The sequence below is a fragment of the Streptococcus sp. AS20 genome (genome assembly GCF_000524255.1).
Lineage (GTDB): Bacteria > Bacillota > Bacilli > Lactobacillales > Streptococcaceae > Streptococcus > Streptococcus constellatus.
In genome coordinates this window covers 1-47,629 of record NZ_JANS01000008.1, presented here as the reverse complement: position 1 = coordinate 47,629, position 47,629 = coordinate 1, and the positions used below count along the sequence as shown (strand labels likewise).

At 37.5% G+C, this 47,629-nt stretch carries 46 protein-coding genes; 40 read left to right on the top strand and 6 right to left on the bottom strand.

The genetic code is table 11. The features are described from left to right. Positions 1-86 precede the first annotated feature (86 nt). The 5 genes from HMPREF1514_RS04505 (at position 87) to HMPREF1514_RS04485 (ending at position 5,227) form a co-directional block, all read left to right on the top strand. Positions 87-2,075, top strand: coding sequence for an ABC transporter permease (locus HMPREF1514_RS04505; RefSeq protein ID WP_037597570.1), 1,989 nt, complete (start codon positions 87-89; stop codon positions 2,073-2,075). 171 nt (positions 2,076-2,246) lie between these two features. Further along, entirely contained in the window at positions 2,247-3,635 is a 1,389-nt protein-coding gene (locus HMPREF1514_RS04500) for an APC family permease (protein WP_037597567.1), read from the top strand. Positions 3,636-3,689: 54 nt separating this feature from the next. Further along, positions 3,690-4,118 carry a GNAT family N-acetyltransferase gene (locus HMPREF1514_RS04495; RefSeq protein ID WP_037597565.1) on the top strand — a complete coding sequence of 143 codons (429 nt, stop codon included), beginning with the start codon at positions 3,690-3,692 and terminating at the stop codon, positions 4,116-4,118. A gap of 12 nt (positions 4,119-4,130) precedes the next feature. Then, a complete protein-coding gene (locus HMPREF1514_RS04490; protein WP_037597563.1) occupies positions 4,131-4,592 on the top strand; it encodes a GNAT family N-acetyltransferase in 462 nt (153 codons plus the stop codon). Continuing rightward, positions 4,589-5,227, top strand: coding sequence for an RpiB/LacA/LacB family sugar-phosphate isomerase (locus HMPREF1514_RS04485; RefSeq protein WP_037597561.1), 639 nt, complete (start codon positions 4,589-4,591; stop codon positions 5,225-5,227). The genes HMPREF1514_RS04490 and HMPREF1514_RS04485 overlap by 4 nt, the downstream gene beginning before the upstream one ends. Positions 5,228-5,371: 144 nt before the next feature. Here the strand turns inward: HMPREF1514_RS04485 and HMPREF1514_RS04480 are convergent, their stop codons facing one another. Continuing rightward, positions 5,372-5,575, bottom strand: coding sequence for a cold-shock protein (locus HMPREF1514_RS04480; protein WP_037597559.1), 204 nt, complete (start codon positions 5,573-5,575; stop codon positions 5,372-5,374). A 194-nt stretch (positions 5,576-5,769) separates the two neighbouring features. On the opposite strand from HMPREF1514_RS04480, the gene HMPREF1514_RS04475 reads away from it, so the two are divergent. The 10 genes from HMPREF1514_RS04475 to HMPREF1514_RS04430 all read left to right on the top strand — a co-directional run bounded on the left by HMPREF1514_RS04475 (position 5,770) and on the right by HMPREF1514_RS04430 (position 12,938). Beyond that, positions 5,770-6,006 carry a DUF2829 domain-containing protein gene (locus tag HMPREF1514_RS04475; protein WP_003028259.1) on the top strand — a complete coding sequence of 79 codons (237 nt, stop codon included), beginning with the start codon at positions 5,770-5,772 and terminating at the stop codon, positions 6,004-6,006. After that, positions 5,999-6,697: a 3-oxoacyl-ACP reductase gene (locus HMPREF1514_RS04470; protein ID WP_037597557.1), complete on the top strand. Its 699-nt coding sequence runs from the start codon at positions 5,999-6,001 to the stop codon at positions 6,695-6,697. Before HMPREF1514_RS04475 ends, HMPREF1514_RS04470 begins: the two co-directional genes overlap by 8 nt. Positions 6,698-6,703: 6 nt before the next feature. Then, the gene (locus HMPREF1514_RS04465) at positions 6,704-7,408 is read left to right on the top strand and encodes a DUF6994 family protein (protein ID WP_037597555.1); all 705 of its coding nucleotides are present in this window, start codon (positions 6,704-6,706) and stop codon (positions 7,406-7,408) included. Between the two features lie 12 nt (positions 7,409-7,420). Beyond that, on the top strand, positions 7,421-7,861 hold the full coding sequence (locus tag HMPREF1514_RS04460) for an ASCH domain-containing protein (protein WP_037597552.1): 441 nt from the start codon (positions 7,421-7,423) through the stop codon (positions 7,859-7,861). Positions 7,862-7,954: 93 nt separating this feature from the next. After that, positions 7,955-9,334: a bifunctional UDP-N-acetylglucosamine diphosphorylase/glucosamine-1-phosphate N-acetyltransferase GlmU gene (glmU, locus tag HMPREF1514_RS04455; protein WP_037597550.1), complete on the top strand. Its 1,380-nt coding sequence runs from the start codon at positions 7,955-7,957 to the stop codon at positions 9,332-9,334. A gap of 8 nt (positions 9,335-9,342) precedes the next feature. Beyond that, positions 9,343-9,894 carry an NUDIX hydrolase gene (locus tag HMPREF1514_RS04450; RefSeq protein WP_003069956.1) on the top strand — a complete coding sequence of 184 codons (552 nt, stop codon included), beginning with the start codon at positions 9,343-9,345 and terminating at the stop codon, positions 9,892-9,894. A 10-nt stretch (positions 9,895-9,904) separates the two neighbouring features. Beyond that, a complete protein-coding gene (gene macP / locus HMPREF1514_RS04445; protein WP_003034247.1) occupies positions 9,905-10,213 on the top strand; it encodes a cell wall synthase accessory phosphoprotein MacP in 309 nt (102 codons plus the stop codon). 53 nt (positions 10,214-10,266) lie between these two features. Then, on the top strand, positions 10,267-10,959 hold the full coding sequence (locus tag HMPREF1514_RS04440; protein WP_037597548.1) for a 5'-methylthioadenosine/adenosylhomocysteine nucleosidase: 693 nt from the start codon (positions 10,267-10,269) through the stop codon (positions 10,957-10,959). Between the two features lie 17 nt (positions 10,960-10,976). Then, entirely contained in the window at positions 10,977-11,285 is a 309-nt protein-coding gene (locus HMPREF1514_RS04435; RefSeq protein WP_037597546.1) for a DUF898 family protein, read from the top strand. 111 nt (positions 11,286-11,396) lie between these two features. Next, the gene (locus HMPREF1514_RS04430) at positions 11,397-12,938 is read left to right on the top strand and encodes an ABC-F family ATP-binding cassette domain-containing protein (protein WP_037597544.1); all 1,542 of its coding nucleotides are present in this window, start codon (positions 11,397-11,399) and stop codon (positions 12,936-12,938) included. A gap of 186 nt (positions 12,939-13,124) precedes the next feature. On the opposite strand, the gene HMPREF1514_RS04425 is transcribed toward HMPREF1514_RS04430, so the two are convergent. Further along, positions 13,125-13,925 (bottom strand): peptidylprolyl isomerase, encoded by an 801-nt coding sequence (locus HMPREF1514_RS04425; protein WP_006270123.1) that lies wholly within the window; start codon positions 13,923-13,925, stop codon positions 13,125-13,127. 706 nt (positions 13,926-14,631) lie between these two features. On the opposite strand from HMPREF1514_RS04425, the gene HMPREF1514_RS04420 reads away from it, so the two are divergent. The 4 genes from HMPREF1514_RS04420 (at position 14,632) to HMPREF1514_RS04405 (ending at position 21,480) form a co-directional block, all read left to right on the top strand. Beyond that, positions 14,632-14,841, top strand: a complete 210-nt coding sequence (locus HMPREF1514_RS04420; RefSeq protein WP_003032121.1) for a PspC domain-containing protein — start codon at positions 14,632-14,634, stop codon at positions 14,839-14,841. A gap of 86 nt (positions 14,842-14,927) precedes the next feature. Beyond that, entirely contained in the window at positions 14,928-17,225 is a 2,298-nt protein-coding gene (locus HMPREF1514_RS04415; protein WP_006270158.1) for a DNA translocase FtsK, read from the top strand. A 243-nt stretch (positions 17,226-17,468) separates the two neighbouring features. Further along, positions 17,469-18,671, top strand: a complete 1,203-nt coding sequence (locus HMPREF1514_RS04410) for an IS110 family transposase (RefSeq protein ID WP_037597541.1) — start codon at positions 17,469-17,471, stop codon at positions 18,669-18,671. 430 nt (positions 18,672-19,101) lie between these two features. Next, entirely contained in the window at positions 19,102-21,480 is a 2,379-nt protein-coding gene (locus HMPREF1514_RS04405) for a cation-translocating P-type ATPase (RefSeq protein WP_037597538.1), read from the top strand. Positions 21,481-21,496: 16 nt separating this feature from the next. Here the strand turns inward: HMPREF1514_RS04405 and HMPREF1514_RS04400 are convergent, their stop codons facing one another. Next, on the bottom strand, positions 21,497-21,850 hold the full coding sequence (locus HMPREF1514_RS04400) for a DUF3397 domain-containing protein (RefSeq protein ID WP_003069942.1): 354 nt from the start codon (positions 21,848-21,850) through the stop codon (positions 21,497-21,499). A 161-nt stretch (positions 21,851-22,011) separates the two neighbouring features. Between HMPREF1514_RS04400 and rplK the strand changes: the two genes are divergently transcribed. From rplK to HMPREF1514_RS04365, 7 genes are all read left to right on the top strand, one after another. Then, positions 22,012-22,437, top strand: a complete 426-nt coding sequence (rplK, locus tag HMPREF1514_RS04395; protein WP_003025466.1) for a 50S ribosomal protein L11 — start codon at positions 22,012-22,014, stop codon at positions 22,435-22,437. A gap of 89 nt (positions 22,438-22,526) precedes the next feature. Beyond that, on the top strand, positions 22,527-23,216 hold the full coding sequence (gene rplA / locus HMPREF1514_RS04390; RefSeq protein WP_003073378.1) for a 50S ribosomal protein L1: 690 nt from the start codon (positions 22,527-22,529) through the stop codon (positions 23,214-23,216). Positions 23,217-23,500: 284 nt separating this feature from the next. Further along, a complete protein-coding gene (gene pyrH / locus HMPREF1514_RS04385; protein WP_003069937.1) occupies positions 23,501-24,241 on the top strand; it encodes a UMP kinase in 741 nt (246 codons plus the stop codon). A gap of 3 nt (positions 24,242-24,244) precedes the next feature. Beyond that, positions 24,245-24,802, top strand: a complete 558-nt coding sequence (gene frr, locus HMPREF1514_RS04380; RefSeq protein ID WP_037597535.1) for a ribosome recycling factor — start codon at positions 24,245-24,247, stop codon at positions 24,800-24,802. 112 nt (positions 24,803-24,914) lie between these two features. Beyond that, entirely contained in the window at positions 24,915-25,769 is an 855-nt protein-coding gene (gene cvfB, locus HMPREF1514_RS04375) for an RNA-binding virulence regulatory protein CvfB (protein ID WP_037597533.1), read from the top strand. An 80-nt stretch (positions 25,770-25,849) separates the two neighbouring features. Further along, positions 25,850-26,887: a DNA polymerase III subunit delta gene (gene holA, locus HMPREF1514_RS04370; RefSeq protein ID WP_037597531.1), complete on the top strand. Its 1,038-nt coding sequence runs from the start codon at positions 25,850-25,852 to the stop codon at positions 26,885-26,887. A 69-nt stretch (positions 26,888-26,956) separates the two neighbouring features. Continuing rightward, positions 26,957-27,562 carry a superoxide dismutase gene (locus HMPREF1514_RS04365; protein WP_037597530.1) on the top strand — a complete coding sequence of 202 codons (606 nt, stop codon included), beginning with the start codon at positions 26,957-26,959 and terminating at the stop codon, positions 27,560-27,562. 72 nt (positions 27,563-27,634) lie between these two features. On the opposite strand, the gene HMPREF1514_RS04360 is transcribed toward HMPREF1514_RS04365, so the two are convergent. After that, complete coding sequence (locus HMPREF1514_RS04360; protein WP_003069929.1) at positions 27,635-28,009, bottom strand: hypothetical protein; 375 nt, start codon at positions 28,007-28,009, stop codon at positions 27,635-27,637. Between the two features lie 483 nt (positions 28,010-28,492). On the opposite strand from HMPREF1514_RS04360, the gene HMPREF1514_RS04355 reads away from it, so the two are divergent. The 3 genes from HMPREF1514_RS04355 (at position 28,493) to HMPREF1514_RS04345 (ending at position 32,258) form a co-directional block, all read left to right on the top strand. After that, a complete protein-coding gene (locus tag HMPREF1514_RS04355) occupies positions 28,493-30,643 on the top strand; it encodes a peptide cleavage/export ABC transporter (RefSeq protein ID WP_037597527.1) in 2,151 nt (716 codons plus the stop codon). A 10-nt stretch (positions 30,644-30,653) separates the two neighbouring features. Continuing rightward, on the top strand, positions 30,654-32,015 hold the full coding sequence (locus HMPREF1514_RS04350) for a bacteriocin secretion accessory protein (protein WP_037597525.1): 1,362 nt from the start codon (positions 30,654-30,656) through the stop codon (positions 32,013-32,015). A gap of 93 nt (positions 32,016-32,108) precedes the next feature. Continuing rightward, entirely contained in the window at positions 32,109-32,258 is a 150-nt protein-coding gene (locus tag HMPREF1514_RS04345; RefSeq protein ID WP_003025431.1) for a ComC/BlpC family leader-containing pheromone/bacteriocin, read from the top strand. A gap of 44 nt (positions 32,259-32,302) precedes the next feature. Here HMPREF1514_RS04345 and HMPREF1514_RS04340 read toward each other — a convergent pair whose 3' ends face one another. Next, entirely contained in the window at positions 32,303-33,232 is a 930-nt protein-coding gene (locus HMPREF1514_RS04340; protein ID WP_232216478.1) for a GHKL domain-containing protein, read from the bottom strand. Between the two features lie 228 nt (positions 33,233-33,460). Between HMPREF1514_RS04340 and HMPREF1514_RS04335 the strand changes: the two genes are divergently transcribed. The 10 genes from HMPREF1514_RS04335 (at position 33,461) to HMPREF1514_RS04290 (ending at position 44,186) form a co-directional block, all read left to right on the top strand. Beyond that, positions 33,461-33,688 (top strand): bacteriocin, encoded by a 228-nt coding sequence (locus HMPREF1514_RS04335; protein ID WP_037597522.1) that lies wholly within the window; start codon positions 33,461-33,463, stop codon positions 33,686-33,688. A 35-nt stretch (positions 33,689-33,723) separates the two neighbouring features. Then, on the top strand, positions 33,724-34,044 hold the full coding sequence (locus tag HMPREF1514_RS04330; protein ID WP_037597519.1) for a hypothetical protein: 321 nt from the start codon (positions 33,724-33,726) through the stop codon (positions 34,042-34,044). A 200-nt stretch (positions 34,045-34,244) separates the two neighbouring features. After that, positions 34,245-35,294, top strand: coding sequence for a thioredoxin family protein (locus HMPREF1514_RS04325; RefSeq protein ID WP_037597513.1), 1,050 nt, complete (start codon positions 34,245-34,247; stop codon positions 35,292-35,294). 104 nt (positions 35,295-35,398) lie between these two features. After that, positions 35,399-36,454 (top strand): serine hydrolase, encoded by a 1,056-nt coding sequence (locus HMPREF1514_RS04320; RefSeq protein WP_156921870.1) that lies wholly within the window; start codon positions 35,399-35,401, stop codon positions 36,452-36,454. A gap of 133 nt (positions 36,455-36,587) precedes the next feature. Further along, positions 36,588-37,274 (top strand): Crp/Fnr family transcriptional regulator, encoded by a 687-nt coding sequence (locus tag HMPREF1514_RS04315; protein ID WP_037597512.1) that lies wholly within the window; start codon positions 36,588-36,590, stop codon positions 37,272-37,274. 317 nt (positions 37,275-37,591) lie between these two features. Then, positions 37,592-38,821 (top strand): arginine deiminase, encoded by a 1,230-nt coding sequence (gene arcA, locus HMPREF1514_RS04310; RefSeq protein ID WP_003069908.1) that lies wholly within the window; start codon positions 37,592-37,594, stop codon positions 38,819-38,821. Between the two features lie 23 nt (positions 38,822-38,844). Beyond that, positions 38,845-39,861, top strand: coding sequence for an ornithine carbamoyltransferase (gene argF / locus HMPREF1514_RS04305; RefSeq protein ID WP_003028184.1), 1,017 nt, complete (start codon positions 38,845-38,847; stop codon positions 39,859-39,861). A gap of 272 nt (positions 39,862-40,133) precedes the next feature. Beyond that, on the top strand, positions 40,134-41,081 hold the full coding sequence (gene arcC / locus HMPREF1514_RS04300; RefSeq protein ID WP_003028182.1) for a carbamate kinase: 948 nt from the start codon (positions 40,134-40,136) through the stop codon (positions 41,079-41,081). Positions 41,082-41,318: 237 nt separating this feature from the next. After that, the gene (locus tag HMPREF1514_RS04295) at positions 41,319-42,821 is read left to right on the top strand and encodes a YfcC family protein (protein WP_037597511.1); all 1,503 of its coding nucleotides are present in this window, start codon (positions 41,319-41,321) and stop codon (positions 42,819-42,821) included. Between the two features lie 24 nt (positions 42,822-42,845). Next, on the top strand, positions 42,846-44,186 hold the full coding sequence (locus tag HMPREF1514_RS04290) for a dipeptidase (protein WP_037597510.1): 1,341 nt from the start codon (positions 42,846-42,848) through the stop codon (positions 44,184-44,186). A gap of 444 nt (positions 44,187-44,630) precedes the next feature. Here HMPREF1514_RS04290 and HMPREF1514_RS04285 read toward each other — a convergent pair whose 3' ends face one another. Continuing rightward, positions 44,631-45,158, bottom strand: a complete 528-nt coding sequence (locus HMPREF1514_RS04285) for a TetR/AcrR family transcriptional regulator (RefSeq protein ID WP_037597508.1) — start codon at positions 45,156-45,158, stop codon at positions 44,631-44,633. 198 nt (positions 45,159-45,356) lie between these two features. Between HMPREF1514_RS04285 and HMPREF1514_RS09190 the strand changes: the two genes are divergently transcribed. Further along, positions 45,357-47,629 (top strand): Rib/alpha-like domain-containing protein (locus tag HMPREF1514_RS09190; RefSeq protein ID WP_232216477.1); only part of this gene is annotated, 2,273 nt, incomplete at its 3' end.

The following is a 47,629-nucleotide window of genomic DNA, read 5'->3' as shown; positions in this document are numbered from 1 at the left end:
GATTTTCCGAGGCGACAAGACGGAGCGGCAGATGTTCCAAGAGATTTCTGATACCTTAACGGTCATGGCAAGTGAGGTGGGGTAAGGTGTTTAGATTAACCGGAAAATTAGCGATTTCTAATCTGATAAAAAATCGCAAACTTTATTATCCATTCGCTTTAGCCACTTGCTTAGCGGTAGCGATTTCCTATATTTTTAGTTCTTTAGCCTTTAATCCTCATTTGCAACAATTGCAAGGAGCAGACTCCATTGTGTTTGTCTTAGCTCTTGGTGTGATTATTGTGACAATTGCTGCGGCAATTATCGTTTTTTATGCTAATAGCTTTGTCATGAAAAATCGCTCCAAAGAGTTAGGACTTTACGGGATGCTGGGTCTAAACAAACGCCATCTCTTTATCATGACGTTTATTGAGTTATTCATTTTAGGGATAACAACTGTTACTATTGGAATTAGTCTTGGTGTTGTTTTTGATAATTTAATTTACGCTTTCCTCCTGAAATTGATGGGGTTAAAAGTTGTCTTGGTTTCCACTTTCCAATTGCCTGTTCTAATTTTTGTTGTAGCAACCTATGCCTGTATCTTTGCGGGCTTAGTGGTTATCAACGGCCTTCGTATTATGCGTTTCAATGCCTTGCAGTTGGCGAAGGAAAAGAGTAGCGGTGAGAAAAAAGGCCGATTTTTATGGTTGCAAACCATTGCTGGTCTTGCCTCTCTTGCGTTCGGATACTATTTGGCCTTAAATGTGAAAAATCCTTTGGCAGCTATCTTTATCTTTTTTGTAGCGGTTCTCTTTGTTATCTTAGCAACTTATCTGCTGTTTAATGCGGGTGTTACAGTGTTTTTACAGTTACTAAAAAAGAACAAAGGTTATTATTATCAACCTAATAACTTAATTTCTGTGTCCAATCTGATTTTTCGGATGAAGAAAAATGCGGTTGGACTGGCAACGATTTCGATTCTTTCAACGATGGTTTTGGTGACTTTGTCTGGAGGGATTAATGTCTATGCGGGCAGCCAATATTTACAAAAAGTCTTATTTCCGAATGATTTTTCCGTACGAGGAAAGGGTGCTCATGCTAAGCAACTAGAACAGGTCTTGACTGAATTTGCTCATGAAAATAAACTCTATGTTACTAAGCGGCAGGCTTACCAGTATTATTCCATGGGAATCAAGTCTCAGAAGGGAAAACAATTTGATATTTATGCTAAGGGTGAACAACAATTTTCACCACAGGCTTACATTCTGCTGTTTTCCGCTGATGATTATCAGAAAATGACTGGCAAAACATTGCATTTAAAAGATAATGAGACAGCAGTTTTTGCAAAGGGAATGAACATTTCACAAAGTCAGCCGCTCAAACTAGCTGGTCAGACGTTAACTGTTAAGAGCATCTTGAAGAATGATTTTGTCGTTGGTAATATTCAAGATCAGTATAATATCATTATCCCTCAGTCGCTTTTTATGGTTGTCAATCATCCTGAACGATTAGAGGCTATAGAAAAGGATAAATGGAATATTAATCCAGAGTTATATGGTGGCTTGAATATCAAAGCTTCTGATAAAACCAAAGCAAAGCTGGATAAAATTTATCAAAAGAAATTACGGAACTTTAATCAGACTTTGCCAGATCCAGCAGGTGTTTATGGAAATACAAAAGCAATTTCTAATCAAGAAATCATGAGTATGTTAGGTGGTATTTTCTTTATTGGTATTTTCCTTTCAATTGTCTTTATGTTGGGGACTGTTTTGATTATTTACTACAAACAAATTTCAGAAGGCTTTGAAGATCGTGAGCGTTTTGTCATTTTGCAAAAGGTTGGTCTGGACGAAAAACAAACTTATCAAACGATTCGCAAGCAAGTGCTGACTGTCTTCTTTTTGCCACTTGCCTTTGCTTTCGTGCATCTGGCTTTTGCTTATCACATGCTGAGCCTCATGCTGAAAGTGCTCGGCGTACTGAATGCCACTTTGATGCTCGAAGTAACGCTCGGTGTCTGTGTTGTCTTCTTCATTGTGTATATTTTAGTATTTCTCATCACATCGCGCAGTTACCGTAAGATTGTGTCAATGTAAGTTGGAGATTAGTGATAAGCATAATGAAAAATGTTATTGACATAGTAATTAAAACAAGAGTAAGTTAAATCTTACTCTTGTTTTAATTTCCTTCATAAAAAATAGTCTGTCGGATTCCTTTTTAGTTGCTTTTATGGTAGAATAATTCAATCTAGGAAATTGGAGTTTGGGATGGGTATATTTAGAAAAAAAGATGTTAGTCGAGATCGGACTGGCATGCGGCGTCATTTACGATTGTTGGATTTGATTTTGTTGGGAATTGGCGCTATGGTAGGAACGGGGATTTTTACGATTACCGGAACAGCGGCTGCCACGCTTGCTGGTCCTGCTTTAGTTGTTTCGATTATTATTTCTGCTCTTTGCGTGAGTATGTCTGCTTTCTTTTATGCAGAATTTGCGTCAAGAATTCCTGCAAATGGGGGTGCTTATAGTTATCTTTATGCTGTTCTTGGTGAGTTTCCAGCTTGGATAGTAGGCTGGCTGACCATTATGGAATTTATGACGGCTGTATCTAGTGTTGCCTCTGGTTGGGCATCCTATTTGAAAGGTTTGCTGAATGGTTTTGGTTTAAGTATGCCCAAGATGCTCAATGGAACCTTTAATCCGCAGGCGGGGACTTATATAGATTTACTGCCGATACTGGTTTTGGTATTTGTAACTGGCGTGGTGCTGTTAAATTCTAGAGCAGCTTTGCGGTTTAATTCTGCTTTGGTTGTCTTGAAGTTCTCCGCACTTGCTCTTTTTATTCTGGCAGGAATCTTCTTTATTAAGCCTGAAAATTGGTCTCATTTTGCTCCATTTGGATTTGGTAAACTGTATGGTGGTGAAGTTGGTATTATGGCTGGTGCTTCTCTGATGTTCTTTGCCTTTTTGGGTTTTGAGTCCATATCTATGGCGGTAGACGAGATAAAGGAGCCACAAAAAAATGTTCCACGAGGGATTGTGTTGTCTCTATCCATTGTAACAGTTCTTTATATATTAGTGACATTGGTTTTGACAGGGATTGTTCACTACAGCCAGTTAGATGTAGCCGATGCAGTCGCTTTCGCCCTTCGTAGTGTGGGGCTTAGCTGGGCGGCTAATTATGTGTCGGTAGTGGCTATTTTGACGTTGATTACTGTCTGTATTTCCATGACCTATGCTCTGTCGCGTATGATTTATAGTATTGCGCGTGATGGTTTGCTGCCAAAGTCCTTTAGAAAATTAACTGCTACTAGTCGAGTTCCGAAAAATGCTACGATTTTGGTGGGAATAGCTGCAGCAGTTTGTGCGGGGATGTTTCCTTTAGCAAGTATTGCCTCCTTTTTGAATATCTGTACATTGGCTTATTTGATGTTGTTAGCAGTTGCTATTTTGAAGCTTCGAAAGGACAAAGGGCTTCCTCAAGCAGGGGAATTTAAAACTCCTTTGGTACCTTTGACGCCTATCCTATCGATTATTATCTGCCTGTCTTTCATGAGCCAATATGGCTCTGACACTTGGATAGCATTTGGGCTTGCTTTACTAGTCGGAACGATAATCTATTTTATCTATGGCTACCACCATTCGGAAATCAATTGATGAGTTTTAATCCAGACAGCCAGCTAGGCTGTTTTTTGATATAGAGGTGTTTTGATGATTTGTCATGCAAAATTGTCAGATGCAGCAGCTATCCAAAAAATCAACTTGGAGATCTTGGGTTACAATTATGATATTGGAGCAACGAAAGCTCAATTAGCACGAGTTTTGCAGCAGCCAGGACAGATTATTTTAGTAGCCAAAAACCAAGCTGGACAAGTGATTGGCTATGCTCATGCAGCTAGCTATGATTGCCTCTATTTTCCGCCTTTACTCAACCTGTTGGCATTAGCAGTTGACAAAGATTTTCAAGGTCAGGGATATGGCAAAGCTTTGATGCAGGCTATTCGTGAAGAGGGCGTGGCAGCTGGTTATACAGGTATTCGAATAAACTCTGGTATTTCACGAATGAAGGCTCATGAGTTTTATCGAAAATTGGGTTGTGAGGAAAAAGCTGATCAGAAACGTTTTTATTGGGAATTTTGAGAAAGGACATCTATGAAGATTGAACCATTAAGGCAAAGTAATGCAGAAGAAATTGCTAATAATTGGCATTATGAAGGAATTTATAGCTTTTATGATATGCAAGCAGATCCTGAGGATTATGAAGAAATTTTATCTCCTGAAGCGCGCGGCAATCACTATTATCAAATTCTCAAAAATGATGAATTGTATGGTTTTTTCTGTCTTTTCCCAGTTGGCAAAGACAAGCAAGAACTAGGTTTAGGGATGAAGCCAGAGTATTGTGGTAAAGGTCAAGGGGAAGAGTTTTTACAAACCATTCTGCAGTTTATTGAAGAAAATATCTCAGTAAAAAGCTTAGCTCTCTCAGTTGCAGATTTTAATCAAAGAGCTCAAAAGCTCTATCTTCATTGTGGTTTCAACGTGATTGGGCGGCAGCCTCAGGAAAGCAATGGCGATAGTTACCTTTTTGTCAAAATGGAAAAGGAGTTGAAATGAGAGTTGCGGTTATCCAAGGAACCACTCGAAGAAATATGAATTCGCTGCTATTTGAATCTGTAAAAAAAGCAGTCCAATCGTCTGACGAAGTGCTGAATTTTGGTATTTTTGAGGAGGAGAACGAGCAGTATTCTTATGTTAACATAGCGATGATGATTAGTCTCTTAATAGAAAGTGGAGCAGTGGATTTTGTTGTAACAGGTTGCTCTTCAGGTCAAGGTATGATGCTTGCCTGTAATAGTTTACCAGGTCTTTTGTGTGGCTATATAGAGACCCCACAAGATGCTTTCCTCTTTGGACGAATCAATGGAGGAAATGTTGCTTCCCTGCCATTAGGGTTAAATTTTGGTTGGCAAGGAGAATTGAACCTGCAATATACATTGGATAAATTATTTGATGGTGAGTTTGGTATGGGTTATCCTGAAAATGAAGTAGAAAGAAAAAGGTTGGAAGCAAGTAGCTTAAAGGACCTGAATCAGTTGACGAAACGAAGTTGGGAAGAATTAGTAGAACAACTTCCAACTGATACTTTCACTAAATTGTTGCAAAGAAAGATAGTGATGAATGCTATTATAACGAATGGAACCAATGAAGAGTTCATCCGTTTGCTGAAAGAAAAAATAGGTAAAAAGTGAAATGAAAAAGCGGAGGCACTAAGTAGATGTCCCTACACATTTCATTATCTTTGCAAATTTGACTGTTTATGGTAAAAAGTGAACTTGACATTATAACGTCATTTTAAAACAAGACAAGACTGGAAATCCCAGTCTTGTCTTGTTTTATGCTAATGTTGTAATATTGACTGCTTGAAGACCGCGCTGACCTTCTTCAATGTTAAACATTACTTTGTCACCTTCATTCAGTGACTTGAATCCGTCAGATTGAATCGCTGAAAAGTGAGCGAAAACGTCTGATCCATTGTCCTGTGAAATAAAACCATAGCCTTTTTCAGCATTGAACCATTTTACTGTACCTTGTGTCATACATCTTACTTCCTTTCTCTAAAAGATTGTGTAAAAAATAGAAAAAGTAAAGATGAAAAACAAAAATACTTACTCAAAATTCATTTACTCTTGCTAGTCTAGCAAAAGTAGCAGCAAAAGGCAAGGAAAAAACAGCGTAGGACATCATATTTTGCTATACTAGTTATATGAAAAGAAGAAAGAGGTATAAGATAATGACATTTGAAGAAATTTTACCAGGTCTGAAAGCTAAGAAGAAATACGTTCGTACTGGTTGGGGTGGGGCAGAGAACTACATCCAGCTTTTTGACAGCATTGAACAAAATGGAGTGACACTTGATGTGACTCCGTACTTTCTTATCAACGTGTCAGGCGAAGGGGAAGGCTTTTCCATGTGGAGCCCAACTCCTTGTGATGTCTTAGCAGATGACTGGGTGGAAGTTCATGACTAAGACAGTATTGGTGACGGGAGTCAGTTCAGGGATTGGACGAGCACAGGCACAGCTCTTTTTGGAAAATGGCTGGCGCGTCTATGGTGTAGACCAGTCTAAAGAACCAAATCTAACAGGAGATTTTCATTTTCTTCAACAAGATTTAACGCTGGCGCTTCAGTCAGTTTTTAACTGGTGTCCGCAGGTAGATGTCCTCTGCAATACAGCTGGAGTACTAGATGATTATAAACCTTTACTGGAGCAGACTGCTCAAGAAATCCAAGAAATTTTCGAGATTAACTATGTGACACCGGTAGAATTAACTCGTTATTATCTGACACAGATGTTGAAGAAAAACTCAGGCATCATTATCAATATGTGCTCTATCGCATCGAGTTTAGCTGGTGGTGGCGGTCATGCTTATACCTCTTCTAAGCATGCTTTAGCAGGATTTACCAAGCAATTAGCACTTGATTATGCTGAAGCAAGAATTCAGATTTTTGGAATTGCACCAGGAGCAGTCAAAACCAAGATGACTGCGGCAGATTTTGAACCAGGTGGCTTAGCAGATTGGGTGGCAAATGAAACCCCTATTAAGCGTTGGATAGAACCAGAGGAAGTAGCTGAGTTGACTCTATTTCTCGCCTCAGGAAAAGCTCAGCCTATGCAGGGCGAAATTCTCAAAATCGATGGTGGCTGGAGTTTGAAGTGAGGGAGTATGGACGTTTATAAAGACAGTTTAAGGCGCTGTGATGCATTTTATAAGAGCGATTTTTACCAATTTTTGGAAAAAACAGATCCAAATTATATTTCTTGTATTTTTGAGAATTTGTGTGAGGATCCAGATTCTTGTGATTTTAGCTTATATCAGCAATTAGGTGATAAATTTAAATTACCTGCAAAAAAATATTACTTGCTGGAAGAAATTGAAGGAACAAAGGTCCGTTTATCAGCAGATGTGATTTGTGGTAGAAAGCAGATTATTGATTTTCATCATAAGAAATATGAATATTGGCGACAAGATTATGAGTGTGTGCGTTCAAACTTGAATCTTCATTTTTTATGGCCTAAGCATAAAGCACCAACGATTAACACGTATCGCCATACCAAATATTTAGATAGAATAGATTGCCTGCTGTTTGATTTAAAATGTTATTTTCAAGAACAAGAAACCCCAATGACACCCGCCTATCAACATAAAACAACACCGATTTGGCTAAATCAATTTCACAACGATTTTAAGTATTTTATTGATAAAATGCAGCTACATGCTTTTGTTAATGGTGATTATGATGTATTAGACATAAGCAAAAGACAAACAGAAGTCATTGAGAGAATATACTTCAGGCAAGAAATCTCAACATCTTTAGCGAATTATATGAGAAATATGTTGTACCTGAATCATCAAGGAAAGTTTAAATGAGAGGAGAGACTCATGACTCCAGAACAATTATGGAATGAATACAAAACTCTTAATCCTGCAATCGGTGATAAAATCGATGCTTGGGCCTTCGGAGTCTTTGCAGATCAACTGGCTGATTTGGTGCTGCGTGGAGAGAAGACTGCAACGGCTTCGGCTTATGAACTTTATAAGATTGAAAATGAACCCTTGCCGCAAGCAGGAACCTTTGATGTCATCTTAGACAGTCAGGGCAGGGCCGTCTGTATCATTAAAATTACTAAAGTCTCTGTAGTGCCTTTTTGTCAAGTCTCAGCAGACCATGCTTTCAAGGAAGGAGAGGGTGACAAATCATTGACTTATTGGCAGCAAGTCCATCAGGAACTTTTTACAGAGTGGTTGGCAGAAGTCGGTTTGGAATTTTCGCAAGAAAGCGGTGTTGTCTTAGAAGAATTTCACAAGGTTTATCCGCTATAAAAGATGCAGATTAAAGCATTACAGAGAGAATCTTAACAAATGATACAAAAAGTGATATAATAAAGTAAATTTACTTTGATAAAAGGAACTATTATGACAAATTATGCAATTATTTTGGCAGCTGGAAAAGGCACTCGTATGAAATCAGATCTACCAAAAGTGCTCCACAAAGTTGCTGGAATTTCCATGTTAGAACATGTGTTTAGAAGTGTTACTGCCATTGCACCAAGAAAGACTGTGACGGTGATTGGGCACAAAGCAGAAATGGTTGAGCAAGTATTGGCAGGTCAGACAGAATTTGTCCGTCAGACCGAGCAGTTGGGAACTGGTCATGCAGTTATGATGGCAGAGCCTGCACTGAAAGGACTGGCAGGACAAACATTGGTGATTGCAGGAGACACTCCTTTAATTACAGGAGAAAGCCTGAAAAATCTGATTGACTTTCATATCAATCACAAGAATGTTGCAACGATTTTGACAGCAGAAGCGGAAAATCCATTTGGTTATGGTCGAATTGTCCGTAATCAGCATGAAGAAGTACTCAAAATTGTGGAGCAAAAAGATGCTTCGGATTTTGAAAAACAAATCAAGGAAATCAATACGGGAACTTACGTTTTTGATAATGCTCGTCTCTTTGAGGCATTGAAAAATATCAACACCAATAATGCGCAAGGAGAATACTACATCACAGATGTAATCAGCATTTTCCGTGAAAATGGTGAAAAAGTCGGCGCTTATACTCTGAAAGATTTTGATGAAAGTCTGGGAGTTAATGACCGCGTAGCGTTGGCAACAGCAGAAGGCATTATGCATCGGCGCATCAATCAAGCTCACATGCTAAATGGTGTTAGTTTTGTTAATCCAGAAGGGACTTATATTGATGTAGATGTAGAAATTGAACCAGAAGTCCAAATTGAAGCCAATGTTACCTTGAAAGGAAAAACGAAAATTGGTGCAGGCAGCATTTTGACAAACGGTACGTATATCGTTGACTCTATTATCGGAGAACAAACTGTGATTACAAATTCGATGATTGAGGAGTCTACAGTTGCAGATGGTGTAACGGTAGGACCTTACGCTCATGTCCGTCCAAATTCACATCTTGCTAAAAATGTACATGTAGGAAATTTCGTTGAAGTGAAAGGCTCTTCTATCGGTGAAAATACCAAAGCTGGACACTTGACCTATATTGGAAATTCTGAAGTGGGAGCGAATGTTAATTTTGGTGCTGGAACGATTACAGTGAATTATGATGGACAGCATAAATTTAAGACAGTCATTGGAAATAATGTTTTTGTGGGTTCTAATTCGACCATTATTGCGCCAGTGGAGCTTGGAGACAATTCTCTTGTCGGTGCAGGCTCAACCATTACTAAGGATGTACCAGCAGACGCTATTGCCATCGGACGTGGACGTCAGATTAACAAAGATGAATACGCAAAACGCTTGCCACATCATCCAGATAATAAGTAGGAACGGCTATGGATTTTGAAGAAAAAACGCTAAAACGAACAGAAATTTATCAAGGTCCTATTTTTAACCTTGTCAAGGATAAAGTTCAGCTACCGGCTGGGAAAGGGACAGCTTACCGTGATTTGATTTTCCATAATGGTGCTGTAGCAGTTATTGCGTTAACCCCAGAAGACAAAATGATTTTGGTCAAGCAGTACCGCAAAGCTATTGAAGCAACCTCTTATGAAATTCCGGCAGGCAAGTTAGAAGTCGGTGAAAATGCGGATCCTAAAGCTGCTGCTTTGCGTGAATTGGAAGAAGAGACCGGCTATACAGGTGAATTGGAACTGCTCTATGATTTCTATTCGGCGATTGGCTTTTGCAATGAGCGAATCAGACTTTATAGCGCTAGCCATTTGACAAAAGTTGAAAATCCTCGTCCACAAGATGAGGACGAGACGTTAGAACTCTATGAAGTGACCTTGGAAGAAGCGAAAGCTCTCCTTGCTAGTGGTGGTATTTGTGATGCAAAAACTATTATTGCACTCCAATATTGGGAAATGAAAATGAATCGAAGATAGGGGAACGCTTATGGGAAGACCTTTATTAACAGATGAAATGATTGAAAGGGCAAATCGTGGTGAAGATATTTCAGGTCCACCTTTGCATGATGAGGAAGAAACCAAAATTTTAAAAACGACCAGAAGTCAATTTGGTTATTCCTCTCAAAATAGTGGCTTCAATCAAGATACGCTGCAAATTGATGTGGAACCAACGGTAACCAAAAGCCGACGCATTGAAAATGCAAAACGTGGAGTATTTCAAGCGAAATTAAACAAAATTCTATTTTGGATTGTCCTGCTTTTGATGGCTTTGATTGCTGCTATTATTTGGCTATAAAAAAGCGAGAAGCTTAGACTTTCGCTTTTTTTATGATAGAATGAGAGGAAATAATGAAAATCGGAATTATTGCAGCTATGCCTGAGGAATTAAAAATCTTAGTGGAAAACTTAGGAAATGCTGAAAAACACTTATGTTTGGGGCATGTTTACCATACAGGAAGTATCGGTCGACATGAAGTCGTGCTGGTAGAAAGCGGCATCGGCAAGGTCATGTCTGCTATGAGTGTAGCTGTTTTGGTCAATGACTTCAAGGTCACAGCCGTGATTAATACAGGATCAGCTGGAGCGGTAGCCGAAGGGTTGGAAATCGGCGATATTGTAGTTGCTGACCGTCTAGTATACCACGATGTAGATGTAACAGCTTTTGGTTATGAATACGGACAAATGGCGCGCCAGCCACTTTATTTTGAAGCTAGCCGTTATTTGGTTTCTGAAATGAAAAAGATTTTAGAAAAGACACATCAGACGAGTCGTGTTGGTTTAATTGCGACAGGTGACAGCTTTGTTGCCGGTCAAGATAAGATTAATCGTATCAAGCAGCATTTTCCAGATGTTTTAGCTGTCGAGATGGAAGGCGCTGCTATTGCCCAAGCTACTCACTCGATTGGCCTACCTTTTATGGTTCTCCGAGCTATGAGCGACACAGCTAGCCATGATGCTAATGTCACTTTTGATGAATTCATTCTTGAAGCCGGGAAACGCTCATCAGAAACACTGATTCAGTTTCTGAAAGAGTTGGTTTAAATAGGGGAGGAGATATTATGTACAAAGAGTCTTATTTCGATGGCGGTCTCTTTTCTTACATTGGTCATGCTATTTTAGCTATCTTGATTACAGTTTTGACGCTAGGTATCTGTGCACCTTGGGGCATGTGTATCTTATATAGTTGGAAGATAAAACATACGGTTATTGATGGGAACCGTCTTTACTTTGATGGTACTGCCATGCAGCTTTTTGGAAATTGGATCAAGTGGTGGCTCTTGACGCTTGTTACCTTTGGTATTTATGGTTTTTGGCTTAATATCAAACTGACCCAGTGGATTACTAAACATACTCATCATGCGAATTGAGAACAAGCAAGCGAGACTTAAGTTGCTCGCTTTTCCTTTTCTTCTGTCTTGCCAAAAAATCCCTTTTGATGGTATAATCAAGGAACTGTAATCAATGATAGAGGAGAAAAGATGAGTATTTTAGAAGTAAAAAATCTCAGCCACGGTTTTGGTGACCGGGCTATTTTTGAGGATGTATCCTTCCGTCTGCTCAAGGGTGAGCATATTGGCTTGGTTGGTGCTAATGGTGAAGGTAAGTCAACCTTTATGAGCATTGTGACAGGGAAAATGCTACCGGATGAAGGCAAGGTCGAGTGGTCCAAGTATGTGACGGTTGGCTATCTGGACCAGCATGCTGTGCTGGATCAAGGTCAGTCTGTCCGTGATGTCTTGCGTACGGCCTTTGACGAGCTTTTCAAGACAGAGGCCCGCATCAATGAAATCTATATGAGCATGGCTGAGGAAGGAGCCGATGTTGATGCTCTTATGGAGGAAGTGGGCGAGCTACAGGATCGCTTGGAGAGTCGAGATTTCTATACTCTAGATGCTAAGATTGACGAGGTCGCACGAGCTCTGGGTGTCATGGACTACGGTATGGAGCGTGATGTGACAGAGCTATCTGGTGGGCAGCGGACCAAGGTTCTCTTGGCTAAGCTGCTTCTGGAAAAACCGGATATCCTACTCTTGGATGAGCCAACCAACTATCTGGATGTTGAGCACATTGACTGGCTTAAACGCTACCTACAGAACTATGAAAATGCCTTTGTTCTGATCTCGCATGATATTCCTTTCTTGAATGATGTGATCAATATCGTCTACCATGTGGAAAATCAGCATCTGACTCGTTATTCTGGAGATTATTATCAGTTTCAGGAAGTCTATGAAATGAAAAAATCTCAACTGGAAGCAGCCTATGAACGGCAGCAGAAGGAAATTGCTGATTTAAAAGACTTCGTAGCGCGCAACAAAGCCCGTGTAGCTACTCGGAATATGGCAATGTCCCGTCAGAAAAAGCTGGATAAGATGGACATTATTGAGTTGCAAAGTGAGAAACCAAAACCATCCTTTGATTTCAAGTCTGCCCGCACACCTGGCCGTTTTATCTTTCAGGCTGAGAATTTGCAGATTGGGTATGACCGTCCGCTGACCCAGCCTCTTAATCTGACTTTTGAGCGCAATCAGAAGGTGGCTATCATAGGGGCGAACGGGATTGGGAAAACAACCTTGCTCAAGAGTTTGCTAGGTATCATTCCTCCAATAGCTGGTCAAGTAGAACGTGGAGACTATCTGGAATTGGGTTATTTCGAGCAGGAAGTCGAAGGTGGCAATCGTCAGACACCGCTCGAAGCAGTCTGGAACGCCTTTCCGGCCCTTAATCAGGCAGAAGTCCGAGCTGCTCTGGCTAGATGTGGTCTAACTTCTAAGCATATCGAAAGTCAGATTCAAGTCCTATCCGGAGGGGAGCAGGCCAAGGTCCGCCTTTGTCTCCTCATGAACCGAGAAAATAATTTTCTGGTGCTGGACGAGCCGACCAACCACCTGGATGTAGATGCCAAGGAAGAGCTGAAGCGAGCTCTGAAAGAATACAAGGGCAGCATTCTCATGGTCTGCCACGAGCCTGATTTCTATGAAGGCTGGATGGATCAGATTTGGGATTTTAATCAATTAACGTAAGAATAAAGAAAACGAGGAGTGGGACAAAAATCGGTATTTCGTAAGAAATCGATTTTACCATCTCACCTCTGCAAGGTCTAGTAGGTCTGTAAAAGCTGAAACATTAGCGCATTAGAGCCCACTCAACTACTGTGTATAGAAAGCAAACGAGTCTGGAACATTTTTGTTCCAGACTCTGTTTTGTCCCTATTTCTTAAATGTATAATCTTTGATGATTTCAATTTTCTCAATTTTAATCTCTTTTTTGGGTTTATCGTTTTCACCGGTTTCTGTTGTAGCAATTTTATCTACAACTTCCATACCAGAAGTAACTTGTCCAAAAACTGTATAATCGCCGTCTAAGCTAGGATTCCCCCCTTTTTTATAGGCTTCAATGATTTTTTCAGGATAAGCATCGCTTGATAGTCTGCTAGAATTATCTTTATTGTTTTGATTGATAAAGAATTGGCTACCGTTAGAATTTGGATCTGAAGAACGAGCCATTGATAACGCACCACGGATATTGTAGAGATAAGGAGAAATCTCTGTTTTAAATCCGCTTCCAGAATCAATCTTTTCATTCTTTCCTTTCCAAATTGATTCCCCGCCAGTACCATTTCCTAGGGGATCTCCTGTTTGAATCATAAAATCTTTGATGACACGATGGAAAATCAAGCCATTGTAATAACCTTCTTTAGCATGAGTCAAGAAATTTTCTACAGCCAGCGGAGCATATTTAGGAAAAAGTTTTAGAGTGATAGCACCTTCCGTCGTTGTTATTTTCACTTGTGCTTCATTATCTGCGACTTTATCAGACAATTGTGGGAAAGAGATATTCTTATCTGTCAATACTTTTTTTCGTTCTTCAGCTAATTTATCTGTGGTATCTGAGCTGGATGTTGTTGTACTTGATCCCGAAGTCTCATTTCCCCGAATAGCTTTTTTTATGCTGCCACAGCCTGTTAAAAATAAGACTCCAGCCAATGCTAAAATGAGTAATTTTTTCATACATGTCCTTTCTGAATTTAAAACTATTCACATTTTACTATAAACAAGCTAATTTTTCAAATCTTTTGAGGGTTATCTATGCTAACTAAAAGGCACTATCGGGCTCTTTTTTTGTACTAAAACAGCGTTTAGCAATAAAGAAATGGGGCATTTGCTGCCTGAGAATTTTAGGAAATCATTATTTTTTACAGTCCTCATGTGTAGCATGAGGGTTTTGGAAATGAGCATTTTGTAGTTGTCTGTTGTAGGGCATTTTTTGGGGATTCATTTAGCAATGGGATATGTGCCAGGATTGTTTATCGCTTTTTTCTTGGACCTACTTGTAGCAGAATCAGTTGTAAAAGAACTTGCTTTTAAATTTTTAACGGAATGCCATAAAACTTGGTAGAAAATTATTCTTGTTTCAGGTGGTATGGTTCTGATCATGGTTTCACCGATGCCTTTTTATGGTATATTTTTTAATAGCGTACCGCTTTCACTAGCCAATTATCTAGGAACTTGGCTAACCAATTTTATTGTAGCTTTTCTTTTGAATTTTCTGATTGTTGGACCAATTTCTCACTTTATTCTAGGTCGATTGCAAAAGTAATGTTTTTAATCCTGCTGACGATGAATTTTTGACAATTAGTATACGGAAATTCTTTATTAGATTAATTTAATGATAAACATTTTATGTTATAATAAATCTATAAAGGAGGGACAGAGAATGGCTAAAAGATTGACAAGAGACGTGCGAAATAAAAAAATTGCGGGTGTTTGTGCAGGTGTTGCAAATTATTTTGACATTGATCCTACCATTGTACGACTAATCTGGGGAGTAGCATTTTTTGTATATGGAATCGGTCTGATCCCTTACTTGATTTTGTGGTTTGTCTTGCCAGAAGATGATGGGAATGATGATGTGATTTGGAAGTAAGCAATGTTGTTTAAAAAGTGGAAACATGGAACTTCTGCTTTTTTCTTTCATTGGATTAGCAGCTAACTTATGATATAATAAAGGTTATGGCAAATAAGAAAAATAGTAGACAAGGCCGAACAACACGACGGCCGACAAAAGCAGAATTAGAGCGTCAAAAAGCTATTCGAAGGATGTTAGTAACTTTCGGAGTTGCTTTTTTGCTTCTTTTTGCAGCCTTAAAATGGGGTGCCGTTGGAATCACTCTTTACAACCTTATTCGATTATTAGTAGGAAGTTTGGCCTATATGGCTATTATAGGTAGTCTCATTTATCTTTTCTTTTTTAAGTGGGTCAATAAGCATGAAGGTTATAAATCAGGCTTTTTCAGTATTTTTATTGGCTTTCTACTCATATTTCAAGCTTATTTTGTAAATATTTTAAATTTAAAAGAGCAGGTTCTGAGTATAACCTTGTCACGGATTTTAACAGATTTAAGCTCATTTAAAGTCAGTGCTTTTGCTGGTGGCGGTTTATTAGGAGCTGCTCTTTATGCTCCTGTGGCCTTTTTATTTTCAAATATTGGTTCTTACTTTATTGGTGTTCTCTTGATATTGTTAGGTTTCCTTCTTATCAGTCCATATTCAATTTATGATATTTTTGAAAAATTAAGTGAAGTTTATCATACATGGAATGAAAAGCGGGAAGCGAAGCGCCAACAACGATTTGTGGAGAAAGAAGAAAAAGCTGCACAGGAAACAATGAATGCTATTCAGATGGAGCAAGATGAATCTCAAATTGATCCTGAAATGGGAGAAATTTTAAATGATGATGTTTTGGCGCATACTCCGATTCAATTTGAAGAGGGAGAACCGGAAATCTACGATTATGATGAGGATATAACTGAGAAATCACACGAAGAAGATCAGCAAGATGATATAGATGAAGATGTGGAAGTGAATTTCACTCCTAAAGAAAGTTTCGATTACAAACTGCCAACGATCAATTTGTTTGCGCCTGATAAGCCTAAAAATCAATCAAAAGAAAAGAAAATTGTCCGCGGAAATATCAAGATTTTAGAAGAAACCTTTGCTAGCTTTGGTATTCGTGCTACTGTTGAACGAGCTGAAATCGGACCATCTGTGACTAAGTATGAAGTTAAACCAGCTGTCGGCGTGCGGGTTAATCGTATTTCCAATCTTTCTGACGATTTAGCTTTGGCTTTGGCCGCTAAAGATGTGCGGATTGAGGCACCCATTCCAGGTAAATCTCTGGTCGGAATTGAAGTACCAAACTCAGAGATTGCGATGGTCACTTTCCGTGAACTCTGGGAACAGTCTAAGACAGATGATAAGAAATTACTCGAAATTCCTCTAGGAAAAGCCGTCAATGGATCTGTTCGGACGTTTGATTTGGCAAAAATGCCTCACTTGCTAGTAGCAGGATCGACTGGTTCAGGGAAATCTGTTGCAGTCAACGGCATTATTGCTAGTATTCTCATGAAAGCACGACCAGATGAAGTCAAGTTCATGATGGTCGATCCTAAAATGGTTGAATTGTCTGTTTATAATGATATTCCTCACTTGCTTATCCCTGTTGTGACCAACCCTCGCAAGGCGAGTCGAGCTTTGCAAAAAGTGGTAGATGAAATGGAAAATCGTTATGAGCTCTTTTCTAAGGTCGGTGCTCGCAATATTGCAGGATACAATGCTAAGGTAGCTGAATACAATGCAAGTCAACCGGAATATAAACAAATTCCTCTTCCTTTGATTGTGGTCATTGTGGACGAGTTGGCAGACCTCATGATGGTAGCTAGCAAAGAAGTGGAAGATGCCATTATTCGCTTAGGGCAAAAGGCACGAGCAGCTGGGATTCATATGATTTTAGCTACCCAACGTCCGTCAGTTGATGTTATTTCTGGACTCATCAAGGCAAATGTTCCGTCACGAATTGCTTTTGCTGTCTCTAGCGGAACCGATAGTCGAACGATTCTAGATGAAAATGGCGCTGAGAAACTCTTGGGACGTGGGGATATGCTCTTTAAGCCGATTGATGAAAATCATCCTGTTCGTCTGCAAGGATCGTTCATTTCTGATGAAGATGTAGAGCACATTGTAACCTTTGTCAAGAATCAGGCAGAAGCTGATTATGATGATAATTTTGACCCGGGAGAAGTATCTGAAAATGATATGGATTCAGGTAGCGAGAGTGAACAAGGAGATCCACTCTTTGAAGAAGCCAAGGCTTTAGTTATAGAAACTCAAAAGGCCAGTGCTTCAATGCTCCAACGTCGATTGTCTGTCGGATTTAATCGTGCAACTCGGCTTATGGAAGAGCTAGAAGCTGCTGGTGTTATCGGACCAGCAGAAGGAACCAAGCCAAGAAAAGTGTTATTGAACAACTAAAACATACTAAGATTAGTAGTGAGGAAATCTCCGACGGGAGAAAGTACTCACTACTTTTTCGTTATGTTAAAGTAGTGGTGTCTTGTTAAGTCGATAAGTCCTTTGGCGCTAGACGTCGTAACTAAAACTGACAAGACACCTGTTTTAGGAAGAATGTTATCAAAGTATGTGGGACGAAAAACGTCGAGTATTGAAAATGACATCACTAAAGTAAGGAATCATTCAAGACAAAGAGGTAATATCATGCGAGTAGTTTTTGGGATTGACGTGAGTAAAGCAAGTTCAGAAGTGGCCATCTTGGTCAATGGAGAAAAAGTACATGACTATACCATACCCAATGATGCCATCGGATTTAATCGACTACTTGGGGACTTGAAGACTGTTCACCAGCCAGAGATTGTCTTCGAGGCGACTGGTGTCTATTCTCGTCGTCTTCAGGCCTTCTTTGAGAATAATAGTTACGCTTATACACGGCTCAATCCCTTAGAATCCAAAAAACAACTGGATAGCTTACGAGTACGTAAAACCGATAAGATTGACGCTGAAAAACTAGCTGCGTCTCAGTTCATCCTCAATCGTAAACCAAGCTATGTCCAAGAAGCGCTTTATCAAGAATTACGCGATCTCAGCCGTTTCTATCAGAATCTTACTGAGGATATTGTCTGCGCTAAAAACCGTCTGCACAAGGTTTTACAGGTCACTTTTCCTGAATTGGAAAACATCTTGTCGGCACCAACTGGGGAACAATATTGGAACTTGGTCATGACTTTTCCATGTAATAGTTTTGTACTGGAGTCAGATGACGCCACATTAACAGCTATCATCCGTCAGTCTACGGTAAAACGCATCTCTGAAAAACGTGTGACTTACTTAGTAGATAAGCTTACAAAACTAGCTAATCAGTCTTATTGTGCGGTCAAGAAAACCTCTCCTGTGATAGAAGAGGTCAAATACTATGCAGGGGAGTTACTTAGGCTTTCTGAACACAGACAAGGTGTTTTAGAGGAGATGGTAACATTGGCTCAATCTTTGCCAGAATACGAGATTCTTCTCTCTATTCCTGGAATAGCCGAAACCACAGCGACAAGTATTATTGGCGAACTTGGTGACATTCGTCGATTTCACTCTGCCAATCAAATCAATGCTTTTATCGGTATTGACCTCAGACACTATGAATCTGGAAACTTTCTAGCCAAGGAACATATCACTAAACGTGGGAATCCCTATGCCAGAAAGATTCTCTTTAAGTGCATTCATAACATAGCTTCAGCTAGTCACACCAATCCTTGTCATATCGCAGATTTCTATGAGAAACGGAAAAGACAATCGCAAGTGACTTCAACCAAACCACACACGATTGCCTCTATACATCGTCTCATTAGAACAATGTATTACCTCATAACGCATAACAAACTTTATGATTATACTTCTACCCAAAATCGGTAAAATTGTTTATGCCATATTATTGTAACGCCTTATCAAAAAAATCACCAGATAAGGTGTTGGTTTAGTGTACACTTTTTACACGAAACTTTAGTTCAGAAAAATACAATTTCCTTAGTTTGACTATGGAAATCAAACTATTTTTCATCAAATACCTTGATATACTTGACAAATGGTAGAAAAATGGACTGTGCTATTGAAAAGTTTATACTCCTTGAGGTTGAGATAAGAAGATTTTCTAATTTGTTTGATTGAAACAAATGTTCTTATGAAAAAAGCCATTTTTGTTGTAGAATCGCTTCTTTTCATCAACTTTCAAAAGTTCTGTAGAAAAAGTATGGAAAATCTCATGTTTTTCAATTCTGTAACTTTTCTACGGTTTAAACTCGACTTTTTTGATAAAATTAGACCATGACTTGTAAATGGAGGCTATATGTCAAAAGAGATACTTACAGGGCTTAGTCAAAAAGAAGTTAAAGCACGCGTCCAAACAGGCTTGGTCAACGAAGTAACGGTTAGCACGGAAAAAACAACTTGGCAAATCATTCAGTCGAATGTGTTTACTTATTTTAATTTTATATTTTTTGTCCTTGCTGTGTTGCTAGTTATTGTACAATCATGGAATAATTTACTTTTTTTACCTATTGTTATTATTAATTCTTTGATTGGAATTGTTCAGGAATTAAGAGCTAGAAAAATATTGAGTAAAATGCAGTTGCTTCATCACAATACGGCAATTGCCATGCGAGACGGAAGAGAAGTTCAGCTAGACACGAAAGATCTAGTACAAGATGATCTCGTTCTTTTTTCCGCAGGCGATCAAATTTATGCAGACGCTTGCCTTGTATCAGGTGGTTTGAGGGTCAATGAAGCACAATTAACTGGTGAGGCTGACGAAATTGTAAAGAAAGAAAATGACACCATCATGTCAGGTAGTTTTGTCGTATCTGGCAAGGCTTATGCTCGTTTAGAAAAAGTAGGCGATGATTCTTACATCAATCAACTAACGTTGAAAGCCAAGGAAGTATCTGGAAAAGAAGAATCTGAAATGGTTCATTCTGTCAATAATCTGGTCAAGGCGATTGGATTTTTGATTATTCCTTTGGGACTCATCTTATTTTTCCAAAGCTATGTGACCAATCATGAAAGTTTCCAGGTTAGTATTGTCTCGACAGTAGGGGCGATTATTGGTATGATTCCAGAAGGTCTCTACCTGTTGATGACTTTAGCCTTAGCTTTAGGAGCGGTTAGTCTGGCGAGACAGAAAGTTTTGTTAAATAGCATGAAAGGGATAGAGTCTCTTTCTCGTGTGGATGTTTTATGTGTAGATAAGACTGGGACCATTACGGAAAATACGATGAAGGTCACACAAATTTTTTCTGTCCATCAAAACGAAAATATCTCACGTGAAGCTCTTAAACAATATCTCGCTGCAAGTCCAGATAAGAATGAAACGATTGAAGCGATTCGAAACTTTTTTGTGTCAGAAATAGCAAAAGAGTCTTGGGCTGTATTGTCAACCTTTCCGTTTAGCTCAAAAAACAAATTTGGTGCCATTTGCTTTAACGAGGGAACCTTTATTTTAGGAGCTCCAGAATTTGTATTAAAAGAAAAACTGGAAGAATATCGCAGCTATATCCAAAAGTATGCAGAAAGTGGAACGCGGGTTCTTGTTTTTGCTGAGTCAAAAGAGCAACCATTTACAGGTGAGTTAACTCAAACGATAGAACCACTATTATTTATCCTTTTGGAAAATCCAATTCGAGAAAATGCGGCTGAAACATTTTCATATTTTAATGTTCAAGGTGTGGAAGTTAAAGTTATCTCAGGAGATAATCCTGTCACAGTTGCGGCAGTTGCTGCCAAAGCAGAGATTCCTCATGCAGATAATTATATAGATGCACAAACGTTAGATACTGATGAAAAAATCACTCAAGCAGTTGAAAAATATACTATCTTTGGTCGAGTAACTCCTCAACAGAAACAAAAATTTGTTCAAGCGCTTCAAGCCAATCAGCACAAAGTCGCCATGACAGGGGATGGTGTAAATGATATCTTAGCGATGAAGACAGCAGATTGCAGTATTGCTATGGAATCTGGCAATAATGCTACTAAGCAAATTGCACAAGTTGTTCTGCTGGATTCTGATTTTTCACATATGCCCCACATTGTGACAGAGGGACGCAGAGTTGTCAATAACATTCAACGCTCTGCTAGCTTATTTCTTGTAAAAAATATTTTTTCCATTTCGCTAGCTATTTTATCTAGCTTGTTTGCTTTTACTTATCCATTACAAGCTTCCCAAATTTCTTTGATTAGTGCATTTACGATTGGGATTCCGGGATTTATGTTAGCTCTGGAACCGAATAAACAACGCATTCGAGGGCGTTTTATTAGAACAGTTTTGCAGAATGCTATACCGGCAGCGCTTGTTGATTTGCTAGCCGTTTTGATTGTCATGGTGTGCGGTCGAATTTTTCGATTATCTACGCAAGAAGTTGCAACTTCATCAGTTATCTTGTTAGCTGTAGTTGGTTTTATTATTATCATAAAACTAATCCAGCCACTCAATCGAATGAAAACGACGATAGTACTTTTTAATATTATTGGGTTAATAGTTTCAGGATTATTATTTCACTCTATCTTTTCTTTATCTAAAATCTCACCTATCACCATTATCCTCACAATCATTCTCTCTTTAATGTTAGAATCGCTAATGAGATTCTTTCAATATATTAGTAATCGATTATTTGCTACATGTGATCAATGGTTGAACAGATATCAAGCAGCAAAAAAAATATCGGAAATCTAAAACTTCCGATATTTTTTCATTTTGATAAAAACAAACCAATCACCATAGCGAGATATAGAAAGCAGGTCAAAATAAAACCAGCTCGCCAGAAGAATTTAAAAAATCTGGGATAGTAAAAACTGCGTTTAACTCTAAGAAAATAAACGGTAATAGCAATTGCTAAGGTAGAGAGCGCTAAAGTCAGCTCTGGCAATAAGCTGTGATAGAAAGCTTTATCTGAGATGACATAGAATTCTAGCACGAGAAGTGGAAAGGCTAAATCTGCAAAATTTAAGCCAAATTGTTTCAGACGAAATAATTTGGTGATAATAATAGTTAAAATAATAGTTAAAAAGATAAATAAAACAGAAGCTATTTTTAATAATGTCATAAGTTTATTTTACCATAAAAACTGGAGAAAGATAGAAAAATTTTTCGTGTTTTTTCTTGCAATTTAGCAGCTTTAGTGTATAATAGAAAAGTATGTATGAGCATACTTGTGGGAGGTAAAAAACTTTAATTGCCGCCAAAACCACAAAGGAGGATTTAAAAATGGCTAAAAAAGTCGAAAAACTTGTAAAATTGCAAATCCCTGCTGGTAAAGCTACTCCAGCTCCACCAGTTGGTCCTGCGCTTGGTCAAGCCGGTATCAATATCATGGGATTCACAAAAGAGTTCAACGCTCGCACAGCTGATCAAGCTGGCATGATTATTCCAGTTGTTATCTCTGTATACGAAGACAAATCATTTACTTTCGTTACAAAGACTCCACCAGCTGCTGTTCTTTTGAAAAAAGCTGCTGGTGTCGAAAAAGGATCAGGTACACCTAATAAAACGAAAGTTGCAACAGTTACTCGTGCACAAGTACAAGAAATTGCTGAAACGAAGATGCCAGATTTGAACGCTGCAAACCTTGAGTCTGCAATGCGTATGATCGAAGGTACTGCTCGTTCTATGGGATTCACTGTTGTTGACTAATCAATAACACCCAAACCCGCAAGACTTCATCAGACGAGAAGGACGTGGGAGATGAAAATCGATTGAACCACTTACAAGGAGAATAGAAAATGGCTAAAAAAAGCAAACAACTTCGTGCTGCTCTTGAAAAAATCGACAGCACAAAAGCATACAGTGTAGAAGAAGCTGTAGCACTTGCAAAAGAAACAAACTTTGCAAAATTTGACGCAACTGTAGAAGTTGCTTATAACTTGAACATTGATGTAAAAAAAGCGGATCAACAAATCCGTGGTGCAATGGTTCTTCCAAACGGAACTGGTAAAACTCAGCGTGTGCTTGTTTTCGCACGTGGTGCAAAAGCAGAAGAAGCAAAAGCTGCTGGTGCAGACTTCGTTGGTGAAGATGATCTTGTTGCAAAAATCAATGACGGCTGGTTGGACTTTGACGTAGTAATCGCTACACCTGACATGATGGCACTTGTAGGTCGCCTTGGACGTGTCCTTGGTCCTCGTAACCTGATGCCAAATCCTAAAACTGGTACTGTAACAATGGACGTTGCAAAAGCAGTTGAAGAGTCTAAGGGGGGTAAGATTACTTACCGCGCAGACCGTGCAGGTAACGTACAAGCTATTATTGGTAAAGTTTCATTTGAAGCTGACAAGTTGGTTGAAAACTTTAAAGCATTCCACGATGTGATTGCCAAAGCAAAACCAGCTACTGTAAAAGGAACATACATGACAAATCTTACTATCACTACTACTCAAGGTGTAGGTATTAAGGTTGATGTCAACTCGCTTTAATTTAAGAATAAAAACTCTATCGATGGATAGGGTTTTTTTATGAATAACTCATATTTAAATGGAGTTTATCAGACTGATAAAAACAGTAGATAAAAGCAACAACGTTTTTGGAATAAATCAATTAATCTATTAAAAGAAAAAAGGATATGCTACATACATTATTGAAGTAGGAGACAGTCAAAAAAACTAAATTTCTTTTGTTAATTTTGATATTTTAAAAAATAGGACTATATAAAAATTATAAATTATGGTAAAATAGTACAGATAAAATAAGGAGAGTAAAAATGGTAGTCCCGAAATATAAACGTATTTTAATCAAGTTATCAGGTGAAGCTCTTGCTGGTGAGAAAGGGATAGGAATTAATATTTCAACCGTTCAAAAAATGGCAGAGGAAATCAAGGAAGTGCATGATTTGGGTATTGAAATTGCCCTTGTTATCGGTGGTGGGAATCTCTGGCGTGGAGAGCCTGCGGCAGAAGCAGGAATGGATCGTGTGCAGGCTGACTATACTGGAATGCTTGGGACCGTTATGAATGCTTTGGTGATGGCTGATTCATTGCAACAAGTAGGTGTGGATACTCGTGTCCAAACTGCGATTGCAATGCAGCAAGTGGCAGAACCTTACATTCGTGGACGAGCACTTCGCCATCTGGAAAAAGGTCGTATCGTCATTTTTGGTGCCGGTGTTGGCTCACCTTATTTCTCAACGGATACAACAGCTGCCCTTCGTGCGGCCGAGATTGAAGCTGATGCGATTCTTATGGCGAAAAACGGTGTTGATGGGGTCTATAATGCAGATCCAAAGAAAGATAAGACAGCTGTGAAGTTTGATGAATTGACTCACCGTGATGTGATTAACAAAGGATTGCGGATTATGGATTCAACAGCTTCTACCCTTTCAATGGACAATGATATTGATCTTGTTGTGTTCAATATGAACGAATCTGGTAATATTAAACGGGTTGTTTTCGGAGAACAAATCGGAACAACTGTTTCAAATAATGTAGAAAAAGAAGAGGATTAAGTTATGGCAAATGCAATTGTAGAAAAAGCTAAAGAAAGAATGGCCCAATCACATCAAAGTTTAGCGCGTGAATTTGGTAGTATTCGTGCTGGGCGTGCGAATGCTAGTCTTTTAGATCGCATTACAGTAGAATACTATGGAGTGGAAACTCCACTCAATCAAATTGCTTCTATCACAATTCCAGAAGCGCGTGTGTTATTGGTAACACCTTTTGATAAATCATCTATCAAAGATATTGAACGTGCTTTGAATGCTTCTGATCTGGGTATTACACCTGCTAGCGATGGTTCTGTTATCCGCCTCGTCATTCCTGCTTTGACGGAAGAGACTCGTCGTGATTTGGCTAAAGAAGTAAAAAAAGTTGGAGAGAATGCTAAGATTGCTATCCGGAATATCCGCCGTGATGCTATGGATGAAGCGAAAAAGCAAGAAAAAGCAAAAGAAATTACTGAAGATGAACTGAAAGGTCTTGAAAAAGACATTCAAAAAGTAACAGATGACGCTGTTAAACACATCGATGAAATGACTTCTACTAAGGAAAAAGAATTGCTTGAAGTGTGATGTTTCTTTCCATGATTGAAAATGAAAAACTAAAACTCAGTTAGTTTGGCTAGCTGAGTTTCTTTTGAAAGGGAGCTGAAGCAATGCTCCTTTAAATGGTAGAAAGAGAAAAATGAATACAAATCTTGCAACATTTATAACAGGTCTAGTAACTGATGAAAACGATCGTTTTTACTTTGTTCAAAAGGATGGTCAGACTTATGCTTTAGCTAAAGAAGAAGGTAAGTATCAGCTAGGAGAAACGGTCAAAGGTTTTGTCTATAGTGATATGAAACAGAGACTTCGCCTGACGACTCTCGAAGTCACAGCAACTCAGACGACTTTTGGTTGGGGGATGGTAACAGAAGTTCGCAAAGATCTGGGGGTCTTTGTCGACACAGGACTTCCGGATAAGCAAATTGTAGTGTCGCTGGACATCTTGCCGGAGATAAAAGAACTCTGGCCCAAAAAAGGGGATAAGTTGTACATTCGTTTAACAGTTGATAAAAAAGAGCGTATTTGGGGACTTTTGGCCTATCAGGAGGATTTCCAGCGCTTAGCTCGTCCTGCCTACAATAATATGCAAAATCAAAATTGGCCAGCCATTGTTTATCGACTCAAACTCTCTGGCACCTTTGTTTATCTGCCGGAGAACAATATGCTGGGCTTTATCCACCCCAGCGAACGTTATACTGAGCCACGTCTCGGTCAAGTGCTAGATGTGCGGGTGATTGGCTTTCGGGAAGTTGATCGTACCCTTAATCTTTCACTCAAACCTCGCTCTTTTGAAATGCTGGAAAATGATGCTCAAATGATTCTGACATATCTAGAAAGTCAAGGAGGCTTTATGACTTTGAATGATAAGTCGTCCCCAGAGGATATAAAGACTACCTTTGGCATTTCCAAAGGACAGTTTAAAAAAGCTTTAGGCGGTCTGATGAAAGTTGGCAAAATCAAGCAAGATGCAAGTGGGACGGAGTTGGTTTGAGATGCCAATCAGTCTTTTCCCAAGAGTTGTGATAGAGTAAAGAGTGTGTTAAAAAATAAATCTCGTAAAAGGAGGTTATCATGCTAGCAATTGAAGAAGTTAATCAGCTATGCTTAGAAAATTTGCCGGCCGTAACCATTTTGACTGGTGATGACGTGGGTCAGTTTGAATTATTAAAATCTCAGTTCTTACAGCAGATTTGTTATGAAGCTGCAGATTTACGTTATACCCATTTCGATATGAAAGAAGCTGCTTATCCAGATGTGGAGATCGATTTAGTGAGTTTGCCCTTCTTTTCCGAAGAGAAAATCGTTATTTTGGATCATTTTTTAGATATAACAACGGCTAAAAAGCGCTATTTGACAGATGATGAATTAAAATCTTTTGAGCAATATTTGGAAAATCCTGCAGATACGACAAAATTAGTCATTTTTGCAGAAGGGAAGTTAGACAGTAAACGGCGAATTGTAAAATTGCTCAAGCGAGATGGTAAAATTTTTGAAGCAAGTGAGCCCAAAGAACAAGAATTACGCACCTACTTTAGTAAGCAAGTTCAAGAACAGGGGTTAGAACTTCGTTCGCAAGTTTTAGAAGAATTGCTTATTAAATCTGGTTTCGATTTTAGTGAAATTAGTAAAAACTTAGCTTTTTTAAAGGATTATAAAAAAGATGGCATCATTACAAGCGAGGACATTGCTGAAGCAATTCCAAAAACTTTACAGGATAATATTTTTGATCTTACCCAGATGATTTTGCATCAAAAGGTGGACGCAGCGAGAAGTTTGGTACGAGATTTGACCTTGCAAGGTGAAGATGAAATCAAGCTGATTGCGATTATGTTGGGCCAGTTTCGTATATTTGCACAAGTGAAAATCCTCTTTGAAAATGGACGTAATGAAAGTCAGATTGTAGCAGATTTGTCTGGTTATTTGGGACGAAAGGTGAATCCTTATCAAATTAAATATGCCTTGCGCGATGTCCGCTCATTATCCTTGGAAATTTTACAAAAGTCTCTCTCCTGCTTGATTGAAACAGATTATCAGATTAAATCAGGGGTTTACGAAAAAGATTACTTATTTGACTTAGCTTTATTAAAGATTGTAACCAACAACTTATAAGCAAATAAGTTGAAAATTTTGTGGGTCTACGTTATCATTTTCATATAAAATGATAAAGGGGAAAAACCAATGGCAATTATTTTACCTGATCTACCTTATGCTTATGATGCTTTGGAACCGTATATTGATGAAGAAACCATGCACTTGCATCATGACAAACACCACAATACTTATGTAAATAATGTAAATGTGGCGCTAGCAAAACATCCTGAAATCGGTGAGGATTTAGAGCGACTTTTAGCTGATGTTGAGTCTATTCCAACCGATATCCGTCAAGCAGTAATCAATAATGGTGGTGGTCATCTCAACCATGCTCTTTTCTGGGAATTGATGACACCAGAAGAAACAGCACCATCAGCAGAATTAGCAGCAGATCTTGAAGCAACTTTTGGCTCATTTGACGATTTCAAAATAGCCTTTACGACAGCTGCAACGACTCGCTTTGGTTCAGGATGGGCTTGGCTGGTGGTAAACAAAGAAGGTAAGCTAGAAGTGATGTCAACTGCTAACCAAGATACGCCAATCTCTGAAGGAAAAACACCTATTTTGGGAATTGATGTTTGGGAGCATGCTTACTATGTGAAATATCGCAATGTTCGCCCAGACTACATTAAAGCTTTCTTTTCAGTTATCAACTGGAATAAGGTCGATGAATTGTACAAAGCAGCGAAATAAAATATAAAGCGAAATAGAAAAAGACGAATCTGAAAAGGGTTCGTCTTTTTCTATTGTCATATATCATAAGAATTACTTATAAATTCCAGCCAAATAAAACCAGATTTGTTCCTTGAGAAATTTTAGAGAATGATCATTGGTTCGATCAATGACACCGAAAACAAGATAGTGATTTCTAAACAGCAGTTCATAATCAATATGTTCTCCAATAAGGACAATTTTCCCTCTTTTATCGTATTTTCGGATTGTTTCAATTCTTTTGGTGGCATCTTTAAATGAGAAAAATTTGGATTGTACCACAAAATAAGTAGTTGGACGAAAAGTTCTTTGTGCAGAATGCGTCAATTGCAGCTTTATTTTAAATAATTGATGGATCGTGCGAAGATAGAGAGCGATAAAATATAGCGACATAGAGCTAATAAACGAAAAAGGTTGAATTTGAATCATTATGTTTCCTCCTGACTTATATCCTACCATATCAAATGAAAGATAACTGAGCAAATCCTGAACGGTCTATTATAGGTCCTGAACGGTATTTTTTGAACCATTCAGGACCTTATAGCTACCATTTGGGATTTTTACAATGCTTTTCAGAAATATTTTGAGATAATCAGAGTATAAAAAGGAAAGGAATTCTTCTGTATACATGTTCATTTTAGAAAAAATATTTCATATTTCAAATACTGCATTATTACGACTAGAAAAATTTCAAAATTGGGGAAATAGCAATGCCACAGCACTGTTTATTCTTTTTTTATCACTCAGCTATTTATTTATCCATTCTATTCCCATATTAAGTATACTACTAACCGGCTCTGCTTTTAGTATGATGATAAATTATGTTTTAATAGACGCTTATCTCAAATTACGTGTCTACTATTAGCTACGTAAAAAATAATCCGAGTTTATTTTAGAAAGGAAATCATTGTTGTGAATGTTAAGAAAACATTTGTTCCTCAAATAGATGCAAGAGATTGCGGTGTCGCTGCGCTGGCTTCCATTGCAAAATACTATGGTTCAGACTACTCTCTTGCACATCTGAGAGAACTTGCTAAGACAAGTAAAGAAGGGACAACGGCTCTTGGAATTGTTCAAGCAGCACAAGAAATAGGCTTTGAGACACGACCGATTCAAGGGGATATGTCCTTGTTTGATATGGAAGCTATTCCCTATCCTTTTATCGTTCATGTTCAGAAAAAAGCTAAACTCCCACATTATTATGTTATCTATAAAAATACGAAAAAAGGTCTGCTAGTTGGAGATCCTGACCCAAGTGTAAAAATAACTAAGATATCAAAAGAAACATTTGCAACAGAATGGACTGGTGTTGCTATTTTTTTAGCACCAGAACCTAGCTATAAACCACATAAGGATAAGAAGAATGGGCTTACTAGCTTTTTACCACTCATCTTTAAACAGCGTTCTTTGATTTTTTATATTGTCTTAGCTAGTTTGCTTGTGACCCTCATTAACATTGTTAGTTCTTATTATCTGCAAGGGATTTTGGATGAATACATTCCAAATCAGATGAAATCAACTCTTGGAATCGTTTCAATTGGGCTTATCATTACTTACATCTTGCAGCAAATGATGAGTTTTTCCAGAGATTACTTATTGATTATACTTAGTCAGCGACTGACCATCGATGTAATTTTATCATATATTCGACACATTTTTGAATTACCGATATCTTTTTTTGCTACGAGACGCACTGGAGAGATTATTTCTCGTTTTACAGATGCTAATTCCATTATTGATGCTCTAGCTTCTACAATACTTTCACTCTTTCTTGACCTTTCTATTTTGATAATAGTAGGAGGGGTATTATTATTACAGAATACCAACCTTTTCTTCCTCACTCTGCTTGCTATTCCTATCTATACAGTGATTATTTTTGCTTTTATAAAGCCTTTTGAAAAAATGAATCATGACGTCATGCAAAGTAATTCCATGGTAAATTCTGCTATTATCGAAGATATTAATGGCATTGAAACGATAAAATCTTTAACCAGCGAAGAAAGTCGTTACCAAAAGATTGATAGTGAGTTTGTCGATTATCTGGATAAGACTTTCAAGCTAAGTAAATATTCCATTATGCAGACAGCTCTCAAACAAGGAGCACAATTTATTTTGAATGTTGTTATTCTATGGGTTGGAGCCTCTCTGGCTATGTCTCAAAAAATTTCGATTGGACAGCTGATTACTTTTAATGCACTCCTTTCGTATTTTACAAGTCCACTTGAAAGTATCATCAATCTGCAAACCAAGCTGCAATCGGCTAAGGTTGCCAACAATCGGTTGAATGAAGTTTATCTGGTAGAATCCGAATTCAAAACCAAACAAGTCATTACAGAGAAAAATTTCTTGGCTGGTGACATTACTTTTCATGATGTTTCTTATAAATATGGCTTCGGACGAGATACGTTATCGGATATTAACTTAACAATAAAAACAGGAGATAAGGTGAGCTTAGTCGGCATCAGTGGTTCGGGAAAGACAACACTTGCCAAAATGATGGTTCATTTTTATGAGCCTTATAAAGGGCAAATCCGTCTTAATGGAAATAATCTTAAAATGATTGATAAGAAGACGCTTCGTCAATATATTAATTATTTACCACAACAAGCCTATATTTTTAGTGGTTCCATCTTAGAAAATCTTACATTAGGGACGAATCAAATATTTTCTCAAGAAGAGATTATTCGCGCTTGTGAAATTGCAGAAATTCGTTCGGATATTGAACAAATGCCTATGGGATATCAAACAGAATTGTCCGATGGAGCTGGTCTATCAGGTGGACAAAAGCAAAGAATTGCTCTAGCACGCGCCCTCTTAACAAAGTCACCAATTCTTATTCTTGATGAGGCAACGAGCGGATTGGATGTTCTAACTGAGAAAAAGGTCATTGACAATCTGATGGGCTTAAAAGACAAAACGATTATTTTTGTTGCTCATCGTCTCAGCATTTCAAAGCGGACAAATCAAGTGATTGTTCTTGATAAAGGACAGATTATTGAAACTGGTTCCCACGCTGAATTGATGGAAAGACAAGGCTTTTATCATCATTTATTTAATAAATAAGGAGTGAATTATGAATCCCAATCTGTTTAAAAGTGCAGAATTTTATCATCGAAGATACCATAACTTTGCGACCGTTCTTATTCTTCCTTTGGTATTGTTCGTTCTATTTCTGGTTCTTTTTTCTTTTATCGGTCAAAAGGAAGTGACTATCAAATCTATCGGTGAAATTACACCAACGAAAGTCATTGCTATGATCCAATCAAGCAGCAATAATGCGATTTTGATTAACCATTTAGCTGAAAATAAGGCAGTCGTAAAAGGAGAGTTTTTGATTCAATATGCAAAAAATATGGAAGTCTCTCAACAAACAGCTATTAAAACTCAACTTGCAACTTATCAACGACAAAAAGTTGGCTTAGAAACACTCAAATCGAGTTTGCATCAAGGGACAAATCTTTTTTCGGGTGAAGATGAATTTGGCTATGCTAATATTTTTAACAATTTTATCAAACAATCACAGGATCTATCATTAGGAATTTCAAAAAGCAATATCGAAGTCAGTAAACAAGCTTCTTTGGCTCATAACACAATTGCTGCGATTGATCAGCAAATCAATGATTTAACAAAACAGATAAATGATTATCGTGAACTGCATCAGGTCATCTCAGAGAATGCTTCACATTTACCCAAGAGTAATCCACATCAAACAACATTCAACATGTATAAGAAACAGTATCAAGCTAATCCAGATACTTCCCTCACAAATCAGTATTTGTCTCAAATTGATACCAATATATCCAATTTAAACTCTTCCATTGCGAATCTAAAGATTCAAAAAGCTGGTACTGGAACTGCGGCGAATTATGACAATAGTCTTTCTACAAAAATTGAAGTGCTCCGCACACAATTTATCCAAACGGCTGACCAACAGTTAGCAACCCTTATAACTCAAATCACTGATTTACAGAATCAATTGAATCAAGCAAATGTACAGCTTCAAAACAATAGATTAGTCGCTCCCGAAACAGGTGTTCTGCATATTAGTGAAAAGCTAAAAGGGAACAACTTATTACCTAAAGGAACTGAAATTGCCCAAATCTATCCAGATATCACCAAAACAAACGAAGTCCTTATCACTTATTATGTACCTTCAGCCTATATGACCAATTTAAAAAAAGGACAAACCACTCGTTTAACTTTAGAAAAAATTGGAAAGCAGTCCATCACCATTATCGGAAATATTAATAAAATTGATACTTCCGCTACTGAAACAAAACAAGGAAACCTTTTTAAAGTAACTGCCAAAGCTAAAATTTCTAAGTCTAATGGACAAGTTATCAAGTATGGCCTGCAAGGAAGAGTAACTATTGTCATTGCGAAAAAATCATTCTTTGATTACTACAAAGACAAACTGTTAAACAATGTCGAATGACCGTTTAGGACGAAATCACTACCGTTTAAGATTTAACGATTCATTATTCAACAGTTGGATTATAATAAATATATCAAAAAGGAGGTTCCTATTATGGACAAAAAACAAACATTGGATCATTTTCATACACTTACAAGTCAAGAACTCGAACAAGTCGTCGGTGGCGGCTGGTTGGAAGACTTATTTAGTCCTTATTTAAAAAAGTATAAATTAGGCAAACTTGGACAACCTGATTTAGGTTAACATAAAAACCATTACTGTACTTGATATTACAGCAATGGTTTTCTTTAATTCAGATGAATCTCAAGGACATGCTGGAAACGATAATTTTGACTAGCGCTAGTAAGAGAAACATTTGGGTATCTATCCAGAATTGCTAAGACATTTGATAATCCAATTCCTCGCCCTGCTCCTTTAGAACTAACTCCTGCATCAAAAATATGAGACATGTCTATATGCTCTTTTTTTATAGCATTTTCAATGGAGAATACCTGCTTGTTTTCTGACAAAATATAAGCAATCGTCATAGTTGGAGCAGCAGCTTCAATAGCATTATCACACAAAATGGAGACAATGGTGATAAAGTCAACTAATTCCATTCCTTGCGGGTAAATATCTTCTGGAACCTCCAATGAAACGACTACATTATGCTCTTGAGCTTGTGCAAATTTAGCAGCTAGCAGGCTCTTTAAAGCTTCATTTTTGATATGGACTAACCGTCCGATATCATACTTGGGATTGCGAAAGCGCTTATTGGAATCTTTCAAAACAGAATGATATACATTCTTTACAATACCTAGATTATTTTGTTCAATTCCTAATTTTAAGGTCATTAAAATATTTTCGTAATCATGCCGAAAATTCCGAACTTCTGTGTACAGTTCTTCAATGTGATGACTGTAGTTTTCCATATTTTTTAACTGTAAATCTTTTTGAAGCATTAAATCATTTTGGATTCTCTCTCGTAAATGACGATTCAGCTGGTTGGTAACAGTCAAAAAGAAGACTAGATAAATAATAACCAAATTTGCTCGTTTCAAGAGATAAAGAATGAAGAACAGCATTAATATCTCTTGAATCAACACCATCACACCAACTGCTGCCAAATTCCACTGAAACAAAATAGCAATATGAAGAGCTAATGTTTCTGGAAGACCTGCCAGTAAAATAGTGAAAAGTATTATAAAAATGAGTGAAAATGCTAATTTCTTCATCATATCTCCTATTTTGAGGTAACTTTATATCCTTATTCTACAAAATTTTTATAAAATATTTCATCGAGATCCCAAATGATGGCTTTGGCGTCCTAAATGGTTAAAAATACCATTCAAGACGTCAGAAGTACCATTCAGGATTTATAAATTTATAAAATATATTATATGCTATACTAAATTTGTCAGGTTGCAACAGGATAAAAATATGAAAATAAAAAGGAGGTATTCATCATGAATACAAAATCACTCGAAAAATTTGAAGTACTGAACTCTGAAATGCTAGCAAGTGTTGAAGGGGGCTTTGGATGGGGCAATTTCTTTGGTTCTGTTTTGGGAGCTTTAGATGGTGGTGGACCAACTCTAGATCAACTAAATGGGGGAGCAACCAGAAACTTTAGAGCATGTTCTTGTTCTCCATCTGGTACGGGTGGAACACTGAATTCTTGCAATTTCTGTTAAATTTTAAAATAAATAATAAATGTGAAGGAGTGTAAATGAAAGCAATTTATAAAAATCAAATAGCTGATGTTTGGAAAATTAGCAGAGAAGCTGAACAACCTGATTGGGTGAAAGAAGCGTTTGCTAAAAATTACTTGTATTGGTTGGATGATCATCTTCGGATTTTAATGGCAGGATTAAATCCTTCTACTGTGGAGAATTTGAAAATTGGTGCGATTGGAGCAGCAGGTGGTGGATTTGCTGGTTATGGTATGTATATATTGGGCTATATTGGTGATTATTTGGATGTCACCAATCATCGGGTCGTTTCTCAAAAAACCTTTGAAAAAGAATATCGTGTTCAAGAGAACTTGTAGATAAATAAATTGATTTTTCTGACCACTTTTATAGCATCTCTAAAAAGGCTCTAGGTTATAATTCACTTAGAGTCTTTGATTTTTAGCAGACCAATTTGGAACCATCACCATTCAGGCTGTCAGAAGTACCATTTAGGATTTTCGAAGATGAAACTGAAATAGTTACCTTATACTGTAAATAGAACATAAAGGAGTTTAAAATGATGAAAAAACAATTGCTAAAATCACTTTTATTTAGTTCGGTGCTATTGCTTGCTTTTGGAAATGACATGGTTTTTGCTGATGGAGTTCATAAGGAGGAACAGCAACGCCCAGCTACAACTGAAATAGTGTCTGAAGCTTCGACAGCAGCTGTTGTTAAAAATGACGCAAATCAAGATTCAATTGTAACAGATACGAAACCCGTAAGTATGCCAGAGTCAAAGGAAGATACAGTTGTAGAAAAGGAAAACTTGACAAACAATAAATCTGCTTCGACTTCAAACAAAACTTCTGCAGCAAATGGCGTTCCAAATTCTCAAGAATCAAAAGAGGTTGATGTTGCTACTTATCGTGAGAATATAGCTAAACTTCCTAAGACTACGATAAAAGATGTTTATTCGGCTTTTACTTCGGATAATAAAGAACATACGATTTATGTAGGACGGGAAACTTGTTATTTTTGTCGACAATTCTCTCCTGAACTAAAAAAGTTTAATCAATTAACAGGTGGAAAATTAGAATACTATAATACGGACGGTGAAGATTTTGATGAACATGCCAAAGAATTTTTATTTAAAACAGTTGGTATTCCTGGGACCCCAACGATACTCTATCTTAAAAATGGTACATTAACTTCCGGTTGGGTTGGTGGAGGTATCACTGCTCAAGAACTCTATGATTATCTGTATTTTCATAAAGCTCCGACGGGCAAAAAGCAAGAAGACAATCCTCGACATCAAGAGAATAAAAATGATAAAAAAGTTAAACAAAGCCAAGTACCAGCTTCTATTGACTTAAAAAACAATGAGGAATCCTTACCAAAAGACGTTAGTGTCAGTTCAGAGTCAAATAAAGAAGATGCTAGGAATCAAAATTTAATGCCATTAACAAATAGGCAAATCAAATATACTCAAAATAACATGCAATTACCCAAAACTGGCGTCAAAAAAAGTAAAGGATTATTCCGATTTGGGTTGGCAATGGTTCTTCTTACATTATCATTTTATCTAGGGATGAGAAAAGGATTGAATGATAGAAAACGCTATTGAATCATCGTTAGTAAGAATTAAAAACGGATGATGATTCTGTGCATTCCATCTTGTCAAATGTTCATTCTTTCTATATAATGAGGTATATAAGTTAGGAGGAGTGCGTGAGTAGAAAGACAATGATTCTTTGTTTGATTGGTTGCTTTATGATGTGTGGTGTATTAGTATCAAGTGCTGTATACTCTGGACAAGCTAGAAAGGCACATCCTACGAAAGTAGCTGCAAATTATCCTACCAGTCAAGAAAAGCTAAAAAATTCGTCAAAAGAGTCGAAATTAGTCACTCGTGTTTCGTCAAAGAGTATGGAAGAAAAGCAGAAAGTCATGGAATCTGATTTGCCTGTAATGGAAGCCTATGGTTTGTATTATGATTATGCTAATCTAAATTTGGTTCAAGTTGTAAAGGCTTATCTAGATGAGATGGGAATAGAGCATTCGCAGGTTGCATTTTCTTATAAGGACTTAACGAGTGGACAAATCTACGCTATGAATGAAACGCAACCGATGACAGCGGGCTCAACTTATAAATTACCGTTAAATATGTTAGTTGTTGATGAGGCAGAAAAAGGAAATTTATCAATGACCGAGCGGTTTGATATTACCCATACTCGCTATGAGTATATCGGTGAACATAATAACTATGTAGCAGCATTTAATGGGACCATGAGCATCCCTGAAATGCAGGAGTATTCCCTTCTTTATTCTGAAAATACGCCAGCTTATGCCTTAGCTGAGCGCTTAGGTGGCTTGGATAAAGCCTATACAATGTATCAGCACTATGGAAAAGGCAAGGGGGAAGTTGAGACGATCAACCAACAAAATCAAACCACGACTGACTATTATATTCAGGTTTTGGATTACCTTTGGAAACATCAGGAAAAGTATAAAGATCTTTTGTATTATATCGGTGAATCTTTTCCAAACGAATACTATAAACGGTATGTAAGAGACATTCCAATCTATCAAAAGCCAGGTTACGTTGCAGAAGCCCTGAATATAGACGCAATTGTATGTGAAGAAAAGCCTTATTTGATTGCTCTTTATACAGCGGGGCTGGGTGGGACAACTCCTGAGAGTAATGAAATTAGCGGTGTTGGTATTACACAAGTTGGTCAATTAGCTTATGTTATCAATGAATGGCATCGTGTGAATATGAATTAAAGCGAATGGACGCAAATTCCAAAAATTGTGCTGCAAAAGATAAGGTTCTATTAAAAATGTAAAGGCTCTCTTTTAGAGGAGGGCCTTTTATGTTATAATAAAAACAGAATGTAAAGAGGACTACAAGAATATCATGATTAACAAAGAGCATTATCGTTACATTAGAGAACATCCTGCTTTTAAAAATTTACCAGTTGAATTTTTTGATAAAATAGCTGTTGAGATTCAATTTCGCAAAGTGCCAAAAGGGCAAATTATTTTCTTTTCTGGAGACAAACGAGAGCGACTTTTTTTGATTTATAAGGGCTATGTTCGGATTGAACAGTATGATCAGACAGATTCGTTTAATTACATTGACTATGTGAAAGAAAATACTATGTTTCCTTATGGAGGAATTTTTGAAGATGAGACTTACCACTATTCTGGCGTATCTGTGACAGATTTGGAATATTTTTCGATTCCTGTTGACTTGTATGAATATTATTCCAAACAAATAATAGAGCAGATGTTATTTATCACACATAAGTTGTCAAATATTTTACGTTTTCATGAGTTACGTTTGCAAAATTCTGTTTTGGCTAGTGCGACAGAGCGAGTTATTCAAGCGATTTCAATTTTATGTATTGATTTTTGCCAATATAGAGATGACATCCCTTTTGCACTTAGTATGAAAGAGTTGGCTAAACTAGGTGCGACTACTCGTGAAACGGTGAATCAAGTTTTGAAAAAATTAACAGAAGAAAACATTATTCAATATAATCGAAAGAAACTCGTCTTTTTGAATAAAGAATACTTTTTAAAGTATTTTGAAGATATGTAGAAAAGAAGGACAGAATTGCAGTCAAAAAAGCAATTTTTGGTCCTTTTTTAATTTAGAAACCTAAACATTTAAAATATACTCAAAAACTTCATTTGTTTCTAAAAAATAATTATTCATAAAACCAATAAAATGCATAAAATATTTATAGAAAGCGTTTTATTTTGAAATAATATTAGAATTTCTTTTAAAAAAAGCAAAGGATTTGGCATTTTAAATGTATAATTGATTGTGAAAGCGCAAACAAAAGATATTACAATAAAACATGTAAATAGGGCTTAAAGAAACTTAAGTCACAAAGAAAAAGAGGAGGACATAAGATGTCTACACATCCTATTCATGTTTTCTCAGAAATAGGAAAACTGAAAAAAGTTATGCTGCATCGTCCAGGTAAAGAGTTGGAAAACCTGATGCCGGATCATTTGGAACGTCTGCTTTTTGACGATATTCCATTTTTGGAAGACGCTCAAAAAGAACATGATGCTTTTGCAGACGCTCTTCGTAAAGAAGGTATTGAAGTTCTTTACCTTGAAAAGTTGGCTGCTGAATCATTGACTTCTCCAGAAATTCGTAATGAATTTATTGAAGAATATCTGAATGAAGCAAATATTCGCGGAGCACAAACAAAAGTTGCTATCCGTGATATTCTTCATGGTATAGAAGATAACCTTGAATTGGTTGAAAAGACAATGGCTGGTTTCCAAAAAGCTGAACTGCCAGAAATTCCAGTAGACGCCAAAGGTTTGACGGATTTGGTAGAATCTGACTATCCATTTGCCATTGATCCAATGCCAAACCTTTACTTCACTCGTGACCCATTTGCAACAATTGGGAATGCTGTCTCACTGAATCACATGTATTCAGATACACGTAATCGTGAAACACTTTATGGTAAATACATTTTTAAACACCATCCAGTATATGGTGGCAATGTTGAATTGGTTTATAACCGTGAAGAAACAACTCGTATCGAAGGTGGAGATGAACTAGTTCTTTCTAAAGATGTTCTTGCAGTAGGTATTTCACAACGTACAGACGCAGCATCTATTGAAAAACTCTTGGTCAATATCTTTAAGAAGAATGTTGGCTTTAAGAAAGTGATTGCATTTGAATTTGCTAATAATCGTAAATTCATGCACTTAGATACGGTCTTCACAATGGTTGATTATGATAAATTCACTATTCACCCAGAAATTGAAGGCGATCTTCGTGTGTACTCTGTTACTTATGAAAATGAAAAACTTCATATTGCAGAAGAAAAAGGTGATTTAGCAGAATTGCTTGCTAAGAATCTTGGTATTGATAAAGTTCATTTGATTCGTTGCGGTGGCGGAAATACAGTAGCAGCAGCACGTGAACAATGGAACGACGGTTCAAACACCCTTACAATCGCTCCAGGTGTTGTAGTGGTATATGACCGTAACGTTGTCACAAATAAGATTCTTGAAGAATACGGACTTCGTTTGATTAAGATTCGCGGAAGTGAATTGGTTCGCGGTCGTGGTGGACCTCGTTGTATGTCAATGCCATTTGAACGTGAAGAACTTTAAGATTAGAAAGAGGAAATAATAGAATGACAAACTCAGTGTTCCAAGGACGCAGCTTCTTGGCAGAAAAAGATTTTACACGTGCAGAATTAGAATATCTTATTGGTTTAGCAGCTCACTTGAAAGATTTGAAAAAGCGCAATATTGAACATCATTATCTAGCAGGTAAAAATATTGCTCTCTTGTTTGAAAAAACGTCAACTCGTACTCGTGCAGCTTTCACAACGGCAGCAATTGATCTTGGTGCTCATCCAGAATACTTAGGAGCTAACGACATTCAGCTTGGCAAGAAAGAATCTACTGAAGATACAGCTAAAGTATTGGGACGTATGTTTGACGGGATTGAATTTCGTGGATTTAGCCAACGTATGGTAGAAGAACTAGCAGAATTTTCAGGCGTTCCTGTATGGAATGGTTTGACAGACGAATGGCATCCAACTCAAATGTTAGCTGACTATTTGACAGTTCAAGAAAACTTTGGTCGTTTGGAAGGCTTGACTCTTGTCTACTGTGGTGACGGACGCAATAACGTTGCAAACAGTCTCCTTGTAACAGGTGCTATCCTCGGTGTAAATGTTCATATCTTTTCTCCAAAAGAACTCTTCCCAGCTGAAGATATTGTGAAATTGGCAGAAGGATATGCGAAAGAAAGTGGCGCACATGTCTTAATTACTGACAATGCAGATGAAGCTGTTAAAGGTGCGGATGTCCTTTACACAGACGTTTGGGTATCTATGGGTGAAGAAGACAAATTTGCAGAACGTGTCGCACTTTTGAAACCTTATCAAGTAAATATGGATTTGATTAAGAAAGCTGACAATGAAGATTTGATCTTCTTGCACTGCTTACCAGCTTTCCATGATACAAATACTGTTTATGGTAAAGATGTTGCTGAAAAATTCGGCGTTGAAGAAATGGAAGTAACTGACGAAGTATTCCGCAGCAAATACGCTCGCCAATTTGACCAAGCTGAAAACCGTATGCATACTATTAAAGCAGTTATGGCAGCAACTCTTGGAAACCTTTATATTCCAAAAGTATAATTTAAAACTAAAACCGTTTACCAACAGCTATGAGGGCTGCGACTAATAGCTTTAGTCCAGTCCTCATTTTTGATAGTGCTCGTTTCAATTTTAGTATGATTTAAATAAGGGAAAAAGGCGATAGGACAAACAACTATGATTGCCGATGCAATCACCCTCAAAGAAATGTAGTTTGAGACATTATTATTCTAACCTCGTTCTAAAGTTTGTTATAGCTCATTAAAATGAATTGAAGCACTATAAGAAGAAAACTCTAAGGAGGCTAATTATTTATGGCAAATCGTAAAATCGTTGTGGCTTTGGGAGGGAATGCCATCCTTTCATCTGATCCATCAGCAAAAGCACAACAAGAAGCATTAGCAGAAACAGCAAGTCATCTTGTAAAATTGATTAAAAATGGTGATGACTTGATTATCACTCACGGAAATGGACCGCAAGTTGGAAATCTTTTGTTGCAACATTTAGCAGCAGATTCTGAAAAAAATCCAGCATTTCCGTTAGATTCGCTTGTTGCAATGACAGAAGGAAGTATTGGCTATTGGTTGCAAAATGCTCTACAAAATGCACTTCATGAAGAAGGAATTGAAAAAGAAGTTGCTTCTGTTGTGACACAAGTAGTGGTTGATAAAAATGACCCTGCTTTCATCAATTTAAGCAAACCAATCGGACCATTCTACACAGAAGAAGAAGCAAAAGCAGAAGCTGAAAAGAGCGGAGCTACTTTCAAAGAGGATGCTGGACGTGGCTGGAGAAAAGTAGTTGCGTCACCAAAACCAGTTGGAATCAAAGAAATTGAAACCATTCGTACACTCATCAATGCAGGACACGTCGTTGTGGCTGCTGGTGGTGGTGGTATTCCCGTCATCAAGGAAGACAATGGTCATCTTGCAGGCGTAGAAGCAGTAATTGACAAAGACTTTGCTTCACAATGTCTGGCGGAATTGGTCGAAGCAGATCTCTTCATCGTTTTGACCGGTGTAGATTATGTCTATGTCAACTACAATAAACCAGATCAAGCCAAGTTAGAGCGTGTAAATGTAGCTCAGTTGGAAGAATACATCAAGCAAAATCAATTTGCCCCAGGAAGTATGTTACCTAAAGTGCAAGCAGCTATTGCCTTTGTAAATGATCGACCAGAAGGTGAAGCGGTCATTACTTCTCTTGAAAACTTAGGCGCTTTAATTGAGTCTGAAAGCGGAACGATTATTGAAAAAGGATAACAGAGTGTTATTATTGCTTCGTTTAAAATTGTAATAAAACTTTTTAAAACAACGTTAATGTTTCCTATTTTTAGATTTGCTTTCTTTTGATCTATTTTACTGTTGTGAAATGATAATTTTTTTGGAAATTACTAGTTTTTTCCAGATGAATATGTTAAAATATAGTCAAAGGAAGCGCTTTCTGAAAATGGGATTCGGTTAAATTTTTACAATTTGTTACATTTAGGAGGAAAACAAATGAGTGAAAAAGCAAAAAAAGGGTTTAAGATGCCGTCATCTTATACCGTTTTGATGATTATCATTGCAATTATGGCTGTGTTGACCTGGATTATCCCAGCAGGTCAATACGATGCTGATAAAGCTGGTAATCTGATTACAGGAACTTACAAGACCGTTGCTCAAAATCCACAAGGGATTTGGGATGTCTTGATGGCTCCTATTCGTGCTATGCTTGGAAAAGAACCAACTTCAGCAGCGATTGATGTCGCCTTCTTTATCTTGATGGTTGGTGGTTTCCTTGGAGTAGTGAATGAAACAGGTGCCCTTGATGTAGGGATTGCTTCTATCGTCAAGAAGTACAAGGGTCGCGAAAAGATGTTGATTTTAGTCTTGATGCCTTTGTTTGCCCTTGGTGGATCAACTTATGGTATGGGTGAAGAAACCATGGCTTTCTATCCACTTCTTGTGCCAGTTATGATGGCAGTAGGATTTGATAGTTTGACTGCGGTGGCTATTATCCTTCTTGGTTCTCAAATTGGATGTTTGGCTTCTACTCTGAATCCATTTGCTACAGGTATAGCTTCTGCGACAGCAGGTGTAGGTACTGGTGACGGTATCGTTCTTCGGTTAATCTTCTTTGTTGTGATGACAGCTTTGGGTACTTATTTCGTATATCGTTATGCAGATAAGATTCAAAAAGATCCTACAAAATCTTTGGTTTACAGTCATCGTGAAGAAGATTTGAAGCACTTTAATGTAGATGCAGTTGCTAATGTAGAATCCACTCTTAGCAAGAAACAAAAACAAGTGTTGGTACTCTTTGTATTGACCTTTGTTCTCATGATTATGAGTTTCATTCCATGGACAGACTTGAAGGTAACTATTTTTGAAAGTTTCAATAAATGGTTGGTTGGACTTCCGTTCATTGGTAAGATTGTTGGTAGTTCAACATCTGCTTTGGGTACCTGGTACTTCCCAGAAGGGGCAATGCTCTTTATGGTAATGGGTATCATCATTGGTTTTGTTTACCGCATGAAAGAAAGCCGCTTTATCACTGTCTTTATCAATGGTGCGGCTGATCTTCTAAGTGTTGCGCTTATCGTAGCTGTTGCGCGTGGTATTCAAGTTATCATGAACGATGGTATGATTACTGCTACAATCCTTCACTGGGGTGAAGTAGGACTCAAGGGTCTATCATCTCAAGTATTCATTGTATTGACTTACATATTCTATCTGCCAATGTCATTCCTTATCCCATCAACCTCTGGTCTTGCCAGTGCAACAATGGGTATCATGGCACCACTTGGAAAATTTGTCAATGTGCAAGCAAGCTTAATTATCACTGCTTACCAATCAGCTTCCGGTCTTTTGAACCTTCTTACTCCAACATCTGGTATCGTAATGGGAGCTCTTGCTCTTGGACGGATCGAATTGAGTACTTGGTGGAAATTCGTTGCAAAATTGGCTGCTGGAATCTTTGTAGTAAGTATCCTACTTCTTATTTTAGGAACGTTCTTATAATAGGAAAATAACGAGGTGTTCTTTATGAAACAATTTTTAACCGAAGAAATTAAATCTGATTATTTAGAATCGCTGAAAACAATCGTTTCCTACCCGTCAGTTCTTAATGAAGGGGAAAATGGAACACCTTTCGGACAATCTATTCAAAACGTCTTAGAAAAAATGCTAGAGATCACTAGGTGTTTAGGTTTTAAAACTTACATTGATCCTAGAGGCTATTATGGATATGCAGAAATCGGTCAGGGAGAAGAACTCCTGGCCGTTCTCTGCCATTTAGACGTTGTTCCAGCGGGAGATTTGTCCGATTGGGAAACTCCTCCATTTGAAGCAACTATAAAAGATGATTGGATACATGGACGCGGTGTTCAAGATGATAAAGGTCCATCCCTAGCTGCACTTTATGCTGTTAAAGCACTGATGGATGCAGGTGTGACATTTAACAAGCGGATTCGTTTCATCTATGGTACAGACGAAGAAACTCTGTGGCGCTGTATGGCTCGTTACAATGAGCTGGAAGAAACAGCGACGCTTGGTTTTGCACCGGATTCTTCTTTCCCGCTGACTTATGCTGAAAAAGGTTTACTGCAAGTTAAGTTACATGGTTCAGGTTCGCAAGAACTTGCTATTGAAGCAGGAGAAGCTTTTAATGTTGTACCTGCAAAAGCAAGCTATACGGGAAATTTAGCAGATTCATTAGAAGATGAATTGAAAAAACAGTCTTTTGAATACGAACGAACTGCAGATACAGTAACAGTCATTGGTGTCCCTAAGCATTCAAAAGATGCAGCCGAGGGAGTGAATGCTATTGTACGTTTGGCAATGGGGTTAAATCCACTTGTTCAACACTCTACTATTCAATTTATGGCTGAAGCAGTTGGTGAAGATGCTACAGGCAGCAGCTTGTTTGGTGAAATTTCAGATGAGCCTTCAGGAACGTTGTCGTTCAATGTTTCTGGGCTAACTATAAATCAAGACGAGTCCGAGATTCGGATTGATTTGCGGATTCCAGTTCTTGCTGACAAAGATAAATTAGTACGAGAACTAAGTCAAATTGCTGAAAAATATCAATTACGTTATGAAGAATTTGACTATCTTGCACCGTTATATGTGCCACTTGATAGTGAATTGGTCAGCACCTTAATGGCTGTCTATAAAGAAAAAACCAATGATGATAGCCCTGCTGTGTCTTCTGGCGGTGCTACATTTGCTCGTACTATGCCAAATTGTGTAGCTTTTGGTGCACTTTTCCCTGGTGCTTTGCAAACAGAACATCAAGCGAATGAACGAACTGTGATTGACGATCTATATAAGGCAATGGATATTTATGCTGAAACGATTTATCGGTTGGCTGGAGAGGTTATTTAATTGCAAGTAATAAAAAGCTAGTATTAGTTAGAGGTAAACCGCCTCGAAAATTGGACAAATAATTATTGTAAGGATTTAGGACTCAATGTCAACTGTAGTGGGTGACTTATAGCTGAGCACGAGAGGAGACAAAACTTGTCTTCTCTTTTTGCATGTTTAAAGCGATAAAAATACGAGTTTTAAGGTTTTCAAAGTTCCTGAACCCAAAGACGTCAAACATCAGGGGCTTGTCTTTAGAAACTTTTTAAAACTTTAAGAAGCCTGTTTTTATCACGTTAAACATCAAAAAAGAAGAGACCAATATGGTCCTTTCTCGATGTTGACTTTTCCTTACCCCCTACAGTTGACAAAGAGCTATTTTCCATTTTTATCTGAATTTAAAAAACTCCATAGTCCCTGCGATGGATTTATTCACGACAGAAATTATAGAGTCTAATGAGAAGCCTATATTTTTACAGATATTTTTATGAAATTTGCAATTTCTTCGGGGGTTTCTTTGAAACCGTTTTTTATCCAAGTAAAAACAATACTGATGATACTCATAGTATATAAATCTAGAGCAAAACTTGGTGGAATCCCATAGGCCTCTCCAAGCTTTTGATTATTTATTTTTTTAGAATGTAAAACGATTTCTTTTGCATATTCTTTTACAATTAAGATGATATCTGGAAAATAGAGTATAAAAGCTAGAATGATATCCTTGTTATTATAAAGATAGGATAACATTTTTACTAAAATTTCAGTTTCAAAGTAAAGATCTGTGTATAATATTTTAGTGATTTCATCAAGTATTATTAAAATAGACTCATTAATGAATTCTTCTTTTGAATTGTAGTAGTTATAGAATGTTCTTCTACTCAAATTGGCTTTTTTACAAATTTCATTTACACTTATTTGTGATAAGTCTTTTGAATACATTAATATTGAAAAAGCTTTTAAGAATTCCACATCAATTTTAGTTTTATCTTTCATTTTATTATCTCTACAATCAGCGTTAGATTCTTTAGCTATTATACTATACCTTTGTACAAGTTTATAATAATTAGTTTGTGAATAGTTTACAAAAAGTGCTTATTTGTATAGAAATAATATTTTATTAACAGTAAAATAAGTATAGCATTGGGTTTATTCCCATATGATTATTATATAATTAAGAAAGGAAGTGTTATTTTGTTTAAGGTTAACAAGAAAACATACGATATTTCACAGACTAGACAACGTTTTTCTATTCGAAAATTTAAATTCGGGGCAGCGAGTATTGCTATCGCGACATTAATGTTTTTGGGATCGAATGCAGCAGTATCTGCAACTGAAATTACACCAAAAACTGCGACACAAGGTTCGGTGTTGAATTCAGAGGAAATTACAACGGTTAATAATAAAGAAGATAAAAAACAGGAAGAAATTTCCTCAGTATCTTCTGATTTAACTACTAACCAAGCTAACTCCACTACTGAAACTACTAAAAAAGTAGAAAAGGCATCAGAAACAGAGTCTAGCAACAATGTAGCAGACGATTTGATGAGTGAGTCCGCTCCTAAAACAACAGAAATTTCGGATTTAATAAAAGGTGCTCAATTTGTGACTGGTTCACAAACAAGAGACGCTGATTGGAAACCAGATGATAAATTAGAAGATAATAGTGTTGCTAAAACAATGGCTGAAACTGGTAAAGGTCAAATTTCTCGAATTAAATGGAGAAACGGTGTTACCGAAGTAACATATGCAGAGTTTAAAAATAATGATTTTTCAACTGGTTGGTCACAAAAACCCGGAGGGAATGATAACTATGCTGATGAAATTCTCCGTGTCAGAGCAGAATATGATAGAGAGCAAGATACTATCCACTGGCAAATTGTTGTAAAAGGCAATGCCTCAGGTAAATTTATGGGGGTAGCTAAGGATTTTTCTAGACCTTACTATCTTTTTACCACTTCACGTGGTCTTCACAAGCCAGAAAATATGGTGGTGCAGTCTGTGAGCTACACAGGAACACTACAAACTATGACTAGTTATCCTAGTGATGTAGACCGATGGGGGACTTCTAGTAGAAAATTGTTTACCCCAAGTAAGGTTAACGTTAACGGGAAAGAAGCGGAGATTTTAGGTTCTTCTAAGTTTATGGACGATTGGACGAACGGTGATCGCTTAGGTAATACAGGTTCTAATAAAGAAAAAGGGCAAAAATATAATATTGAGAAACACGTATACTACTCTAAATATGGTTTTGAAGATTGGCTCGCTTCATCTAGTCAATCAGGTACTCGGATTTACAACTTTGATACAAAAATCAATAGACAAGAGTTAAATGAGTTAGGTCAGCTTCCTAATGTTGATAGTCAATTTGGTGATTGGATGGGTTGGGGGAGCCGTTTTCGCGAGAATACTGACCTAGTCAATAAAGTTTGGGTAACGGTTGGGATGACTTCTCGTGAAACTGGCGGAGGCATTGCTCATCCAGCTGGTCGCGGTATTTATAACTTTAGTAAAATTGCAACTGTAGATGTTTCTACATTAGCTAAAGATGCCGATGAATATTCGCCGCAGTATGATAATGGTTCAGGCTATCCAAATGATACAGTAAATCTTAAAATCAAAGAAAAAAATAATAAGCAAATTCCAGCAGGAACAACTTATAAGACCGAACCTAATTCGCCTATTACAGTTGATCAAAACACTGGGGAAGTAACTGTTAAGATCCCAGCTGATGCAAAACCAGGTAGTGCTATTACAGGGAATGTAACAGTGACTTACCCAGATGGTACTGTTGATACAGTTCCAGTTAATGTAACAGTTAAGAAATATCCAGATAATATTAAGTATTCACCAGAGGCTAAGCATAGGACTGTTGAACAACACGCGGAATTAGATGCAAAAGATAGCATTGCAAATACAGATGAATTGCCATCAAATTCAACGTATAAATGGAAAGATGGTCATAAACCAGACACCTCAACATCAGGTGAAAAAGACGGAATTGTTGAAGTTCACTATCCAGATGGTACTGTTGATGATGTGAATGTTAAAGTAACCGTTACATCGAAAAAAACTGATAATACAGCTCCAAAATTAACCGTCACTCCAGAGCAACAGACTGTTAAAGTGGATGAAGATATTACCTTTACGGTTACAGTTGAAGACGAAAATGAAGTTACTCTAGGTTTAGATGATCTTAAAGCTAAGTATGGAAAAGATATCATTGCAGGTCGTGTTAAAATTGAGTATCTTACTAACGAAGCTAATAAGAAAGTCATGAAAGTGACAATTATGAAAGCCACTTTAGCAGATAAGGGCGCAATTACCTTTACTGCAAAAGATAAAGCAGGTAATCAAGCAGAACCTAAGACAGTTACCATCAATGTTCTTCCGCTTAAGGATAAGTACGAACCAAAAGGTAAGGACCAAACGGTTAAAGTAGGAGAAACACCAAAAGCGGAAGATTC

Excerpts from the sequence above, each read along its gene's own strand:
- HMPREF1514_RS04500 (WP_037597567.1), top strand. The coding sequence starts at position 2,247 with ATGGGTATATTTAGAAAAAAAGATGTTAGTCGAGATCGGACTGGCATG.
- HMPREF1514_RS04495 (WP_037597565.1), top strand. The coding sequence starts at position 3,690 with ATGATTTGTCATGCAAAATTGTCAGATGCAGCAGCTATCCAAAAAATC.
- HMPREF1514_RS04490 (WP_037597563.1), top strand. The coding sequence starts at position 4,131 with ATGAAGATTGAACCATTAAGGCAAAGTAATGCAGAAGAAATTGCTAAT.
- HMPREF1514_RS04485 (WP_037597561.1), top strand. The coding sequence starts at position 4,589 with ATGAGAGTTGCGGTTATCCAAGGAACCACTCGAAGAAATATGAATTCG.
- HMPREF1514_RS04480 (WP_037597559.1), bottom strand. The coding sequence starts at position 5,575 with ATGACACAAGGTACAGTAAAATGGTTCAATGCTGAAAAAGGCTATGGT.
- HMPREF1514_RS04475 (WP_003028259.1), top strand. The coding sequence starts at position 5,770 with ATGACATTTGAAGAAATTTTACCAGGTCTGAAAGCTAAGAAGAAATAC.
- HMPREF1514_RS04470 (WP_037597557.1), top strand. The coding sequence starts at position 5,999 with ATGACTAAGACAGTATTGGTGACGGGAGTCAGTTCAGGGATTGGACGA.
- HMPREF1514_RS04465 (WP_037597555.1), top strand. The coding sequence starts at position 6,704 with ATGGACGTTTATAAAGACAGTTTAAGGCGCTGTGATGCATTTTATAAG.
- HMPREF1514_RS04460 (WP_037597552.1), top strand. The coding sequence starts at position 7,421 with ATGACTCCAGAACAATTATGGAATGAATACAAAACTCTTAATCCTGCA.
- glmU (WP_037597550.1), top strand. The coding sequence starts at position 7,955 with ATGACAAATTATGCAATTATTTTGGCAGCTGGAAAAGGCACTCGTATG.
- HMPREF1514_RS04450 (WP_003069956.1), top strand. The coding sequence starts at position 9,343 with ATGGATTTTGAAGAAAAAACGCTAAAACGAACAGAAATTTATCAAGGT.
- macP (WP_003034247.1), top strand. The coding sequence starts at position 9,905 with ATGGGAAGACCTTTATTAACAGATGAAATGATTGAAAGGGCAAATCGT.
- HMPREF1514_RS04440 (WP_037597548.1), top strand. The coding sequence starts at position 10,267 with ATGAAAATCGGAATTATTGCAGCTATGCCTGAGGAATTAAAAATCTTA.
- HMPREF1514_RS04435 (WP_037597546.1), top strand. The coding sequence starts at position 10,977 with ATGTACAAAGAGTCTTATTTCGATGGCGGTCTCTTTTCTTACATTGGT.
- HMPREF1514_RS04430 (WP_037597544.1), top strand. The coding sequence starts at position 11,397 with ATGAGTATTTTAGAAGTAAAAAATCTCAGCCACGGTTTTGGTGACCGG.
- HMPREF1514_RS04425 (WP_006270123.1), bottom strand. The coding sequence starts at position 13,925 with ATGAAAAAATTACTCATTTTAGCATTGGCTGGAGTCTTATTTTTAACA.
- HMPREF1514_RS04420 (WP_003032121.1), top strand. The coding sequence starts at position 14,632 with ATGGCTAAAAGATTGACAAGAGACGTGCGAAATAAAAAAATTGCGGGT.
- HMPREF1514_RS04415 (WP_006270158.1), top strand. The coding sequence starts at position 14,928 with ATGGCAAATAAGAAAAATAGTAGACAAGGCCGAACAACACGACGGCCG.
- HMPREF1514_RS04410 (WP_037597541.1), top strand. The coding sequence starts at position 17,469 with ATGCGAGTAGTTTTTGGGATTGACGTGAGTAAAGCAAGTTCAGAAGTG.
- HMPREF1514_RS04405 (WP_037597538.1), top strand. The coding sequence starts at position 19,102 with ATGTCAAAAGAGATACTTACAGGGCTTAGTCAAAAAGAAGTTAAAGCA.
- HMPREF1514_RS04400 (WP_003069942.1), bottom strand. The coding sequence starts at position 21,850 with ATGACATTATTAAAAATAGCTTCTGTTTTATTTATCTTTTTAACTATT.
- rplK (WP_003025466.1), top strand. The coding sequence starts at position 22,012 with ATGGCTAAAAAAGTCGAAAAACTTGTAAAATTGCAAATCCCTGCTGGT.
- rplA (WP_003073378.1), top strand. The coding sequence starts at position 22,527 with ATGGCTAAAAAAAGCAAACAACTTCGTGCTGCTCTTGAAAAAATCGAC.
- pyrH (WP_003069937.1), top strand. The coding sequence starts at position 23,501 with ATGGTAGTCCCGAAATATAAACGTATTTTAATCAAGTTATCAGGTGAA.
- frr (WP_037597535.1), top strand. The coding sequence starts at position 24,245 with ATGGCAAATGCAATTGTAGAAAAAGCTAAAGAAAGAATGGCCCAATCA.
- cvfB (WP_037597533.1), top strand. The coding sequence starts at position 24,915 with ATGAATACAAATCTTGCAACATTTATAACAGGTCTAGTAACTGATGAA.
- holA (WP_037597531.1), top strand. The coding sequence starts at position 25,850 with ATGCTAGCAATTGAAGAAGTTAATCAGCTATGCTTAGAAAATTTGCCG.
- HMPREF1514_RS04365 (WP_037597530.1), top strand. The coding sequence starts at position 26,957 with ATGGCAATTATTTTACCTGATCTACCTTATGCTTATGATGCTTTGGAA.
- HMPREF1514_RS04360 (WP_003069929.1), bottom strand. The coding sequence starts at position 28,009 with ATGATTCAAATTCAACCTTTTTCGTTTATTAGCTCTATGTCGCTATAT.
- HMPREF1514_RS04350 (WP_037597525.1), top strand. The coding sequence starts at position 30,654 with ATGAATCCCAATCTGTTTAAAAGTGCAGAATTTTATCATCGAAGATAC.
- HMPREF1514_RS04345 (WP_003025431.1), top strand. The coding sequence starts at position 32,109 with ATGGACAAAAAACAAACATTGGATCATTTTCATACACTTACAAGTCAA.
- HMPREF1514_RS04340 (WP_232216478.1), bottom strand. The coding sequence starts at position 33,232 with ATGATGAAGAAATTAGCATTTTCACTCATTTTTATAATACTTTTCACT.
- HMPREF1514_RS04335 (WP_037597522.1), top strand. The coding sequence starts at position 33,461 with ATGAATACAAAATCACTCGAAAAATTTGAAGTACTGAACTCTGAAATG.
- HMPREF1514_RS04330 (WP_037597519.1), top strand. The coding sequence starts at position 33,724 with ATGAAAGCAATTTATAAAAATCAAATAGCTGATGTTTGGAAAATTAGC.
- HMPREF1514_RS04325 (WP_037597513.1), top strand. The coding sequence starts at position 34,245 with ATGATGAAAAAACAATTGCTAAAATCACTTTTATTTAGTTCGGTGCTA.
- HMPREF1514_RS04315 (WP_037597512.1), top strand. The coding sequence starts at position 36,588 with ATGATTAACAAAGAGCATTATCGTTACATTAGAGAACATCCTGCTTTT.
- arcA (WP_003069908.1), top strand. The coding sequence starts at position 37,592 with ATGTCTACACATCCTATTCATGTTTTCTCAGAAATAGGAAAACTGAAA.
- argF (WP_003028184.1), top strand. The coding sequence starts at position 38,845 with ATGACAAACTCAGTGTTCCAAGGACGCAGCTTCTTGGCAGAAAAAGAT.
- arcC (WP_003028182.1), top strand. The coding sequence starts at position 40,134 with ATGGCAAATCGTAAAATCGTTGTGGCTTTGGGAGGGAATGCCATCCTT.
- HMPREF1514_RS04295 (WP_037597511.1), top strand. The coding sequence starts at position 41,319 with ATGAGTGAAAAAGCAAAAAAAGGGTTTAAGATGCCGTCATCTTATACC.
- HMPREF1514_RS04290 (WP_037597510.1), top strand. The coding sequence starts at position 42,846 with ATGAAACAATTTTTAACCGAAGAAATTAAATCTGATTATTTAGAATCG.
- HMPREF1514_RS04285 (WP_037597508.1), bottom strand. The coding sequence starts at position 45,158 with ATGAAAGATAAAACTAAAATTGATGTGGAATTCTTAAAAGCTTTTTCA.